Origin of the sequence: Bradyrhizobium sp. TM102, assembly GCF_009176685.1 — a bacterium.
GTDB classification, from domain to species: domain Bacteria; phylum Pseudomonadota; class Alphaproteobacteria; order Rhizobiales; family Xanthobacteraceae; genus Bradyrhizobium; species Bradyrhizobium ottawaense.
Genome location: NZ_AP021855.1, coordinates 3402314 through 3458318 on the forward strand (window position 1 = coordinate 3402314; position 56005 = coordinate 3458318).

The 56005-nt window shown below is 64.6% G+C and carries 53 protein-coding genes, 2 tRNA genes and 4 pseudogenes (2 of these 59 cut by a window edge); 32 read left to right on the plus strand and 27 right to left on the minus strand.

The features are described 5' to 3' along the window. Together GDN70_RS16095 and GDN70_RS16100 are read left to right on the plus strand one after the other, a co-directional pair. On the plus strand, window positions 1–145 hold the final stretch of the coding sequence (locus tag GDN70_RS16095) for a GAF domain-containing protein (RefSeq protein WP_028141077.1). Its footprint begins 353 nt before the window's first position; 145 of the gene's 498 nt are visible here — the last part of the coding sequence; its start codon lies off the left edge, out of view; the stop codon is at window positions 143–145. A gap of 17 nt (window positions 146–162) precedes the next feature. Beyond that, the gene (locus GDN70_RS16100) at window positions 163–1410 is read left to right on the plus strand and encodes an amidohydrolase family protein (RefSeq protein ID WP_152102769.1); all 1248 of its coding nucleotides are present in this window, start codon (window positions 163–165) and stop codon (window positions 1408–1410) included. Between the two features lie 41 nt (window positions 1411–1451). Here GDN70_RS16100 and GDN70_RS16105 read toward each other — a convergent pair whose 3' ends face one another. Further along, a complete protein-coding gene (locus GDN70_RS16105) occupies window positions 1452–2432 on the minus strand; it encodes an NADPH:quinone oxidoreductase family protein (protein WP_152102770.1) in 981 nt (326 codons plus the stop codon). A 56-nt stretch (window positions 2433–2488) separates the two neighbouring features. Then, the gene (locus GDN70_RS16110; protein WP_152102771.1) at window positions 2489–4546 is read right to left on the minus strand and encodes an ATP-dependent helicase; all 2058 of its coding nucleotides are present in this window, start codon (window positions 4544–4546) and stop codon (window positions 2489–2491) included. 127 nt (window positions 4547–4673) lie between these two features. Between GDN70_RS16110 and GDN70_RS16115 the strand changes: the two genes are divergently transcribed. After that, a complete protein-coding gene (locus GDN70_RS16115; protein ID WP_038950499.1) occupies window positions 4674–5264 on the plus strand; it encodes a TMEM175 family protein in 591 nt (196 codons plus the stop codon). Window positions 5265–5268: 4 nt separating this feature from the next. On the opposite strand, the gene GDN70_RS16120 is transcribed toward GDN70_RS16115, so the two are convergent. After that, window positions 5269–5649 (minus strand): YciI family protein, encoded by a 381-nt coding sequence (locus tag GDN70_RS16120; protein ID WP_028141072.1) that lies wholly within the window; start codon window positions 5647–5649, stop codon window positions 5269–5271. 223 nt (window positions 5650–5872) lie between these two features. Here GDN70_RS16120 and GDN70_RS16125 point away from each other — a divergent pair, with 223 nt between their 5' ends. After that, on the plus strand, window positions 5873–6055 hold the full coding sequence (locus GDN70_RS16125) for a hypothetical protein (protein WP_038950498.1): 183 nt from the start codon (window positions 5873–5875) through the stop codon (window positions 6053–6055). 22 nt (window positions 6056–6077) lie between these two features. Beyond that, window positions 6078–6281, plus strand: coding sequence for a hypothetical protein (locus tag GDN70_RS16130; RefSeq protein WP_028141071.1), 204 nt, complete (start codon window positions 6078–6080; stop codon window positions 6279–6281). Window positions 6282–6293: 12 nt separating this feature from the next. Here the strand turns inward: GDN70_RS16130 and GDN70_RS16135 are convergent, their stop codons facing one another. Further along, entirely contained in the window at window positions 6294–7007 is a 714-nt protein-coding gene (locus GDN70_RS16135; protein ID WP_038972355.1) for an ABC transporter substrate-binding protein, read from the minus strand. A 346-nt stretch (window positions 7008–7353) separates the two neighbouring features. Between GDN70_RS16135 and GDN70_RS16140 the strand changes: the two genes are divergently transcribed. Further along, entirely contained in the window at window positions 7354–9759 is a 2406-nt protein-coding gene (locus GDN70_RS16140; protein ID WP_152102772.1) for an ATP-binding protein, read from the plus strand. A gap of 329 nt (window positions 9760–10088) precedes the next feature. After that, window positions 10089–10162 (plus strand) — tRNA-Gly (locus GDN70_RS16145). A 209-nt stretch (window positions 10163–10371) separates the two neighbouring features. Here GDN70_RS16145 and GDN70_RS16150 read toward each other — a convergent pair. Further along, the gene (locus tag GDN70_RS16150; RefSeq protein ID WP_038950496.1) at window positions 10372–11310 is read right to left on the minus strand and encodes a LysR family transcriptional regulator; all 939 of its coding nucleotides are present in this window, start codon (window positions 11308–11310) and stop codon (window positions 10372–10374) included. Window positions 11311–11523: 213 nt separating this feature from the next. Here GDN70_RS16150 and GDN70_RS16155 point away from each other — a divergent pair, with 213 nt between their 5' ends. From GDN70_RS16155 to GDN70_RS16195, 9 genes and pseudogenes are all read left to right on the plus strand, one after another. After that, window positions 11524–12606, plus strand: coding sequence for an ABC transporter ATP-binding protein (locus GDN70_RS16155; RefSeq protein ID WP_038950495.1), 1083 nt, complete (start codon window positions 11524–11526; stop codon window positions 12604–12606). A 35-nt stretch (window positions 12607–12641) separates the two neighbouring features. After that, window positions 12642–13358: an HAD family hydrolase gene (locus tag GDN70_RS16160; protein ID WP_028141066.1), complete on the plus strand. Its 717-nt coding sequence runs from the start codon at window positions 12642–12644 to the stop codon at window positions 13356–13358. A gap of 16 nt (window positions 13359–13374) precedes the next feature. Then, a complete protein-coding gene (locus GDN70_RS16165) occupies window positions 13375–14682 on the plus strand; it encodes an FAD-binding oxidoreductase (protein ID WP_038950494.1) in 1308 nt (435 codons plus the stop codon). Between the two features lie 22 nt (window positions 14683–14704). Next, window positions 14705–15751, plus strand: a complete 1047-nt coding sequence (locus GDN70_RS16170) for an ABC transporter substrate-binding protein (protein ID WP_173015821.1) — start codon at window positions 14705–14707, stop codon at window positions 15749–15751. Window positions 15752–15769: 18 nt separating this feature from the next. Further along, window positions 15770–16633 carry an ABC transporter permease gene (locus GDN70_RS16175; protein WP_173015822.1) on the plus strand — a complete coding sequence of 288 codons (864 nt, stop codon included), beginning with the start codon at window positions 15770–15772 and terminating at the stop codon, window positions 16631–16633. Then, window positions 16630–17418, plus strand: coding sequence for an ABC transporter permease (locus GDN70_RS16180; protein WP_152102774.1), 789 nt, complete (start codon window positions 16630–16632; stop codon window positions 17416–17418). Before GDN70_RS16175 ends, GDN70_RS16180 begins: the two co-directional genes overlap by 4 nt. A gap of 100 nt (window positions 17419–17518) precedes the next feature. Then, window positions 17519–17842, plus strand: coding sequence for a hypothetical protein (locus GDN70_RS16185; RefSeq protein ID WP_152102775.1), 324 nt, complete (start codon window positions 17519–17521; stop codon window positions 17840–17842). Between the two features lie 136 nt (window positions 17843–17978). After that, on the plus strand, window positions 17979–18419 hold the full coding sequence (locus GDN70_RS16190) for a DUF2231 domain-containing protein (RefSeq protein WP_173015947.1): 441 nt from the start codon (window positions 17979–17981) through the stop codon (window positions 18417–18419). Continuing rightward, window positions 18416–18982, plus strand: a pseudogene (locus GDN70_RS16195) (sorbosone dehydrogenase family protein); the annotation flags it as partial. The gene GDN70_RS16190 and the pseudogene GDN70_RS16195, both read left to right, overlap by 4 nt. A gap of 8 nt (window positions 18983–18990) precedes the next feature. Here GDN70_RS16195 and GDN70_RS16200 read toward each other — a convergent pair. After that, window positions 18991–19569, minus strand: a pseudogene (locus GDN70_RS16200) (integrase core domain-containing protein); the annotation flags it as partial. A 1-nt stretch (window position 19570) separates the two neighbouring features. Between GDN70_RS16200 and GDN70_RS16205 the strand changes: the two are divergent. The 3 genes and pseudogenes from GDN70_RS16205 to GDN70_RS34965 form a co-directional block, all read left to right on the plus strand. After that, window positions 19571–19753 (plus strand): annotated as a pseudogene (locus tag GDN70_RS16205) (sorbosone dehydrogenase family protein); the annotation flags it as partial. A 67-nt stretch (window positions 19754–19820) separates the two neighbouring features. After that, window positions 19821–20024: a hypothetical protein gene (locus GDN70_RS16210; protein WP_028141058.1), complete on the plus strand. Its 204-nt coding sequence runs from the start codon at window positions 19821–19823 to the stop codon at window positions 20022–20024. A gap of 38 nt (window positions 20025–20062) precedes the next feature. Beyond that, window positions 20063–20233 carry a hypothetical protein gene (locus GDN70_RS34965; protein ID WP_162832278.1) on the plus strand — a complete coding sequence of 57 codons (171 nt, stop codon included), beginning with the start codon at window positions 20063–20065 and terminating at the stop codon, window positions 20231–20233. 20 nt (window positions 20234–20253) lie between these two features. Here GDN70_RS34965 and GDN70_RS16215 read toward each other — a convergent pair whose 3' ends face one another. Together GDN70_RS16215 and GDN70_RS16220 are read right to left on the minus strand one after the other, a co-directional pair. Beyond that, window positions 20254–21189: a sugar kinase gene (locus GDN70_RS16215; protein WP_152102777.1), complete on the minus strand. Its 936-nt coding sequence runs from the start codon at window positions 21187–21189 to the stop codon at window positions 20254–20256. Further along, on the minus strand, window positions 21173–22219 hold the full coding sequence (locus tag GDN70_RS16220; RefSeq protein WP_152102778.1) for an SPFH domain-containing protein: 1047 nt from the start codon (window positions 22217–22219) through the stop codon (window positions 21173–21175). Before GDN70_RS16220 ends, GDN70_RS16215 begins: the two co-directional genes overlap by 17 nt. 102 nt (window positions 22220–22321) lie before the next feature. Here GDN70_RS16220 and GDN70_RS16225 point away from each other — a divergent pair, with 102 nt between their 5' ends. From GDN70_RS16225 to GDN70_RS16250, 6 genes and pseudogenes are all read left to right on the plus strand, one after another. Next, the gene (locus GDN70_RS16225; RefSeq protein ID WP_038972346.1) at window positions 22322–23050 is read left to right on the plus strand and encodes an NUDIX domain-containing protein; all 729 of its coding nucleotides are present in this window, start codon (window positions 22322–22324) and stop codon (window positions 23048–23050) included. Window positions 23051–23177: 127 nt separating this feature from the next. Beyond that, window positions 23178–24383 carry an MFS transporter gene (locus GDN70_RS16230; RefSeq protein ID WP_152102779.1) on the plus strand — a complete coding sequence of 402 codons (1206 nt, stop codon included), beginning with the start codon at window positions 23178–23180 and terminating at the stop codon, window positions 24381–24383. 179 nt (window positions 24384–24562) lie between these two features. Beyond that, window positions 24563–25792, plus strand: a complete 1230-nt coding sequence (locus GDN70_RS16235) for a CaiB/BaiF CoA-transferase family protein (protein WP_038972344.1) — start codon at window positions 24563–24565, stop codon at window positions 25790–25792. A gap of 215 nt (window positions 25793–26007) precedes the next feature. Next, window positions 26008–26887, plus strand: a pseudogene (locus tag GDN70_RS16240) (3-keto-5-aminohexanoate cleavage protein). 104 nt (window positions 26888–26991) lie between these two features. Further along, the gene (locus GDN70_RS16245; protein ID WP_028141051.1) at window positions 26992–27207 is read left to right on the plus strand and encodes a hypothetical protein; all 216 of its coding nucleotides are present in this window, start codon (window positions 26992–26994) and stop codon (window positions 27205–27207) included. Window positions 27208–27301: 94 nt separating this feature from the next. After that, window positions 27302–27694, plus strand: coding sequence for a RidA family protein (locus GDN70_RS16250; protein ID WP_028141050.1), 393 nt, complete (start codon window positions 27302–27304; stop codon window positions 27692–27694). Window positions 27695–27698: 4 nt separating this feature from the next. Here the strand turns inward: GDN70_RS16250 and GDN70_RS16255 are convergent, their stop codons facing one another. Continuing rightward, the gene (locus tag GDN70_RS16255; protein ID WP_028141049.1) at window positions 27699–28361 is read right to left on the minus strand and encodes a TetR/AcrR family transcriptional regulator; all 663 of its coding nucleotides are present in this window, start codon (window positions 28359–28361) and stop codon (window positions 27699–27701) included. A 319-nt stretch (window positions 28362–28680) separates the two neighbouring features. Here GDN70_RS16255 and GDN70_RS16260 point away from each other — a divergent pair, with 319 nt between their 5' ends. After that, window positions 28681–29916 (plus strand): acyl-CoA dehydrogenase family protein, encoded by a 1236-nt coding sequence (locus tag GDN70_RS16260; protein ID WP_038950481.1) that lies wholly within the window; start codon window positions 28681–28683, stop codon window positions 29914–29916. Window positions 29917–30155: 239 nt separating this feature from the next. Then, a complete protein-coding gene (locus tag GDN70_RS16265) occupies window positions 30156–31214 on the plus strand; it encodes a phosphotransferase family protein (RefSeq protein ID WP_152102780.1) in 1059 nt (352 codons plus the stop codon). 205 nt (window positions 31215–31419) lie between these two features. On the opposite strand, the gene argE is transcribed toward GDN70_RS16265, so the two are convergent. Continuing rightward, complete coding sequence (argE, locus tag GDN70_RS16270; RefSeq protein ID WP_152102781.1) at window positions 31420–32598, minus strand: acetylornithine deacetylase; 1179 nt, start codon at window positions 32596–32598, stop codon at window positions 31420–31422. Between the two features lie 1249 nt (window positions 32599–33847). After that, window positions 33848–34633 carry an SDR family NAD(P)-dependent oxidoreductase gene (locus GDN70_RS16285; protein WP_028141045.1) on the minus strand — a complete coding sequence of 262 codons (786 nt, stop codon included), beginning with the start codon at window positions 34631–34633 and terminating at the stop codon, window positions 33848–33850. A 134-nt stretch (window positions 34634–34767) separates the two neighbouring features. On the opposite strand from GDN70_RS16285, the gene GDN70_RS16290 reads away from it, so the two are divergent. Together GDN70_RS16290 and GDN70_RS16295 are read left to right on the plus strand one after the other, a co-directional pair. Then, window positions 34768–35466, plus strand: coding sequence for a histidine phosphatase family protein (locus GDN70_RS16290; RefSeq protein ID WP_028141044.1), 699 nt, complete (start codon window positions 34768–34770; stop codon window positions 35464–35466). Window positions 35467–35547: 81 nt separating this feature from the next. Then, window positions 35548–36315, plus strand: a complete 768-nt coding sequence (locus tag GDN70_RS16295; protein WP_028141043.1) for an SDR family NAD(P)-dependent oxidoreductase — start codon at window positions 35548–35550, stop codon at window positions 36313–36315. 168 nt (window positions 36316–36483) lie between these two features. Here GDN70_RS16295 and GDN70_RS16300 read toward each other — a convergent pair whose 3' ends face one another. Beyond that, window positions 36484–37707 (minus strand): serine hydrolase, encoded by a 1224-nt coding sequence (locus tag GDN70_RS16300; protein WP_152102782.1) that lies wholly within the window; start codon window positions 37705–37707, stop codon window positions 36484–36486. A 209-nt stretch (window positions 37708–37916) separates the two neighbouring features. On the opposite strand from GDN70_RS16300, the gene GDN70_RS16305 reads away from it, so the two are divergent. Together GDN70_RS16305 and GDN70_RS16310 are read left to right on the plus strand one after the other, a co-directional pair. Further along, complete coding sequence (locus GDN70_RS16305) at window positions 37917–38543, plus strand: hypothetical protein (protein WP_152102783.1); 627 nt, start codon at window positions 37917–37919, stop codon at window positions 38541–38543. 94 nt (window positions 38544–38637) lie between these two features. Continuing rightward, window positions 38638–38713 (plus strand) — tRNA-Trp (locus GDN70_RS16310). A gap of 120 nt (window positions 38714–38833) precedes the next feature. Here the strand turns inward: GDN70_RS16310 and GDN70_RS16315 are convergent. The 3 genes from GDN70_RS16315 to GDN70_RS16325 form a co-directional block, all read right to left on the minus strand. Beyond that, complete coding sequence (locus tag GDN70_RS16315; protein ID WP_038950191.1) at window positions 38834–39595, minus strand: glycosyltransferase family 2 protein; 762 nt, start codon at window positions 39593–39595, stop codon at window positions 38834–38836. 143 nt (window positions 39596–39738) lie between these two features. Further along, a complete protein-coding gene (locus tag GDN70_RS16320; protein WP_152102784.1) occupies window positions 39739–40245 on the minus strand; it encodes a hypothetical protein in 507 nt (168 codons plus the stop codon). Window positions 40246–40254: 9 nt separating this feature from the next. Then, on the minus strand, window positions 40255–40761 hold the full coding sequence (locus tag GDN70_RS16325; protein ID WP_028141038.1) for a hypothetical protein: 507 nt from the start codon (window positions 40759–40761) through the stop codon (window positions 40255–40257). A gap of 152 nt (window positions 40762–40913) precedes the next feature. Here GDN70_RS16325 and GDN70_RS16330 point away from each other — a divergent pair, with 152 nt between their 5' ends. After that, window positions 40914–42584, plus strand: a complete 1671-nt coding sequence (locus tag GDN70_RS16330) for a hypothetical protein (protein ID WP_152102785.1) — start codon at window positions 40914–40916, stop codon at window positions 42582–42584. Here GDN70_RS16330 and GDN70_RS16335 read toward each other — a convergent pair. The 12 genes from GDN70_RS16335 to GDN70_RS16390 form a co-directional block, all read right to left on the minus strand. Continuing rightward, window positions 42574–43608, minus strand: coding sequence for a Gfo/Idh/MocA family protein (locus GDN70_RS16335; protein WP_028141036.1), 1035 nt, complete (start codon window positions 43606–43608; stop codon window positions 42574–42576). The genes GDN70_RS16330 and GDN70_RS16335 overlap by 11 nt on opposite strands. A gap of 13 nt (window positions 43609–43621) precedes the next feature. After that, a complete protein-coding gene (locus tag GDN70_RS16340; RefSeq protein WP_028141035.1) occupies window positions 43622–44815 on the minus strand; it encodes a class I SAM-dependent methyltransferase in 1194 nt (397 codons plus the stop codon). Next, on the minus strand, window positions 44808–46025 hold the full coding sequence (locus tag GDN70_RS16345; RefSeq protein WP_028141034.1) for a class I SAM-dependent methyltransferase: 1218 nt from the start codon (window positions 46023–46025) through the stop codon (window positions 44808–44810). The genes GDN70_RS16340 and GDN70_RS16345 overlap by 8 nt, the downstream gene beginning before the upstream one ends. A gap of 276 nt (window positions 46026–46301) precedes the next feature. Beyond that, window positions 46302–48527, minus strand: a complete 2226-nt coding sequence (locus GDN70_RS16350; RefSeq protein ID WP_152102786.1) for a hypothetical protein — start codon at window positions 48525–48527, stop codon at window positions 46302–46304. A 48-nt stretch (window positions 48528–48575) separates the two neighbouring features. Further along, complete coding sequence (locus GDN70_RS16355; protein ID WP_152102787.1) at window positions 48576–50864, minus strand: hypothetical protein; 2289 nt, start codon at window positions 50862–50864, stop codon at window positions 48576–48578. 28 nt (window positions 50865–50892) lie between these two features. After that, on the minus strand, window positions 50893–51873 hold the full coding sequence (locus GDN70_RS16360; protein ID WP_028141031.1) for a lysylphosphatidylglycerol synthase transmembrane domain-containing protein: 981 nt from the start codon (window positions 51871–51873) through the stop codon (window positions 50893–50895). A 61-nt stretch (window positions 51874–51934) separates the two neighbouring features. Beyond that, complete coding sequence (locus GDN70_RS16365) at window positions 51935–52510, minus strand: WbuC family cupin fold metalloprotein (RefSeq protein ID WP_049801999.1); 576 nt, start codon at window positions 52508–52510, stop codon at window positions 51935–51937. Further along, window positions 52488–53153, minus strand: coding sequence for a class I SAM-dependent methyltransferase (locus tag GDN70_RS16370; protein WP_028141029.1), 666 nt, complete (start codon window positions 53151–53153; stop codon window positions 52488–52490). The genes GDN70_RS16365 and GDN70_RS16370 overlap by 23 nt, the downstream gene beginning before the upstream one ends. Before the next feature lie 25 nt (window positions 53154–53178). Then, window positions 53179–53571, minus strand: a complete 393-nt coding sequence (locus GDN70_RS16375) for an LIC12192 family sporadic carbohydrate cluster protein (RefSeq protein ID WP_018322238.1) — start codon at window positions 53569–53571, stop codon at window positions 53179–53181. Next, a complete protein-coding gene (locus tag GDN70_RS16380) occupies window positions 53564–54370 on the minus strand; it encodes a sporadic carbohydrate cluster 2OG-Fe(II) oxygenase (RefSeq protein ID WP_018322239.1) in 807 nt (268 codons plus the stop codon). The genes GDN70_RS16375 and GDN70_RS16380 overlap by 8 nt, the downstream gene beginning before the upstream one ends. Then, on the minus strand, window positions 54367–55485 hold the full coding sequence (locus GDN70_RS16385; protein ID WP_095426219.1) for a DegT/DnrJ/EryC1/StrS aminotransferase family protein: 1119 nt from the start codon (window positions 55483–55485) through the stop codon (window positions 54367–54369). Before GDN70_RS16385 ends, GDN70_RS16380 begins: the two co-directional genes overlap by 4 nt. Continuing rightward, window positions 55475–56005, minus strand: partial view of a DegT/DnrJ/EryC1/StrS aminotransferase family protein gene (locus tag GDN70_RS16390; protein WP_028141025.1) — the end only. It continues 576 nt past the right edge of the window; 531 of the gene's 1107 nt are visible here — the last part of the coding sequence; its start codon lies off the right edge, out of view; it ends in the stop codon at window positions 55475–55477. The genes GDN70_RS16385 and GDN70_RS16390 overlap by 11 nt, the downstream gene beginning before the upstream one ends.

The following is a 56005-nucleotide window of genomic DNA, read 5'->3' on the forward strand; positions in this document are numbered from 1 at the left end:
GCTCAACATGCCCGTGCGCTGGCGCGGGCGCACGCTCGGCTCGCTCAACCTGCTCCATGAAGCGGGCTGGTACGGTGCGGACGACGTCGCTGCGTGTCTTCCGTTCGCCCAGCTCGCATTGCCCGCGCTGCTCACACCGTCCTGACCAGACAGGAAACGACCATGCCCAGCACCCTCTTCAAGAACGCCGCTCTGCTCGATCCGCTTCAGCCGGATTTGCTGGAGGGCCATTACGTGCTGGTCGAGGACAATGTGGTCAGGGAGGTCTCGGACCGGCCGCTCCAGGCTTCAGTCGACCGCACCATCGACCTCAACGGCAAGACGCTGATGCCCGGCCTGATCGACCTGCATGTCCATGCGGTGGCGGTCGAGCTCAATCTGTCGCAGCAGGTGCACATGCCGAACGTGCTGGTGACGCTGCGCTCGACGCTGCTGCTGCGCGGCATGCTTCGGCGTGGCTTCACCACCGTTCGCGACGCCGGCGGCGCCGGCCATGCGCTGAAGCAGGCGATCGAGACCGGTCTCACCGACGGCCCGCGGCTGTTCGTCTCCGGCCGCGCGCTGAGCCAGACCGGCGGGCATGGCGACATGCGGGCACGTTCGGATTACCTCGCCAGCGACGCACCGTGCCCCTGCTGCGTGCGCGTCGGCGCGCTGGCGCGCGTCGCCGACGGCGTCGACGGCGTGCGCAAGGCGGCGCGCGAGGAGCTGCAGATGGGCGCCGACCAGATCAAGATCATGGCGTCCGGCGGCGTCGCGTCACCGACCGATCCGGTTGGCGCCTTCGGCTACTCCGAGGACGAGATCCGCGCCATCGTCGAGGAGGCGCGCGGGCGCCAGACCTATGTGCTCGCCCACGCCTATACCGCTGCCGCGATCGAGCGCGCGGTTCGCTGCGGCGTGCGCACCATCGAGCACGGCAATCTGGTCGATGCCCAGACCGCGCGCCTGATGGCCGAGAAGGGCGCCTATGTGGTGCCGACGCTCGTCACCTACGAGGCGCTGGCCAATGAAGGCGCGCAATATGGCCTGCCGCCCGAGAGCGTCGCCAAGATCGCCGATGTCCGCGACGCCGGCCTGCGTTCGCTCGCGATCTATCGCGACGCCGGCGTGAAGATGGGGTTCGGCAGCGATCTGCTCGGGCCGTCGCAGCGCCTCCAGAGCGACGAATTCCGCATTCGCGCCGAGATTCTCGGTCCGCGCGCGGTGATCGCCAGCGCCACGGTAATCGGCGCCGAGGTGCTCGGCATGGAGGGCAAGCTCGGCCGCATCGTGCCCGAGTCGATCGCGGACCTGCTGGTGGTCGACGGCAATCCGCTGCGCGACGTCGCCTGCCTGCTCGGCCAGGGTGAGCATATTCCACTGGTGATGAAGGCGGGCAAGGTCCAGTTCGACAGGCTGAACACGTAGCTGCCGCCGCGTCACGGACGCCCTCGCGCCGCTCGTGCGTCCTATGTCGAGACGCGCACGACCATCTTGCCGAGCGCCCCGCGCGTTTGCATGGTCCTGAACGCTTCCCGGAAATCGCCCAGCGCGAAGACGCGACCGACCACAGGCTTCAGCTGGCCGTCGGCAAGCCAGCCCGTCAACTGCAACATCAGGCGTTTCTGCACGTCGGGCTCGCGCAACGGGATCTGTGCGAGGTCGACACCGAGCAGGGCGCCGCCCTTCAGCAGGGGCAGGTTGAACGGCAGCGCGGGGATCGCGCCGGCGGCAAAACCGACCACGAGATGACGGCCGCGCCAGGCGATGGAGCGAAAGGCCTGCACCGAGATCTCGCCGCCGACGGGGTCGAAGATCACGTCGGCGCCGTGTCCTCCCGTCAATTCCTTCAGCGTGTCGCGCCAGCCGGCCTGCGTGTAGTCGATCACAGCGTCGGCGCCGTGCGCCAGCGCGAACGCGCGCTTGTCCGGTGTCGATGCTGCTGCGATCACACGGGCGCCGAGCAGCTTGCCGATCTGGACTGCCGCAATTCCGGTGCCGCCAGCTGCGCCCAGCACCAGAAGCTGTTCCCCTGCGACCAGCATGGCGCGTGAGCTGAGCGCATAGAGGGCGGTCAGATAATTGGCGCGAAACGAGGCGGCGACTTCGGCCGCGACGCCGTCGGGCAGGGGATGGAGCGCTTCGGGTCTGACGACGATCTCTTCGGCAAGCGCGCCCGCGCGCGTCATCCCCATCACGCGCATGCCGGGCTGATAGCCGCCGGGTGCGCCGGGCGCGTCCGTCACCACGCCCGCGAACTCCGTCCCGGGAATGAAGGGCAGGGGATCTTTGGTCTGATAGCGTCCCTCGATCTTCAAGCCGTCGACGAAGCCGATCCCGGCAGCTTCCACGCGGATGCGCAATTGTCCCGGTTCCATGGACGGCGGCGGGACCTCCTTCAGTTCGATCTGATCGATCGGTGCGTATTGCTCGACGACGACGGCTTTCATGTCGGACCTCTGTTGTTCCGGTTATCCTGACAGGTCCCGACACGAGCCTCTTGTGTCTACCGCCACATCCCGCGCATACGCGCGCCGATGTCGACCTTCGGCCCCTGCGCCGCGGTGCGGGCGGCGCCGCTTGCTGCCTTTGGCCAGGCGGTGCGCTCGAACAGGTAGACCAGCTGCTCCGGAATGAAGCGGGTGCGCGAGGCGTAGACGTGGCGGTCGCCCTTGGCTTGCTGGCCGTGGACGAAGAAGCGCTGGGGAACGACGAGGTGCAGATCGTCCTTGGCGCGGGTCATCGCGACATAGAGCAGGCGACGCTCCTCTTCCAGCTCGGCGCTGGTGCCGGCGCCGAGGTCGGACGGCATGCAGCCGTCGACGACGTTGAGCACGAACACCGATTTCCATTCCTGGCCCTTGGCGGAGTGGATGGTGGACAGGATCAGATAGTCCTCGTCGCGCAAGGGCGGGCCGGATTTGTCGCTGGTCGCGTCCGGCGGGTCGAGCGTGAGCTCGGTCAAAAATTTCTCGCGAGAGGCATAGCCGCTGGCGATCTGCTCGAGCTGCATCAGATCGGCGCGGCGCGTCTCGGAATCTTCGTGGAGGCGATCGAGATGCGGCTCGTACCAGAGTCGCACGCGTTCGAGATCGACCGGCCATTCCGAATAGCGCAAATTCTGGGTGGTGCGGACGAAGTCGGTCCAGTCGGCGCCGGTGCGCGCGGGCACCGGGAGCTGGCCGAGTGCGGCGAGCGGATCGGTGCTTTCCGCCATGTGGTCGAGCACGCGCTGCGCGGTCGCGGGGCCGACGCCCGGCAACAGATGCAAAATGCGGAAACCGGCGACGCGGTCGCGCGGGTTCTCGGCAAAGCGCAGCAGCGCCAGCACGTCCTTGACATGTGCGGCGTCGAGGAATTTCAGCCCGCCGAACTTGACGAACGGAATGTTGCGACGGGTCAGCTCGATCTCGAGCGGGCCGGAATGCGAGGACGTCCGGAACAGCGCCGCCTGGTGCTTGAGCAGCGCGCCTTGCTCGCGGTTCGCCAGCACCTCTTCGACGATGTAGCGCGCCTGGTCGGCCTCGTTGTGCACGGTGACGAGCTGCGGCTTGTGCGAGGCGGCGCGGTCGGTCCAGAGATTCTTGGTGAAGCGCTCGCGCGCGAGCCCGATGACGCCGTTGGCCGCAGCCAGCACGGTCTGCGTCGAGCGATAGTTGCGGTCGAGCGTGATCATTTCGGCGCGGGGCGAGAAGCTCTGCGGGAAATCCAGGATGTTGCGCACGGTGGCGGCGCGGAACGAATAGATCGACTGGGCGTCGTCGCCGACCACGGTGAGCCCGCGTCCGTCGGGCTTGAGCGCCAGGAGGATTGAGGATTGCAGGCGGTTGGTGTCCTGGTATTCGTCGACCAGCACGTGATCGAAGCGGCCGCCGATCTCCTCGGCGATCAGCGCATCGCTCATCATCTGCGACCAATACAGCAACAAATCGTCGTAATCGAGCACGTGCTGGGCCTGCTTGGCCTCGACATAGGCCGCGAACAGGCCCTTCAGCTCGGCGGCCCAGCCGGCGCACCAGGGATAGTGCACCCCCAGCACCTTCTCGATCTCCATCTCGGCGTTGACGCAGCGCGAGTAGATCGACAGGCACGTGCCCTTGGCGGGGAAGCGGCTCTCGGTCTTCGACAGGCCGCGCTCGTGCCGGACCAGGTTCATCAGGTCGGCGGAATCCTCGCGGTCGTGGATGGTGAAGGCGGGATCGACGCCGATCCGTTCGGCATATTCGCGGAGCAGACGCGCGCCGATGCCATGGAAGGTGCCGGCCCAGCTGAGCGCATCGCGCATGATCGCGGCGTTGTTCTCGCCCAGCACCTTGCGGGCGATGCGCTCGACCCGGCCGGCCATTTCGGCCGCCGCGCGGCGGGAGAACGTCATCAACAGGATGCGGCGCGGATCGGCGCCGGCGACGATCAGATGCGCGACGCGATGGGCCAGCGTGTTGGTCTTGCCGGAGCCGGCGCCGGCAATCACCAGCAGGGGAGCGCCCACGGTCGCGCCATCGGCCACGCCATGCTCGACGGCGCGGCGCTGCTCCGCATTGAGCGTGTCCAGATATGTCGCCACGAATCGCCCCGGTGAAAGGGCGAGAGTCGGCGATCCCGTCGCGAATCGCAATGCGGCTGGACGGGACCGGGTTTAGGATTTAGGGGGAAAGACGCCCCCAGGTTCCAGTCCGAAAAGCGCACCCGGCATGACCGAGCTCAAATCCGACCAGTTCGAGATGCGGCGGCTGGAATCGCTCAGCAACACCATTTTCGGTGTCGCCATGACGCTTTTGGCCTACGACCTGCCCAAGGCCGCGGTGTTCACCAGCGCGCCCGACTGGAGCGATCTTGCCCATGTCTATTCCGGCAAGCTCGCCGGCTTCGCACTCAGCTTCATCATCGCCGGCGTGTTCTGGATCAGCCATCACCGGCGGCTGGCGCGCCAGCCGGTCGGCAGCCGCGGCGCCGTGATCCTCAACCTGTTCTTCCTGCTCTCGATCGTTCTGCTGCCTGTCACCAACGGCCTCTACACCAATTACGGCATGAGCAGTGCGGTGGCAGTGCTCTATGGCTTGCACCTGACCGCGATCGCCGGCCTCAATGCCTGGCTGTGGTGGACGATCCTCGGCGGCTGGCGCCAGGAGATCATGGCCTCGCTGTTTCCGCTCCTGGTGTTCATCCCGGGCACGATCGTGGCGGCGTTCGCCCCGCATATCGCGCCCTTCGTCTGGTTCATCGCCTTCGGCGGGCTCGCGATCCAGCGCTTCTACGGTGCGCGGGCCGGGCCGGGCGCGTGAGGCCTCACCCGGACGTCGCGCCGAACCCATCGGCCGGCACGTAAAGCTTGACCGGGCGGATTTCGTAGACCGCCGTCGGGTTGACCGCACGCAGTTTCCGTGCCGCCGCGATCGCCTCCTCCTCGCTGGCGCATTCCATCAGGTGGAAGCCCAGAAGCTGCTCCTTGGTCTCCGCGAACGGGCCGTCCAGCACCATGCCCGCGCCGGGGCCACGCAAGGTGCGGGCCTTTCGGGTCTCATCCAGACGGGCGGCCGGCCCGAACTGCCCGCTGGCCCGCAAGGGGGCCTGAACCTCGATGACCTTGGCCACGACCGCGGCGTCCTGCTCAGGCGTCCAGGACAGGATCTCGTCTTCCACGTGGTAGGCCAGGATGGCGTAAAGCATCGTCACCTCGTTGTTTTTCTGCACCGATCCCAGAGGACGTAGCACCGCAGGCGATGCCGACAATCCCCAAAATAAATTCAAGCATAAATTCAAGCATAAGATATTGCGTGGCCGGGCCGCGACGAAACCGTCCTGAAACCCGATTGCGGCATTGCCGTGTGAACGCCGCCGGAAGTGGTCGCGACTGATGACCACAACAACAAGATTTCTGCTGGAGGCGGCAATGTCGGGTCACATCAAGATCATCTGCGACGCACGTCGCGCCGGACAATCTCAGACGGCCGATCTGCACGACCAAAGCGGCCATCACCGCTATTACGGCAGTTCGGCCGAGAATGGCGGCGAGCGCATCGTCGAAAGCCGGCGCGGCAAGCGGCCGCGCGCGCTCGGTGTTTGCGGCTTCTGAAGCCTCGCGCCCGATGTCCCATATGGACGTCCTGCAAATATCGATCGCGGCGATGCCGTTCCTGCTCGCACTGACGAGCCGGACGGGCAAGGTCATCGTGCCGTGCCTGCTGACGAGCATCTTCACGGTGCTGCTCGGCGGGGAGCCCCACCGCGCCGTCGTGGCCTGGTGCGTCGGCATGCTGATCGCCGCCGTCGCCTTGCGCGAGAGGCTTCGCACGGGCTGAGCCGGCGGCCCGTTACGGGGCGTTCAAGACCTGCTTGACCAGGGCCTCGCGCAGCGCCGCCAATTCGCCGCTCGCCTCCATCTGGGCGATCGCCTTGCCTACCTTCGGCACGAGATCGCGATGGCGTTCGTGCAGGTAATGGTAGATGTGGATGCGCTCGAGCGGCGGCGAGAGCGGGTGGATCCTGGCCTGCAGATTGAGTTTGCGCACCGCGGCGAGCCCGCTGAAGAGGTCGGTGACCATCACGTCGAAACGATCGGCATCGAGCATCCTGACCATGTTGTCGAGGCCAGTGGTCGCCGTGACGCGGGCCATGCCGCGCGTGCCGGCCTCCGAGGAGCCGACGCCGCGGACGATGCCGATGCTGTAGTCCCTGATCGAGTCCCAGCCGGCGACGTCGAACCGGAATTTCGTCGCAAACACCGCCGGCTCGATATAGTTGATCGCCGGCGTGACCTGGACCAGCGTCGGATAGTCGCGCGAGAGCGTTCCGATGCGCTGGATCTCGCCGTCGACCGCGCCGGCGCTCGACAGCGCGAGCGCGCGCTTGCCGGGCACGTCCTCGAACTCCAGCCTGATGTTGAGCCTGGCGTAAACGGCCCGCAACATCTCGCCGCCGACATATTGATCGGGGATGTCGGCGATGCGCGCGAGCCGGATGACCTCCTGTGCCGGCGATGGACCGCTTGCAAGCAGTGACAGGCAGGCGACGATAATCCGCCACATGACGCGCCTCCTCGTTGCCCGAAGCTACCGCTGGATTCCGATGTCCGCCCGATCTACCGGAGACGGCGCCTGCGCGTGGCCATAGAGATCACTGCCCGCCCGAGGTGCAGGCGACGTCCGGACTTTCACCGATGTCATTCTACCACGCGAAGTGGTAGTTTGCGCGACAATCCTGCTAGCGGACGCAAGTTATGACCCCGCCGACCTCAAGCCGCCCAGGGGTTGACAGGAAATCGGCCGACGGGATCGCCGCGCGCATCGCGGGAAGGGGAAGTCTCGACGAGCGAAATGCTCGAGGCTGCGACCGCTCGGCCGCAGCGTGCCGCCGTTTCCGGGGATGTGGTGCATGGCCAAGGCTGGTGACGAGGACTCCAATCGCGGCCGCGCCGTTGCACCGGCGGCTGCGAAGCAGGATTTGATCGGCACCGCGCTCGCGCCTTCGATGTTCGCCGCGCTGCTGTCCCGGCTCTTCAACTGGTCGCGCAGCGGCGTCGGGCCGCGCCTGCTCGCCGCCGTGCTGCTGTTCTCTTCGGTCGTGACGCTGACGTTGACTGCGCTCCAGCTCTATCTCGATTACGATCGCGAGGTCGGCCTCATCGAGACCAGGCTCGACGAGATCGGCCGCAGCACCACCGGCAGCCTGGGCGAGAGCCTTTGGAATCTCGACCAGAACCAGCTCAAGCTCCAGCTCGACGGCATCCTCCGGCTGCCCGACATCCGCGCCGCCGAGGTGCGCGAGATTGCCGATCGTCCCAATCCGATCCGCCTCGCCATCGGCGAGCCGAGCACCCGCTCGGTCGTGACGCGCGACTATCCGCTGAACACCAATGTGCAGGGGACCGCACGCGAGATCGGCGTGCTCCATGTCGAGGCGACGCTGACCGACGTCTACCAGCATCTGCTGAACCGCGCGCTGGTGATCCTGGCAAGCCAGGCGGCCAAGACGTTCCTCGTCTCGCTGTTCATCATCTACATGTTCCATCTGCTGGTGACGCGGCATCTGGTCGCCATCGCAGACTTCGTCAGCAAATACAGCCTGGCGCGGCCGCCGCCGCCTTTGCGCCTGGAGCGCCGGCCGCCCTACGATGCCGACGAGCTGGACAAGGTCATCGACGCCTTCAACGCCATGTGCGCGAACCTCCAGCGGGCCTATGGCGAGCTGCGCGAGGCCAATGCAAATCTCGAGCGCGACCTCAAGGTCCGCCGGCGCGCCGAAGAGGACGCGCGTGCGAGTGAAGAGCGTTTCCGCGACTATGCCGAGACCGCGTCCGACTGGTTCTGGGAGACCGGACCGGACCATCGGTTCACCTACATTTCCGACCGGGCCGGTGCCTTCAGCATGGACAACAAGGCGCTGATCGGCAAGCGCCGCACCGATGCCGCGTCCGGCTGCGACGCCGAGCCCGAGAAATGGCGCGCGCACATGGCGATGCTGGACCGCCATGAGCCGTTCCGGAAGTTCGAATATCGCGGCCGCGACACCACGGGGCGGATGCATCATTTCAGCGTCAACGGCCAGCCGGTCTTCGCCGCCGACGGAAGCTTCATGGGTTATCGCGGCTCCGCGACCGACCTCACCGAGCAGCACGAGACCGAGGAGCGGCTGCGCCAATCCCAGAAGATGGATGCGATCGGCCAGCTCACCGGCGGCGTCGCGCACGACTTCAACAACGTGCTCACGGTCATCACCGGCACCATCGAGATCATCCAGGAGGGGCTTGCGGACAAGCCCGAATTCGCCGCGATCGCGCAGCTGATCGACGATGCGGCCGCGCGCGGCGCGGAGATCACCTCGCAGCTCCTGACCTTCGCGCGCCGCCAGCCGCTGGAGCCGCGCGAGATCGACGTCAACGCCCTCGTGATCGAGACCGCTAAACTGCTGAGGCCGATCCTCGGCGCCCATATCGAGATCGTGACCCGGCTCGCCGACGATGCGTGGTCCGCGATGGCCGATCCATCGCAGCTCTCCTCCGCGATCGTCAACCTCGCCGTCAACGCGCGCGACGCGATGCCGGGCGGGGGCAAGCTCACGATCGAGACCGCGAACCGCGAGCTCGACGACACCGACGCTGCGGGCGACGGCGATGCCATGCGCGGCGCCTTCGTGATGGTCGCGGTCGCCGACACCGGCCACGGCATCCCCGCCGACATCCGTGAGCACGTGTTCGAGCCGTTCTTCACCACCAAGGGCGTCGGCCGCGGCACCGGCCTCGGGCTCAGCATGGTCTACGGCTTTGCCAAGCAGACCGGCGGCACCGTCGCGGTCGAGAGCGAGGAGGGGCGCGGCACGGTGATGCGGCTGTTCCTGCCGCGGTCGAAGGGCGAGGCGCCGGCCAGGACCGCGCCGGTCCAGGCGCTCGACACGGCACGCGGGCACGAAACGATCCTCGTGGTCGAGGACGATCCGCTGGTGCAGGGCTATGTCATCGCCCGGCTCGGCAGCCTCGGCTATCGCACGCTGGTGGCCGGCGACGGCGCCTCCGCACTGGCGCTGGTCGACCAGGGCGCCAAATTCGATCTGCTGTTCACGGACATCATCATGCCCGGCGGCATGAACGGGCGGGAATTGGCCGACGCGATCCGGCTCCGGCGGCCGGGAGCAAGGGTGCTCTATACCTCCGGCTACACCGACGATGCCATCGTCCACGGAGGACATCTCGATCCCGGCGTGGCGCTGCTCAGGAAGCCCTACCGGAAGTCGGAGCTGTCGCAGAAGATTCGCGAGGTGCTTGCGGGCGAGCCGCCGGCCTGAGCAGCGCCGGCGGACGAAAAAGGCGCGGCGGGGAAGCCCCGTCGCGCCCGATTTCTTGCTCGCTGGTCCAGGGCTGAGAGCGCCCCGATGCCAAGCCTCTATTGAAAGCTTAGCGGGCGATCCCAGCGAGGTGACAGCGCTTGGTAAGAGACACTGGATCACCTCCTTTCGTTGGTTTCGGAAGATTTCAATATAGGCGGCATTGCCGCCGCTGTTAAGAGGCGGCGGGTCGGAAGGAACCGGGCGCGATTCGCAAGGCTCAGGACGGCCGGAAAGCGACCTCCTGAACAGTTGAGACCGCCGCCCGGCCGTGTTAGGGAGCCCGTAACGCGGGTGTAGCTCAATGGTAGAGCAGCAGCCTTCCAAGCTGAATACGAGGGTTCGATTCCCTTCACCCGCTCCAACGCCCAAGCCCTCCGCTTGAAATGAGGGCTCATTGTGGATCGCAGAAAAGTTGAAGCCTGCTTGCTGACGTCGATCGCCAGATGGCCGGAGCTTTGCGATAGGAGCTGACGGTTGCCTGCTTGTTCGTACCTTTGGACAGCGACCTGAGCCAGCCGGCTCATTCGCTCGGGCGAGCCGACGGTCAGGAAGGCAAATCCACCTGAAAGCTCAGTAGCACGCAGGCATCAAGCCAAGTCGTGGATATTGCCGATCGATTGCAGCCAGCTCGATCCGCATTTGCGCGATGATCCAATCCCGGATCTCGGCGGCAATGGGCCGCATGGGCCGGTTGCGTGGCGGCAGGAACTCGCAGAGACGGCGCGTGGTGGTGAGTGTATCGGAGGCCGGCACCAGCGCGCCTGTCAGGAGCCAATGCGAGGCGACCGTCAGCCAGCCGAGCGCGATGCCTTGGCCGAGCAGGGCGGCCTGCATCACGACGGCATAATCGGTGAAGCTGAGCCCCTTGGCCGCACCGCGACGACCGGTGAGCAGTGATGCGTAATCCGCGGCCCAGTCGCCCGGCGTCTCGGCGAGGCGGATGATGGTGTTGCCCTCGGTGGGATCGGTCGCGCCGAGATAGGTCGGGCTGCACATCGGCAGCATCGCTTCCTTCATCACCAGCGTGCCGCCGGACGACGGCTCGTCGCGATCGCGGAAGCGCATGCCGAGATCGACGTTCTCCACCGGCCCGCGTAATGCGCCGGAGATCAGCTGGAAGCGCAGATCGACCTGGGGAAACTGCTTCTGGAGTTTGTCGATGCGCGGCATCAGCCAGTGCGTGGTAAAGGCAGAGGAGACCGACAGCGTCACGGTCTCGGTGCCCTTGCGGCGCCGCTCGATCTCGACGAGGCCGCTCTCGATGCTGCGAAAGCCTTCGAGCACGCGGCGATAGAGCTGCTCGCCTTCCTCGGTGAGCACCGCGCGGCCCGCCTTGCGGTCGAACAGGCGAACGCCGAGATGCTCCTCGAATTGTCCGAGCATCCGGCTTACCGCCGGCTGCGTGACGTTGAGTTCGGCGGCAGCCGCCGTGAAGCTGCCATTGCGCGCTGCTGCGTCAAAGACGAACAGGGCGTTACTTGAGGGCAGCATCCTGCGCAGCTCGGGCATAACGTCATGTTATGGGCGCAGTGAGAATTTGGCAATTGCCGAGTTTTGCCAAGTCTGGTGTCATTCGTATCACAGCCTAAAGGCAGGGTGTTCGGGAGACAGTTTTGGTGCGGCGCACGCTGTACCCGCGATTGCTCCGGGATGCTGTCTATAAAGCAGGCTTATGGCGCGCAGTAAGGCACGTCATGACAGGGAACGAGGCGAGGGCGATCGTTGGACAGACGAGCGGAAAGCGTCGAGATCCGGTCCGCGAGCAAGGCGTACGGCGCCGTTCGCGCTCTCGACGACGTCTCCCTCAATGTCGGCGCCGGCGAGTTCGTCTCGCTTCTCGGTCCCTCCGGTTCCGGCAAAACCACGCTGCTTGGCATCTTGGGCGGCTTCATCCTGCCTACGACTGGCACCATCCTGTTCGGCGGTCGCGACGTCACTTACATGCCGCCGCACAAGCGCGACATCGGCGTCGTCTTCCAGAACTATGCGCTGTTCCCGCACATGAGCGTCGGCGAGAATGTCGCCTTTCCCTTGCGTGCACGTCGCTTGCCGAAGGCAAGCTGGCCCGACAAGGTGCGCGCGGCGCTCGCGATGGTCGGCCTCGCCGGCTACGATGAGCGCGGCATCGCGCAGCTCTCCGGCGGCCAACGCCAGCGCGTCGCGCTCGCCCGCGCCATGATCTTCGAGCCGCGGCTGATCCTGATGGACGAGCCGCTCTCCGCGCTCGACAAGCAGCTGCGCGAATCCATGCAGATCGAACTGCGCGCGCTGCACCGGCGAATCGGCGCCACCATCATCTACGTCACCCACGACCAGCGCGAGGCGCTGACCATGAGCGACCGTGTCGCGGTAATGAAGGACGGCAGGCTGGTCCAGATCGACGAGCCCGCGCGGCTGCACGACCATCCCGCCGATTCCTTCGTCGCGAGCTTCATCGGTGAAGCCACGATGCTGTCGGTGCGCCGTGTCGATGCCACCAGCGTCGCGCTCGGCAACGCGCTGCTGCGTAGCGCCCGCGCCATCCCCGACGGCGATGCGCTGATGCTGGCCGTGCACAGCGAAAAGCTGCTGATCGACGATGGCGCACAGGATGCCGCCTGCAACCGGCTCACCGGCACGGTCACCGATATCGTCTATCAGGGCGAGAGCCTGCGCATCTTCCTGGCGCTCGCTGACGGCATCGCGCTCAGCTTGCGCCAGCCGAGCTATCATCAGGCCTACAGCCGCATCCCGCCGCTCGGCGGCAGCCTCACCGTCACCCTTCATCCCCAGGACACCATCGTCGTGCCGAAGATGAAGGACTGAACTCAAGCCTTGTCCAACCGAAAGAAGAAACCGATATGTCGACCCAAGCCGCGTTCAGCAATTTCAAGGTCCTCACCTTCGACGTCGTCGGCACCTTGATCGATTTCGAGGCCGGCGTGCTCGCAGCGGTGCGCAAGATCTCGGGCAAGACGCCGGCCGAGCTCAGCGACGAGCAGATATTCGAGCCCTACAAGCGCGGCCGCGACAAGCACTACGAGCGCTCCAGCGAGGCGATGTTCCACGTCTACCGCCATCTAGCCAAGGAGGTCGGACTGCCGTCCGACGACGCGTCGTGCGACACCTTCCAGCTCTCGGTGCTACGCTGGGGGCCGTTCGCGGATTCGGCCGAGGCGCTTAAGCGCCTGCGCACGAAATTCCGCCTGGTCGCAATGACCAATGCCGACCGTGTCGCGCTGTCCGCCTACGCGCACGCGCTCGGCGATCCCTTCGACGACACCGTCTGTGCCGACGACACCGGCGTGGCAAAGCCCAATCCGGAATTCTTCGCCTACAACAGGGGGCGTCAGTCGGCGTTCGGCTACAAGCAGTCCGACATTCTGCACGTCGCCCAGAGCCAGTACCACGACATCGGGATCGCGCGGAAACTCGGCTACAAGGTGTGCTGGATCGAGCGCCGCCAGGGCGTCGCTGGTTTCGGCGGCACGCCGGCGGTGGAGACGCTGACCAAGCCGGACTTCCATTTCCCGACCTTGAAGGCACTGGCCGACGCCGCCATCGGGCCGGCGGCGTAAATCCGTGAGCGCCGGCATGACACGCGACTGGAGCGCATTGCCATCGGTCAACTCGCTGTGGGAAGCCACCGCGGAGCCGGCACGCGACTTTCCCGTGCTGTCGGACGAACACCAGGCGGATGTGGTGATCATCGGCGCGGGCTACACCGGCCTGTCCGCCGCGCACCACATCGCCAAGGACAGCGCATCGCCAATCGTGCTCGAAGCCAACCGCCCCGGTTGGGGCGCCAGCGGACGCAACGGAGGCGTGATCACCGCAAAGTTTCGTCTGTCGTTCCGCGAGATCGATGCCGCGCATGGCCGCGCCATGGCGAAGCGCATGTACGAGATCGCGCATGAATCGACCGACATGGTCGAGGAGCTGGTGTCCGAATTCGGCATCACCAGTGCGAACCTGACGCGCACCGGACAGGTCAAGGCCGCGCATAACCAGACGACGCTGAAGGCCGCGATCGACGAGGCCAATTGGATGACGCGTGAGATGGGTTCTGCCGAGGTCCGCATCCTCAACAAGCGCGAAGTGCGCGAAGAGACCGGCTCCGACATCTTTGTCGGCGGCGTGCTCAATCCCGGCTCTGGCGGCATCCATCCGCTGAATTATCTGCGGGGCCTCGCCGACGGCGTGGCGCGCCGTGGTGTTCCGATCTTCCAGGAATCCCCGGTCGTCAAGCTGCGGCGCGAGAAGAACGGTATTGTCGCCGAGACGCCGCAAGGCGCCGTGCGTGCCAAACAGGCGATCATCGCCACCAACAGCTATTCCGATCTGACTGGCGCCACCGCACATATGCAGCGCACGTTGATCCCGTTCCGCAGCGCCATGGTTGCGACCGAACAGCTGCCGCGCAATCTCGCTGGAAAGCTGATGCCGACGGGGCGGACCTACACCGAGACCAAGCGCATGATGCGCTGGTTCCGCATGGTCGATAACCGCGTGATCTTCGGCGGCCGCGGCGCCTTCGGCAAGCAGGACTCGCAAGCCGCCTTCGACGCGCTGCGCAAGGCGATGGTCGGAATCTTTCCGGATTTGGCCGAGGTCCCGCTCGCATACAAATGGTCTGGCCTCGTCGCGATGACGCTGGACTCGGTGCCCCATATCGGCCGGATCGACGACCGCACGCTGGTCTCGCTGGGCTACAATGGCGCGGGCGTTGCGATGTCGAGCCTGATGGGCCGCTATCTCGCAGCCCTCGTGCGCGGCGAGAGCCCCGATGTCGGGCTGCTCGATGTCAGGGGCATGAGGCCCATTCCGTTCTATCCGCTGCGCGAGCCCGCGGTGCGCATGGTCGCCGGCTGGTATCAGTTTCTCGATGCGATCGGTCAGTGAGATTCTTTTGGAGGAGGCGAGGATGACGATGAAGCAGAAGTTTGGACTGGGCTGCGCGCTGCTCGGCGCAATCGGATTTGCCGGTGCGGCCGATGCCGCCGACCAAATCACCTTCGTCTCGCAAGGCGGCGCCTACCAGCAGGCGCAGACGGTGGCGATCCTGGATCCCACCGCCAAGAAGCTCGGCATCACCATCTACCAGGACTCGATTCCCGACGCCTGGCCCGCGATCAAAACCCAGGTCGGCAGCGGCAGGCCGATCTGGGATGTCGTCGACACGCCCACCGGCAACTGCCTGCGTGGCGGCGAGCAGGGGCTGATCGAGAAGCTCGACTTCTCGAAGATTCCCAACGGCGCGGCGATGCCGGAAGCCTATCGCAGTCCCTATTCGATCTCCTACGAGTTCTATTCCAGCGTGCTGTCCTACAGCCAGAAGACGTTCCCGAAGGACGCGCCGAACAGCTGGGCAGATTTCTGGGACGTGAAGAAATTCCCCGGCCGCCGCGCCCTGCGCAACCACCCGTTCGCCACGCTTGAGGCCGCATTGATGGCTGACGGTGTCGCGCCGGACAAGCTCTATCCGCTCGACGTCGATCGCGCCTTCAAGAAGCTCGAGGAGATCAAGCCGCACATCACGGTGTGGTGGACTTCGGGTGCGCAGTCGGCGCAACTGCTCAACGACGGCGAGGTCGACATGGAGATGGCCTGGAACGGCCGAGTCAGCGCGGTCGCCAAGGAAGGCGCCAAGGTTGCCTTCACCTACAATCAGGGCGTCCTTCAGAGCACCTCGCTCTGCATTCTCAAGGGCGCGCCGAATCTCGACACCGCGTTGAAATTCCTCAACGAGGCCGTCGATCCCGTGCACCAGGCCAATCTGCCGCTCCACATCGACTACGGCCCCGGCAATCCGAAGGCGTTTGAAACCAACGTGATCAAGTCCGAACGTGCCGCGCAATTGCCGAGCGAGCCGGCGAACGCGGCCAAGCAGGCGCTGATGTCCTACGCCTGGTGGTCTTCGCCGGCCGGCGAAGCCGCCGAGAAGCGCTGGGCATCGTTCATGCAGAAGTGAGACGAGGCAGCGTTGACGATGACAGTGTCCGATCCTTCGCAAAAGCATCAGCGCCGTGAGCACGGGCTGATGCTGGCGCTGGTGTCGCCGGCGCTGCTCGTGATTTTGCTCTTGATCGTGCTGCCGGTCGGCTGGCTGGCCTGGCAGTCGATCTACCATGACGGCTTCACGCTGGAGAACTACCGGCGAGTCTTCACCGAAGACATCTACTGGCGAAGTTTCGCGCTGACCTTCGAGATCAGCCTCGCGGTCACATTGATCGCTCTGCTGCTCGGCTATCCCTTGGCCTATCTCGCCAATTCGGTGCCGAAGGCCTGGAGCATCCTGATCCTGTCGCTGGTCGTGCTGCCGTTCTGGACCAGCGTGCTGGTCCGCGCCTATGCCTGGCTGGCGCTGCTCCAGCGTACCGGTGTGATCAACCAATTCCTGCGCTATTTCGATGTGATCTCCGAGCCACTCGCGCTGGTCCACAACAGTTTTGGTACGGTGGTGGCGACCGTGCACATCCTGCTGCCGTTCATGGTGCTGCCGCTCTATGCCACGATGCAGAAGATCCCCGGCGATCTCATGCAAGCCGGCGCCAGTCTCGGCGCGAGCCCGTCGCTGACATTCTTTCGCGTGTTCCTGCCGCTGTCGCTGCCTGGCGTGCTCGCCGGCTGCACCATGGTGTTCGTGCTCTGCCTCGGCTTCTATATCACGCCGGAACTGCTAGGCGGCGGCCGCACCGTGATGGTATCGATGCTCGTGAGTCGCAATGTCGAGCTCTACAACCAGTTCGGTGCGGCCAGCGCCGTCGCCGTCGTGCTGCTCATGAGTGTGCTCGCGATCTTCTTCGTCGTCAGCCGCTTCATCTCGCTCGACCGCGTGCTGGGGCAGAAATGATGCGCATCTCGCCCGCACGGATTGCCCTCTACGCGATCAGCGCGCTGGTGCTGGTCTATCTGATCCTGCCCGTTCTCATCATCGCGCCGATCTCGTTCTCCAGCGCGCGCTTCCTGACCTTCCCGCCGCCGTCGTTCTCGACGCGCTGGTATCAGCAATATTTCACAAACCCGGCCTGGATGCAGGCAACGCGCGTGACGCTGACAGTTGCGCTCTTCACCGTCGTGATCGCAACGCCGTGTGGGGTGGCTGCCGCCTATGCCATCAGCCAGTCCAAGCTGCGCATCATGCGCGTCGTTCATATGGCGCTGCTGCTGCCGCTGGTGGTGCCGATTATCATCACCGCGGTCGGCATCTTCTTCGTCTACGCCAAGGTCGGCCTGGTCGCGACCATGCCCGGCCTCGTGCTCGCCAACGTCATGCTGGGCTTGCCTTATGTCGTCATATCGGTGCTGGCGGGCCTGCAGAGCTTCGATCCGGCGCAGGAGATGGTTGCGCGAAGTCTCGGCATGAACCGGCTGCGCAGCTTCTTCGCGGTGACCCTGCCGCAGATCAAGTCGAGCGTGGTCGCCGGCGGCATTTTTGCCTTCATCTCGGCAATGGACGAGACCATCGTCGCGCTGTTCATCTCCGGCGGCCAGTACCAGCCGCTGACCAAGCGCATGTTCACCGCGCTTCGAGACGAGATCGACCCGACGATTGGAGCGATATCGACGCTGATGACTGCGGCCTCGTTCCTCCTCGTATTGCTCGCAACCACGCGACAGAAGAGGAATGTGGGATAAATCCTGCGCTGACGGCCCGGCCGCACCGGGCCTGATCCAGGTCAATGTCGCGCGCTCCGGATGGTCTATTCGTTGGTCGCAACTTCGGGACAACCATGACATGACCGACAAGCCGATCGATTGGACGCCGGACCTCTCCCTGCCGACCTCCAAATCCACCGTCCAGCACTTCATCGCCAAGGCCGGCGGCGATCGCCTGGAGATTGACACCACGCCCTGGGGCGAGGCCGACCTCACGGTCAACGGTCAGTCGCTTGCTCACATCGAAGCGGCACCGAGCGCCGGGGAGGCGTTTCGGGCGCTCGAGACGATCGCGGAAGATTTCGAAGCCGGCAAGGACGCGCGTCTTGATCAGGCGATCGAGGATGACGAGGTCCGCGAAAGGCTGGGTCTGACGCGTATCCAGGGCGGCCGCGGTCGGTGATATCGCCGCCGCGATGAGCGCGATCTGCGCGGGTCAAAGCGGAGCAAGGCGGATCCCCTAGGAACCATCACATCCCGCACGAGTTGGCCGGTCGGGCTGGAGGAAAGTCACACGAGGCCAAACCGTGCAAGACGACATGCGCGTGCGCACCACCGCGCAGATCGCGGGTCATCCCATTCATCCGATGCTGGTGCCGATCCCGATCGCGTGCTTCGTCGGGGCGCTGTTGACCGACATCGCCTATGTCGCCAGCGCCGAGATCATGTGGGCGAATTTTTCCGCCTGGCTTCTGCTCGTTGGCGTCGTCTTCGGCGTGCTGGCGGCGATCGCGGGCCTCACTGATTTCCTCGGCAACCGCCTGGTGCGTGTGCAGACGCCGGCCTGGCCGCATCTGATCGGCAATGCCGTGGCGCTGATCCTGGCCATCGTCAACGCGCTGATCCACACCCGCGATGCCTTGACCTCGGTGTGGCCGACGGGGCTCGTTCTGTCCGTGATCACCGTGCTGATCCTGCCCGTCACCGGCTGGCTCGGCTGGGCCATGGTCTATCGCCACGGCGTGGGAGTTGCGCGATGATATCGAAGCTCGCCCGCGCTCTGGCGTGCGCGTCGCTGCCGTTGCTGGCTGCTTGCGATGACGGCAGCGGCGACCCCAAGGCGCAGATCGGCGCCAACCCTGAGCTTCCCGACATCCAGCAATATCTGCTGCCGCCCGTCCACATCGCGCGCATCGTCGGCTGGAAGAAGGACGAGACGCCGACTGTGGCGCAAGGCCTGCAGGTCAAGGCTTTCGCGACCGGTCTGCAGCATCCGCGTTTCCTCTACGTGCTGCCCAATGGTGACGTGCTGGTGGCGGAATCCAAGGCGCCAAAGGGGGGCGCGATCAAGCGGCCCAAGGAGATCGTCATGGGCTATATCGAGTCCTGGGCGACCTCGGGCGGCAACGACACCGGGCCGGGTAATCGCATCACGCTGCTGCGTGACAGCAATGGCGACGGCGTGCCGGATACGCAAAGCGTCTTCCTCGACCATCTCAACTCGCCCTTCGGCATCGCGCTGGTGGGCAACGATCTCTACGTCGCCAACGCCGATGCGATCGTCAGATATCCCTACACCGAAGGCGACACCAGGATCACCGCGCCGGGTGTTTAGTCCGGGGACATGGCTGACACCTGTTCGGACACATCACTGACAGGTTGGCCATTGGTCAAGTCGATCGATGCGACCTGCCAACTGGCGAAGAAGATTCCGTAGTGGCCGTCACGATCCAGCGGCCGGATGGCGAGACTTTCGCGCGCGAAGGCCTGGGGAACCTTCCAGAAGCGTCCTTTGAAGGAGATGTAGGGTCTCGTCGATGAGACCCTACGGACGATCTCGCCGCTGTCGTATTCAACGTTCGGAACGCGGGTCGGCATGGCGCGGGCGCTGGGCCGGAAGCGATCGGCGGGGACGCGCATATCGAGGCCTTGGTGGGGACGCTCCAGATTGTAGACCGGTCGCCAGGCATCGAAGGCGCGCTGGACTTCCGGGAGGGTGCGGAAGCGCCGCATGGCAAAAACCTCGGCCTTCAGGGTGCGATGGAAGCGTTCGTTCTTGCCGCGGGCCTGCGGGTGACAGGGCCTGGCGTGCACAACCCTGACACCGAGCTTGAGCAGCCACACCTTCAACCCGGTCCAACGAACGCCTGACGTATCGCCCCAGGGTGAGCCGTTGTCGGTGTAGAAGGCTTACGGTAAGCCGAGCGGACCGGCGCAGGACGTCGTGACGGGCTTCCTCAACAGCGACAACCAGGCGCGCGGCCGGCCGGTGGGCGTCGCCATCGACAAGACCGGGGCGTTGCTGGTCGCAGACGACAGCGGCAACACGGTGTGGCGCGTCACCGCCGCGCATCCGCAGCTGACGCAACGATAGTCCCGCCGGCGCGTTATCGGACAGACGGTGAAAGCCAAATTCTGAAACTCAAGCCAGGAGTTGGACAATGGGCCTTGCTCAATATGCCATCGTGCCGGTGCGGAACGAATGGGGCGTGTTGCACGACGGTGACGTCAAGAACACCTACGCCACCAAGGAGGCTGCATTCGAATCGGCGGTCGCCGCCGCATCCCTCGCGCTTCGTGAGGGACATGAAGTCCAGGTCAGCGTGCCCGGCCGCGAAGCCGGAGACAACGCGCTCGGCGTCTAGAGCCGAACCACGAAGCAGCATTTGAGAAGGAGGCCGCGATGACCAAGCCGCGTGAGCCGAACGGCGTCGAGCCATCCCGTTCCGAGGACGACATCCAGCGCGAACAGCTTGGTCCCCGCGGCGTGCCCGGTGCGCCTGATCCGGCCAAGATGACGCCGCAGCGCGAGAAGAAGACGCCGAAGCATATCGATCCCGGCCACACGGCGTGACGCGGCTTGGCGCAGCATGATCAGACGATCAGCCGCCCGCGCCGCGCGGCAATCCCGATCGTGACCTCGGCACCGGCGTTGAAGTCGAGGCGGTCGGCTTCAATGCCGTCGCTGAAGATGACGCCGTTCTCCGCCATCAGCGAGCGGATGCGCAATTGGTCCGCTGACGCGAGCCGGCCGCAGACGAGATGGGTCTGCGAATGGCGGCTGGGGAAGGGCTCGCGCACCGCAAAACGCAGCTCGGCTGCGTCCCAGGGCAGGGCGTCGTAACTGCTCAGCGGCGGAGGCTGCCCAAAGCTGCCGGCAATGGCCAGCGAGCCGGTCACGATGCTCTTGAACCAGGCGGTCGATCCGAGCCCGGTCGAGACGATCAGTCCGCTCGAAGATTGCCGTTCCGTCGCCCCGCCGGCCGCAATCTCGTAGATCGCGGAGACATGCGTGCGGGCGCCGATGAAGAGGTCGTTGACGGCGTGGAGCACCTGGCCGTCGTTGAGCCGTGCTTCCGCCATCGTCACGGCCTGGCTGCTGCGCTTCTCAGTGGCGACCTCCGGCAGGAGCTTGGCGAGGTCGTGCGGCGCAAAGGGCAGCAGGATGCCGTCGTGGCGCGCGGGATCCGGATTGAGCCCGATCAGCGGATGGTCGTTCAGATATTTCATCGTGTTGGCGACGACGCCGTCCTGGCCGAGCGCGGCCACGATGTCATCAGGCCCGAAGAGGAAGTTCGGCAGGAAGCCGCGGTCGATGACCTGATAGCGCCCCCATTGCTCCAGCACTTGCAGCGTCGTGTGACGCTGCGCACGATAGACCTCGTGCTCGCGCTCATAGTCGGAGAAGTCGGCGCCGAGATGTTCGACGTAGAAGCGGGCCTGCGCCGCCGTCAGGTGGCGCGCGATCAGGTCCTCTAACCTGGTCTTGCGCGTCACCAGCACCACCTTGCGGTCATTGGCGGCGGGCATTGGCGGCCTCCGTCGGCTTCGGCTTCTCCATCAACTGGCTGAGCAGGTCCGGCGAGACGTTGAGCTGGCCGATCCTCTCGGCCTTCTCGGCAATGCCGGAGAAGGCTTGCGCGATCAGCTGACCCGGCTGCATGCCGGCGGCGGCAAGCGCCTGGATCACGCGGGTGTCGACGCCCTCGAAGATCTTCATCAGCGCGCCGACGCGGTAGGCCTCGGCGTCGGCCAGGGTCCTGGTATTCTCGGCATTGAGGCCGACGAAATCCTTGCGCTTGCCTTCCAGCACGATGTCCGCGGCCATGCCGGCCTCGCGCAGCTCATTGCGCTTTGCGGCAACGCTCGTCTCGGCATCCATCTGGGTCTCGCGAATTGACCGCTTCTTCTGCTCGACCGCGATCTCGGTGTCGAGTTCGCTCTCGCGAATGGCACGCTCCTGCTCGACGGCGAAGTTGCGCCGGGCGAAGATGGCTTCGTCCGCGTTCTTCAGGATCGCTTCGCGCGCTTGCGCCTCCAGCGCCTTTGCGGTGTCCGGCGTCGGCTTGATGCCGCGGATCGACACGCCGAGGATTTCGAGGCCGAGAGCGGCGATGTCCGCGCGCGCCCTCAAGCCGCCCGCGATGATGTCGGCGATGCGGTCGGACGCCTGCAACGCGTCCCTCAGCGTCAGTTCCTTCACCGCTTGCTGGGCGAGGACCTCGACCGTGCCGAGGATGCGTTCCGGCAGCTTTTCCGGATCGTCGCTCGCATAGGTCTTGCCGTCAGCCTTCAGGGTGAAGTCGAGCATTGATGCCGCCTTCTTCGGGTCGCTGACGCGATAAGTCACCTGACCCTGCACGGTCAGCGTCTGAAAGTCGCGCGCGGTCTGCTCGAAGATGAACGAGGCGTCGCGGCTGCCGATCGGCACCGCGACCAGCATGGTCACCGGCGCGTAATACAGCGCGGAAAGACCAGCACCCTCGGCGACGATCGCGCCGGCGCGATACTTCATCAGATAGGTGGTGGGCTGGGCCTTGATGAACCTGACGCCGAACATGTCCGTCTCCGATGGTCGTTATAAGTGTGCCTGAGCAACTAAGTAAGTTGGACTGTACAACTAACTATGCTACTGTCAAGTCCGAACAGGGGGAGGCTGCCGATGGCGGGCGAAGGTCGGGCTGAAGGGTCTGGTAAATCGGGGCAATTGGACTTCCCACGACCCCTGACCACGGTCGATGTCGTGATCTTTACGATCCTCGACGACAGCCTTCAGGTGCTGCTGATGCAGCGCCCGGCCGGCGAGGGCGAGCCGTTTCCGCACAGCTTGGCGCTGCCGGGCGGCTTCGTGGACGTCACGAAGGACCGCGACCTCGCGGCTTGCGCCGCCCGCAAGCTGAGGGAGAAGACCGGGGTCACCAGCCCTTATCTGGAGCAACTCGGAAGCTGGGGAAGCGCGACGCGCGATCCGCGGGGCTGGTCGGCGACGCACGCCTATTTCGCGCTGATCCCGGCGGACGCAAGCGTGCTGGCGAACGATGCGCGGTGGTTTCCGATTCGAGGCGGAAGGCTCAAGGACAAGCTCGCCTTCGATCACGGCGACATCCTGGCGACCGCGATCCAGCGCCTGCGCAACAAGGTGGAGTACACCTCGCTGCCGGCCTATCTGATGCCGGCGGAATTCACGCTGCCGGATCTGCAGCGGGTCTATGAGATCGTGCTCGACCGCCCGCTCGAGAAAAGCGCGTTCCGGACCCGGATCCTGTCGGCCGACATGATCGAGCCGGTCGCGAAGATGCGGCGCGGTCCCAACCGTCCGGCGCAACTCTACCGCCTGAAGAAGGGCAGCGAGCCCGTGTATTTCATGCGGACGTTCAATCCGCCGGAATGAGGTCGTGCGCCGCTCTGCGGCTGGCGCCGCGGTGCCATTCGGAACCGGCATGCCCGTGAACTGAGTCTCCAGCTAAGACTGGCTGTGTCGGCGCGATCTGCGCCCGGCGGGCAGGTGAACGTTTGGAATGCGCTTCTTGAAATCTGACAGCAGGCTGATCGGCGTCCTGCTGGTGCTCGCCATCACGCAGCTGGTCGGATGGGGCACGATCGGGCTTCCTGCCATCGTCGGGCGCGATCTCGCCGCCGATCTCGGCATGAGCCTGCCGGCGGTGTTCGCCGGGACATCCGTTCTCTACGTCTCGATGGGGCTGTGCGCGCCGTGGCTCGCCAGATCGTTTGCGCGGCATGGCGCGCGGACGGTCATGATGGTCGGCACGGTCGTCACCGCGCCGGGCTTCGTGCTGCTGTCCCTCGCGCGCGAGCCGATGCTCTATTTCGCCGCCTGGATCGTCCTCGGTATCGCCGGCAGCGCCACGCTGTCGACCGGCGCCTATATCATGCTGAACGAGGTCGCGGGGCGGCAGGCCAAGAACGCGATCGGGGCCTTGATGCTGGTGACGGGCCTGTCCAGCAGCATCTTCTGGCCGACGACCTCGTTCCTCAGCGGGCACCTCGGCTGGCGGGGGACGTGCCTGGTTTACGCGGCCATGCTGACCCTCGTGTCGCTTCCGCTCTATGCATTCGTGGCGCCGCGTCGGAGACTTGCGAAGGACGATGGCGGCACGCTGGCCAGGTCTGCCGATGTGCCCGCGATTCCGAGGAGCACGTTCGGCCTCGTCGTCGCCGCGATCACGCTCAACGCCTTCGTCAATTTCGGCATCAGCGCCATCATGATCGAGCTGTTGCGGGCGGAGGGGCTCACGCCCGCGCAGGCCCTCGCGTTCGGCTCGATGCTGGGCGTGATCCAGGTCAGCGCCCGCGGGCTCGATCTCCTCGGCGGCGGGCGGTGGGACGGGATCACGACCGGGCTCGTCGCGGGCACGGCACTGCCCGTCGCGATGCTGCTGCTGATGCTGAGCGAGGGCGCGACCTGGGCGGTGGCGGTCTTCATCCTGCTCTATGGCGCCGGCAGCGGCGCCATGGCGGTGGCGCGGGCGACCATCCCGCTCGTGTTCTACGACCAGGCCGAGTTCGCCAAGGCGATGTCGATGATCGCGCTGCCGCTCAATCTGGCGTCCGCGATCTCGCCGCCGCTTCTGGTCGGCCTGCTCACCCAATTCGGCAGCCGCGGCGCGCTTGGGCTCACGCTGGTGTTCTCCTGCGCGACGGTGCTGATCCTGGTCCTGCTCGGCCGGCGGCGGCCGCGGGTTGCGGCGGCAGCCGTGACCTGAGCCGATCAGGCAATATTCGCGGCGTGGAAAGTTGCGGACAGGAATTCGCTTGCTGCCGGAGCCGGGGATAGCCGTATGCCGCCAGTGCAGTGCTCAAGGCGCCAAAATAGTGTATCCGCTGGGGAGCGCGGCCGCTCAGAGCCGCCGCGCCAAGATCCAGTTCCCCGGAGGAAATCGACATGTCGGCCTTGCCGCTCTCAGGCATCAAGATCCTTGACCTCACGCGCGTGCTTGCCGGACCCTTGTCGGCCCAGATGCTGGGCGATTTGGGCGCGGAGGTGATCAAGATCGAGCGGCCGGGCACCGGCGACGACGCGCGCGCCTTCGGCCCGCCTTACCTGACCGATCCGGAAGGCAAGGCCAACAACAACAATTCCTTCTATCTCTGCGCCAACCGCAACAAGAAGTCGGTCACCGTCAACATCGCCAAGCCCGAGGGGCAGGCGATCATCCGCGAGCTCGCCAAGGACGTCGACGTCTTCATGGAGAATTACAAGGTCGGCGATCTCAAGCGCTACGGCCTCGACTACGAGACGATCAAGGCGATCAACCCCGGCATCATCTATTGTTCGGTGACCGGCTTCGGTCAGACTGGACCGTATGCGCCGCGCGCCGGCTATGACGCGATCCTGCAGGCGATGGGCGGCCTGATGAGCGTCACCGGTCATATCGACGGCGAGCCCGGCGAGGGCCCGATGAAGGTCGGCCCGTCGATCGTCGACTACATGACCGGCATGAACACCTCGATCGGGATTCTCTCGGCGCTCTATCATCGCGACGTCAACGGCGGCGAGGGGCAGCATATCGACGTCTGCCTGTTCGACACCGTCATCGCCTCGCTGTCGCACTGGCTGCAGATCTACCTCGTGAACGGCAAGACGCCGCCGCGCCGCGGCACCTGGGGCAATGGCGGCATGCCGGCCGGCGTGTTCCGCTGCACCGACGGCGAGCTGATGCTGGTGGTCGGCAATGACGGCCAGTTCCAGCGCACCTGCGCCGTGCTCGGCGCGCCGGAGCTGGCGACCGATCCGCGCTTCCTCAAGAACAACGACCGCGTCGTGCACGGCAAGGAGATCATGGCGATCTTCGCCGGCCTGTTCCTGAAGCAGCCGGTGGCCTACTGGCTGGACAAGCTGGAGGAGGCCGGCGTGCCCTCGGGCCCGATCAACAATTTCGAGCAGGTGTTTTCCGATCCGCACGTCCAGTCGCGCGGCATGCGGGTGAAGACCGAGCACAAGTTCGAGCCCGAGCTCTCGCTGATCCGCAACGCGCTGACCCTGTCGGGCACCCCCATCACCGAATATCGCGCGCCGCCGCTGTTAGGGGAGCACACGCAGGAGGTGCTCGGCGGCAAGCTCGGCTATGACGCCGGCAAGATCGAGACGCTGAAGCAGCAGGGGATCATCTAGGCTTGTCTTCGCCACTCCCCGCGTGCGGGGAGAGGCCGGATTCGAGCGGAGATCGAATCCGGGTGAGGGGGACTCTCCACGAGTCCAACTCGCACCGTCCTTGCGGAGAGTCCCCCTCACCCCAACCCTCTCCCCGCAAGCGGGGCGAGGGGGCGCAGCTACTCTGCGGCAACGCGTTCAGTTAAACTCATTGAGTTGCGAAGCGGAGGAATTCCATGACATCAGGCAAAACCATCATCACCTGCGCCATCACGGGCAACCTCACAAAACCCGAGCAATCGCCGTATCTGCCAATCACCCCCGAGCAGATCGCGACCTCCGCGCTGGAAGCCGCCGAGGCCGGTTGCCGCCATCGTCCACATCCATGTGCGCGATCCCGCGACGGGGCGGCCCTCGATGGAGATCGATCTCTACCGCGACGTGGTGGCGCGCATCCGCGCCCGCAACACCTCGCTCGTCATCAACCTGACGACCGGCCCCGGCGGCCGCTTCGTGCCCTCGGTCGAAGACCCCCGCGTCGCCGGCCCCGGCACCACGCTGCTTGTCCCTGAGAAGCGCGTCGAGCATATCGAGCTGCTCAAGCCCGACATCTGCACGCTCGACCTCAACACCATGAATTCCGGCGGCGAGGTCGTGATCAACACGCCGCGCAATGTCCGCATCATGGCCGAGCGGATGAAGGCCGCCGGCGTGCTGCCGGAGATCGAGCTGTTCGATAGCGGCGACTGCCATCTGGCGCGCGACCTGTTCGCCGACGGCACGCTGAAGGGACCCGGCCTGTTCTCGCTCGTGCTCGGGGTGAAATACGGCTTCTCGGCGACGCCCGAGACCATGTTCTACGCCCGCAGCCTGCTGCCGCCGGGCGCGATCTGGTCCGGCTTCGGCATCGGCCGCGCCGAATTCCCGATGGTGGCGCAGGCCTATCTGCTCGGCGGCCATGTCCGGGTCGGCATGGAGGACAATCTCTATATGTCCAAGGGCGTGCTGGCGAAGACCAATGCCGAGCTGGTCGCCCATGCCGCGGGCATCCTCAAAAGCCTGGGCGCGAGCGTTGCGACAGCCGCGGACGCGCGCGCGATGCTGGGGCTTGCCTGAGGCTTGCCCGCCATCCCCAGATAATCCCGGTCCGTAGTCGCACAGGCTTCCGCTTTGCGCCCGACTCTGATTCGATCTCTCCAGTAATGTCGGGAGGGAAATGGATGTCCTACACGATCGGGTTCCAGGCCAAGGACCAGAAGGCAATTCTGGCGACCGAGGCGGCCACCGCCAATCAGGCCGTCGCCATCATTGCCGCACTGCGGCAGAGTGCCGAGGAGATCAAGTTCATCCGCTCGCCGCAGGAAGGCGAGATGGGCATCGAGATGCTGCTGCTGCTCGCCAAGGAAGAGGCCGAGGAGATGCCGCAGCGGGCCTGAGCCGCAACAACCACTCTTCGACGAAAAGCGAAGCATGCCGGCTGCAGGATAATGTAGTCAGGCGTCGGTTTCGCTCGAACCGAAGGTGGCTGCCATGAAACGCGAAGCGCTCCGCGTCGAACCGATCTCGACCTTTCTTGACCGCCGCAACGCACCGGTCTCGCCGGTGACGCGCGCCGGCAACATGATCTTTGTTGCCGGCCTGCCGCCGTTCGACCCGGAGACGGGCGAGATCGCGCAAATGCCGATCGAGCGGCAGAGCGAGATCGTCATGGAGCAGATGAAGCTGTGCCTCCAGACGGCCGGCGCCTCGCTCGACAACGTCATGAAGTGCAACGTCTACTGCACCTCGACGAAACATTTCGCCGCGTTCAACGCCATCTATGCGCGCTATTTCCCGATCGATCCGCCGGCGCGGATCTTCGTCTGCACGCCGGAATGGTTCGGTCCCTTCGACGTCGAGATCGACTGCATCGCGATGGCGTGATGGACTACCGCGCCGCCACCCTCGACGGCGCCTTTGCCTCGCTCCGTCCCGCCGTCAGCGCCATCGTCGCCACGCTGACCACGCGCGCGATCACGTCCTCGACGTCGTCGAGGTCGCATTTGCCTTCCGACAGTTTCGTCAGCCGCTCGCTTTCGCGGATGGTGTGGTGCGCCATCGCGAGCGCGAAGTTGAGGCCCCAGTAGATATCGACGTCGCTGCGGTCGGGCAGGGCGCGGCGCATCGCGCCGGCGAATTTGCGCAAATGGTCGATCTCGCGGTTCTTGATGCGGCGGATCGGCGGCACGGATTCGATCGAGGCGCGGATCATGAAGCGCGCCGCGGTGGAGCGCTGGTTCTCAGGGCCGAGGCAGCCGCGCAGCGTCGGTCCGACCAGCGCATGCAAGATCACCTCGATCGGCGCGCGGCCGCCGCCTTCTTCCTCTGCCGCCTTCAGTTCGCGCAGGCGCTCGCGGTTGGTGGCGATCGAGCGGGTGACGAACAATTCCGCGATCAGCTCGTCCTTCGAGCCGAAATGATAGTTCACCGCGGCGAGGTTGACGCCCGCCTCCGCGACGATGTCGCGCAGCGTCACGTCGCCAAAGCCGCGATCGGCATAGAGCCGTTCGGCGGCGGCGAGAATGGCAGATCTCGTATGATCGCTGGCCATGACCTTCATCCCGTCATTCCGGGGCTCGCGAAGCGAGAACCCGGAATCTCGCCCCACATTTCGAGATTCCGGGTTCAGCCCCTGCGGGCCGCCCCGGAATGACGTCGTGAGCGAGGGAGTTGCAATTCAAACAGTTGTATGAAACTATCGTTTGAAGGCCGGAGATGTCAATCGCAATCGGGACTCGTTCGCAACTCGCGAAGCCGGTTCCGAAGCGCCCGCAAGCCGCGCGCTTGCGGGCCGCGCAGCGGGAGGACGGTCCGGCGCAAAACAGGCTCGCGAAGCAAACAGGTTCGCAAAGAGAGACGAGGAGCGTCCCATGGATTTCGATCTGTCCCCCAAGCAGAAGGAATGGCTCGACCGCGTGCGGTCTTTCATGGCCAAGCACGTGCGCCCGGCGGTGCCGATTTATGATCAGCAGGATCACGCCGGCGAGCGCTGGAAGGTGATCCCCATCCTCGAGGACCTCAAGAAGAAGGCGAAGGCCGAAGGCCTCTGGAACATGTTCATGCCGCCGAGCGAGCATGAGGACGACGAATTCCGCGGCGCGGGATTGACCAATCTCGAATACGCGCTGCTGTCGGAGGAGATGGGCCGCATCAGCTGGGCCTCGGAAGTGTTCAACTGTTCCGCGCCCGACACCGGCAACATGGAAGTGTTCATCCGCTACGGCTCGAAGGAGCAGAAGCGCAAATGGCTGCGTCCGCTGATGGACGGCGAGATCCGCTCCGCCTTCCTGATGACGGAACCTGCGGTGGCCTCGTCGGACGCCACCAACATCGAGACCCGCATCGAGCGCGACGGTGACCACTACGTCATCAACGGCCGCAAATGGTGGTCGTCCGGCGTCGGCGATCCCCGCTGCAAGATCGCGATCCTGATGGGCAAGACCGATTTCAAGGCGGCCAAGCATCAGCAGCAGTCGCAGATCCTGGTTCCGCTCGATACCCCCGGCATCAAGGTCGAGAAGATGCTGCCGGTGTTCGGCTTCGACGACGCCCCGCACGGCCACGCCCAGGTGCTGCTCGACAACGTCCGGGTGCCGAAGGAGAACATCCTGCTCGGCGAAGGCCGCGGCTTCGAGATCGCGCAGGGCCGACTCGGCCCCGGCCGTATCCATCACTGCATGCGCACCATCGGCAAGGCCGAGGAGGCGCTGGAGAAGATGGTGAAGCGCCTGTCCTCGCGCAGCGCCTTCGGCAAGAAGATCGTCGAGCACTCTGTGTGGGAGCAGCGCATCGGCGATGCCCGCACCAACATCGAGATGACGCGCCTGCTCTGCCTCAAGGCTGCCGACATGATGGACAAGGTCGGCAACAAGACCGCGCAGGCCGAGATCGCCATGATCAAGGTCGCAGCGCCCAACATGGCGCTGAAGATCATCGACGAGGCGATCCAGGCTTTCGGCGGCGCCGGTGTCTCGGACGAGGCGGGCCTCGCCAAGGACTACGCCCACATCCGCACGCTCCGTCTCGCCGACGGTCCGGACGAGGTGCACAATCGCGCCATTGCCAGACTTGAGGTTCGGAAGTATGCAAATTCTCCCAATCATTGAGAGCGTTTTCCAGCGAAGTGGACACCGGTTCGCGCTAAGAAAACGCGTCAAAACAAGAAACTAGGGATACCGTTCCGATTTTTCGGAACGGAATCTCTGGAGGGAGAGCCGGGAGGCGCTCCCGATCTGAAGAAACGACAGGGCATGATGCGGTGACCGCTTGACGCAAGTGCGTCAGCGGTTACCGATTAGGATCATGCTCGACCTGAAATGGTCAGGACTGAAGAGGGAGCGTCATCGTGGCTGACGGCGTCAGGAAAGACGAAGAGTTCTCGGGCACCAAGCCGGTCGAGGAGCGTCATCGCTTCGACGAGCTGCGGCTGGAAGCCTGGATGCGCGACAACGTCGAAGGCTATGAGGGACCGCTGGTCGTGCTCCAGTTCAAGGGCGGCCAGTCCAATCCGACCTACCGGCTGAACACGCCGAAGCGTTCCTACGTGATGCGCCGAAAGCCGTTCGGCAAATTGCTGCCCTCGGCGCATGCGGTCGATCGCGAATATCGCGTGATCGCAGCGCTCGGCAAGCAGGGTTTCCCGGTCGCGCACGCCTATGCGCTGTGCCAGGACGACAGCGTCATCGGTGCGGCCTTCTACATCATGTCGATGGAGGAGGGCCGGGTGTTCTGGGATCCGACGCTGCCGAGCCAGGATGGCGACGCGCGGCGCAAGATCTTCACCAGCAAGATCGAGACGCTGGCGAAGCTCCATATGTACGATCCCACGGCGATCGGGCTCGGCGAGTTCGGCAAGCCCGGTAATTACTTTGCACGCCAGATCGACCGCTGGACCAAGCAGTACCGGGCGTCCGAGACCCAGCACATTCCCGAGTTCGAGAAGGTCGCCGAATGGCTGCCCAAGACCGTGCCGGAGCAGGCGCGCGTCTCGATCGTCCACGGCGACTATCGTCTCGACAACATGATTTTCCACGCGACGGAACCGCGCGTGCAGGCCGTGCTGGACTGGGAGCTGTCGACGCTCGGCGATCCCATGGCCGACTTCACCTACCTGTTGATGCAGTGGATCATGCCGGGCCTGCAGGGCGCGGACCTCAAGGCGCTCAACATCCCGAGCGTGGAAGAAGCCGCGCAGATCTATTGCAACGTCACCAAGATGACGGTGCCTGATCTCAACTGGTACTTCGCCTACAATCTGTTCCGTCTCGCCGGCATCACGCAAGGCATCGCCGGCCGCGTCCGCGACGGCACCGCCGCCAACGCCAAGGCGCTGGAGTCCGCCAAGCGCACCGTACCGCTGTCGCAGGCCTCATGGGAATACGCGCAGAAGGCGGGCGCGGTGTAGAAATGACGAAGGCGCGGCCGATGTGGCCGCGCCTTTTTTCTTTGGGCCGCGTCGGTGTTTCCACACAGCCGCTGCCATTCCCCGCGAAGGCGGGCAAATCCAGTCTTCGTAGGGTGGGCAAAAGCGCGTAGCGCTGTGCCCACCATCCTTCAGCGTTCGCGGGCAGAGTGGTGGGCACGCTTCCGCTTTGCCCACCCTACGGCACCTACGCCGTGGCTTTCGCACAATGCGCGATCAGCCTCTCCACGAAGCCTGCGCATTTCTCCAGCTCCGCCATCTCGACGAACTCGTCCGGCGTGTGCGCCTGCGCGATCGAGCCCGGTCCGATCACCACCGAGGGGATGTCGGCCATGCTGGCAAACAAACTCGCTTCGGTGCCGAAGGCGACCTTGGCGTGGTCGTTGCGCCCGGCAAGACTCTTGGCGAGCGTGACGATCGCGGCATCGGCGGCGGTGTCCAGGGCGGGGTAGTCGAGGATCTCCTCGAAATCGATGCCGCACTCCGGATGCCGCTTCTTCATCGCCGGTTCGAGTTCGGCCCTGGCCCAGGCGACGATCGCATCCGTCACCTCCCTGGACTCGGTGATGCCGATGCCGCGGCATTCGAAATCCACCGTGCAGCTATCGGGCACGATGTTCAGCGCGGCGCCGCCGTGCACGATGCTGGTGAGCAGCGTCGAGTGGGGAACGTCGTAGAGGCTGTCGCTCGCTCGCACGGCTGCGAGCGCCACGGCGCGGCGGCGGATCTCGACGATTAGCTCGGCGGCATATTCGATCGCGTTGACGCCGTCGGGCGCGATCGAGGAGTGCTTGGCGAGCCCGTGAAAGGTCGCGCGCACGCCGTGCTTGCCCTTGTGGCCGATGATGACCTTCATCTCGGTCGGCTCGCCGATGAAGGCGCCGAGCGGTATGATCCGTTTCTTCGCGACCTCGCCGAGCATCGGCCGCACGCCGACGCATCCGATTTCCTCGTCATAGGAGATCGCGAGATGAATCGGCGTTGCGAGCCTTGCTTCCAGCATCTCCGGCACCATGGCAAGGCACACCGCGACAAAGCCCTTCATGTCGGTGGTGCCGCGGCCATAGAGCTTGCCGTCGCGCTCGAGCAGCCTAAAGGGATCGTGGCTCCAGTCCTGCCCCACGACGGGCACAACGTCGGTATGGCCTGACAGCACGAAACCGGGGCGATCTTCAGGGCCGATCGTGACCCAAAGCGAGGCCTTTTGCCCTGTTACGTCGACGATGCGCTCGCCCTTGACGCCGAACGCGGCGAGGTAGCTTTCGATATGGGCAATCAGGGGCAGGTTGGTGCGGTCGCTGACGGTGTCGAAGCCGACGAGGTCGGCGAGGAGTTTGCGAATACGGTCGGGTCTTGGGCTTGGCATTGTCTCGTTCTGTCAGGGAGTATGGAGGCTGAAGTGCTTGCAGGAACCATACCAACGTGAGGCCTCGTCGGGCAAATCAACATCGCAACCGTCATTCCGGGGTGATGCGCAGCATCGAGCCCGGAATCCATCGGTCCGCATCACGCGCTGCGAAATGAATTCCGGGTTCTCGCCTTCGTCGCGCCCCGGAATGACGAGGGGAGCCACAATCCCTTGCGTTGCCTGACGGGCAAAACACCCAAGGTATCGGTCAACGCATGGCGGCGAAAATATTCAACTTTACCGAAATTCGGAAACGGCGTATGTGTCGCCGCAACCCGGCCCAAGGAAGAGGGGCGTATCGCGATCGTCACGAACGCGGGCCGGGCGGCGGTGGACGCAGGTGGCATCGGCGCGAAAAGCTTCGCAGGGCGGAGAGCCGTGAGCGAAGACCTCGCGCATACGACCGGTGTGATCGGCGTACGGCAAAATCGTGTGGTCCTGGCGCCCGGGGTCTGTGCGCCAAGTCTTGCGGTGATGGGTGTCGTCCAACCGGACGCATACGTCAGCCATCCGCAAGGCGACGGGGGCAATAGTGCAACGCTCCCCGGGGAGAGCACGACATAAGCCGTAAAACCACTGCGCAGGGAAGGCCGGGATGTCCTGGCTACACCTGTATGCCGCTGTGCAGACTTCTTATTACAACTTCGCACAGTGGACCTCGGGTGCCAGCGGGCTCCCGGTCTTCCCTGCGCCCTCTTTCAATTATGAGGGTGAAGAGATGAAGCAAAGCTCGGACGAGATGAGCCGCGAGGATGACGAACTATGTCTATCGTTGAACCAAGCTCTCGTGCCCCGGACGCTGCGCAGCGCCTCTTCGGCGGTGCGCTGCAGAGCCGGGGCTCATGTATCAGCACGTGCTGCGGCTTCCTGGGTCCCGGCTCTGCGCAGCAGCGTAAGAACGCTGCAGCGCGTCCGGGACACGAGAGTGGGGGGCGTTGCTACTTCACTCGCCGTCATTGCGAGCGCAGCGAAGCAATCCAGAGTCCTTCCGCAGCGACAGTTTGGATTGCTTCGCTACGCTCGCAATGACGATGTTGATGCAGTTGCGCGCCAAACGCTGCTCTCGTGCCCCGGACGCTGCGCAGCGCCTCTTCGGCGGTGCGCTGCAGAGCCGGGGCCCATGCATCAGCGAGCCGTGCGGTCTCGGCTGGGTCCCGGCTCTGCGCAGCAACGCTTCGCGTTGCAGCGCGTCCGGGACACGCGAGAGTTAAACCGGCTTGCCCGTATACGGCATCGACGCGGTGAGGCCGCCGTCGACCGGGAACGCCTGGCCGTTCACATACGAGGCTTCGTCGCTGGCCAGGAACAGGCCCATCGCCGCGAGCTCGTGCGGTTGGCCGGGGCGCTTGAGCGGATTGAGCTGGCCGATCTTGTCCTGGGTGCCGCGCTCCTTGGCGCGGTCGAAGATCGGTTTTGTCATGCCGGTCTCGATCAGGCCCGGGCACACCGCGTTGATGCGCACGCCGGTTCCGGTGAGCGAATACGCCGTGGTCTGCACCAGGCTGATCACGCCGGCCTTGCTCGCGGCATAGGGATGCCCGCTGGCGCCGGCCTTGAGGCCTGCGACGGACGCGGTCAGCACGATCGCGCCGGACTGCTGCTTCACCATATGCGGCATCGCATGCTTCACCGCGAGGAACGGCCCGATCAGATTGACGCGCAACACCTCCTGCCAATGCTCGACGGTTTGCTCGCCGAGCGGGACGAGGCCGCCGCTGACGCCGGCATTGGCCCAGATCACGTCGAGCCGGCCATGGGTCTTCACCGCGTTGTCGATCACGGCGATGACGTCCGTCTCGGAGCCCGCGTCGGCGATCATGGCTTCCGCGATGCCGCCGGCCTTCTTCACCTCGTCGACGGTCTCCTTCACCGCCTCGGTGCGATCGACCGCGATCAGCTTAGCGCCTTCCCGGGTGAACAGCAGCGCGGCGGCGCGACCGATGCCGCTGCCGGCGCCGGTGATGATGACGGATTTGCCTTGCAGGCGGCCCATGCGTTTCTCCCTGTGGTGCCTCGCGCGACGCTTGCCGCGCGACGGAATTTCAAACAAGATTTCAAACGGTAAAGTGTCTTGAGACACGTTCACACCTGACGTACAGCGACATCAAACGGGATGGAAGGGTTTCGATGGCAGGCGCAGACAAGCCCAATGTGGTCATGACACGGTGGTGGTGGGTCCGTCACGCGCCGGTGCGCAACGACGGCGGCAACATCTACGGACAAAGCGACATCGCCTGCGACACCAGCGATACCTACGTGTTCAACGCTGTTGCCAAGGTGCTGCCACGCACGGCGGTCTGGTATTCGAGCAATCTGGTGCGCACGCACCAGACCGCGGAAGCGATCTGGGCGGCCGGCTTCCCAAGGCCTGCGTCGATGAAATGGGAAGCGGACCTTGCCGAGCAAAATCTCGGCCGATGGCAGGGCATGAACCGCGCCCAGTTCATCGCCAGCCGCCCCGTCGGCACGAGCTGGTTTGCCGACATCAACGAGCCCGCGCCCGGCGGCGAGAGCTTCATGGATCTCTACAACCGCACGCGCCGCACCATAGAGCGGATCAACGCCGAGGCGGCAGGCCAGGACATCATCGCGGTCGCGCATGGCGGCACCATCAAGGCGGCGCTGGGGCTCGCGCTCGACGGCCAGCCGGAGCGGGGATTGTCGTTCGACATCGACAATTGCTCGGTGACGCGATTGGATTATTTCGCAACTCCCGAGCGCAAGGTCTGGCGGCTGCCGATGGTGAACCAGCAGCCGTGGATCGCGGATGCCGCGCATGCGGCGATGCATCAGCCCGCGGGACCGGAAGTCAAGAAGCTCGCCTGAGTAAGGCGTCATTCCGGGATGGTCCGAAGGACCAGGCCCGGAATCTCGACGTGAATACCAAGATCAATCTGGGAGAGAAACATGACCTTGTTCGACATGAAGGGGAAAGTCGCCGTCATTACCGGCTCGACGCGCGGCATCGGGCTTGCGATCGCCGAGCGCATGGCCGAGCACGGCGCCAAGGTCGTGATCTCATCGCGCAAGGCCGATGTCTGCGAGCAGGTGGCCAAGGGCATCAACGACAGGTTCGGCAAGGGCACCGCGGTCGCGGTTGCCGCCAACATCTCATCGAAAGAGAATCTGCAAAACCTCGTCGATGAGAGCAACCGCGCCTTCGGCAAAATCGACGTGCTGGTCTGCAACGCCGCCTCGAACCCGTATTATGGTCCGCTCGCCGGCATCTCCGACGATCAGTTCAGGAAGATCCTCGACAACAACATCGTCGCCAACAACTGGCTGATCTCGATGGTGGTGCCGCAGATGATCGAGCGCAAGGACGGCTCCATCATCATCGTCTCCTCGATCGGCGGGTTGAAAGGCTCGACCATCCTCGGTGCCTACGCCATCTCGAAGGCCGCCGACATGCAGCTCGCGCGCAACCTCGCCTGCGAATACGGCAAGGACAACATCCGCGTGAACTGCATCGCGCCCGGCCTGATCAAGACCGATTTTGCCAAGGCGCTGTGGGACAACCCGGAGAACCTGAAGGCCTCGACCGCGCGCTCGCCGCTCCTGCGCATCGGCATCCCCGACGAGATCGCGGGCGCCGCGGTGTTCCTGGGGTCCAGGGCCGGCGACTTCATGACCGGCCAGACCATGGTGATCGACGGCGGCGCGACGATCAGCTGAGGTTGACGACGCGCTGAGTTTCTCGTGTCCCGGACGCGGCGCAGCACGAAGTGCTGCTCCGCAGAGCCGGGACCCAGAAAGCCAAGAACGAGATCGCGGGACGTGGGCCCCGGCTCAGCAACGCACCGCTACGCGCTGCGTTGCTGAGCCGGGGCACGAGAGCGGAGATTACTCCACCGCCGCGTAAACCAGATCCCGCACCAGCGTGCGCGTAAAGTCGCGCTGGCCCGGGCCCTGGCTCATGAACACCGCGAACAGATCCTCCTTCGGATCGATCCAGAAGAACGTGCCGGCAATTCCGCTCCAGAAATACTGGCCGACGCTGCCGGGGAAGGGCGCGATACCGGCCTCGCGGCGCACCGCGAAGCCGAGACCAAAACCGTGGCCGGGCGAGAGCAGGGTGCCGTTGGTCTGAACCTGCGGCCCGAGATGATCCGACGCCATCAGCTCCAGCGTCTTGCGGCCGATGATCCTGTGGCCGTCGAGCGTGCCGCCGTTGCGCAGCATCAGGCAGAAGCGGGCATAGTCCATCGTGGTCGAGACCAGGCCGCCGCCGCCGGACTCCATCACCGGCGCTTCGTGCATGTTGAACAGCGCGACCTTGTCGCCGGTCCAGGGATCGGCCGCGAAAGGCTCGGCGAGCCTGCCTGCATTGGCCTCGGAGGTCGAGAAGCCGGTCTCGGCCATCTGCAGCGGCGCGAGCACGCGTTCGGTGAGGAACGTGCCGAGCGACTTGCCGCTGACGACCTCGACGATGCGGCCGAGGATGTCGGTGGAGCGGCTGTAGTTGAATTCCGCGCCGGGCTGGCAGACCAGCGGGAAGCTCGCCACCAGGGCGGCGTGCTCGGCGTTGGTGATCTTGCGGCTGCGGACGCGGGACTCCTGGTAGAGCTTGTGCACGGGGCCGTCGCCCTGGTGCTCGTAGGTCAGGCCCGAGGTGTGGCGAAGCAGGTCCTGCACGGTCATCGGTCGCGCCGGCGGCACCAGCTCCAGCTTGCCGTCCTTGACGATGCCGACCTGCTGGCTGGCAAATTCCGGGATGAACTTTGCGACGGCGTCGCTGAGCAGGAGGTGGCCGTCCTCGACCAGCGCCATGATGGCGACCGAGACGATCGGCTTGGTCATCGAGAAGATCCGGAAGATCGAATCCCGCGCCATCGGCGCCGCAGCCGCCGGGCTCTGTCGGCCGAGCGCCTCGAACCAACCGACCTGGCCGCGCCTCGCGACCAGCACGGTGAGGCCGGGAACGGTTCCCTTGTCGATCTCGCGCCTGAAGGCGTCCGACATGGCCTGGAGGCGCAGCCGCGACAGCCCGAGCGTCTCCGGGCGGGCCTCAGGCAAGGGCGGGGTCAGCGGCGTCGAGGCGGCTTTCGTGGCGGCTTGGGCGTTCATGGAGGTTCCCGGACTCTTGTTTTTGGTCGACCGGAAAAGTGTGGCTCAGAAGCCCCGTGAAGAACAGATGCATTCGGCGCGGTGACATCTGCAGCGGACGCTCGGCATCGGCCTTGTGCACGGCAATACAATTCGGGGTAGATAGCAGCGGGCGGAACACCCTATTTTTGGGCCGGGCTGAGATTGGGTTACGGGGACAGGGGGCGTTGTTGAGATTGCTGCTGGGACTGGCGCGGACTGTCGCGCTGGGCGGAATGCTTGCGCTTGCGGGCTGCGTAACCGCCGCCAATAATTCGCTGTCGCAGAGCGACATAGCCGGCATGAAGCTGACCGGCGTTGCGGTCAGTTTTGCACCCGACGCACGCATACAGTGGGAGGACGGTCTCCGCGCCTATGCGGACTCGAAGGCGGTCAGCCTGGAGCAGGCGGCAACAATGGCCGACGCTCCGGAGGTAAAGGCTTTCGTTCAAGGCCTGCTGACGCCGCGGATCAAGGCCGGCGTCGAGCAGGTCTTGGCCGCTCGGCTGGCGGGCACGCGGCCGGTGCGGCTCGACATCCGGGTGAAGAGCTTGCTGTTCCCGTCAGCCATCCAGCGTGTCGTGATCGGCGGCCATCGCGGCATGATCGCGGACGCCAATCTCGTCGATGCCCGAACCGGTGCGCTGATCGTCGCCTATCCCGAGCTGAACGCAGCGCTCTATACCGGGCAGGGGATCGTTGGGGCGGCGGTGCAGGCTGCTATCGACAATAACGCGACGCAAACCCCGGTGGACAAGGTGAGCGTGCGCTACGGGGAGATCTACCGCAACTGGCTGCTGAAAGATGGGGGGGCCTAGCGCGAAGTCGCGCATGGCACCCGCTTCGCTCTTGCAATCCGGCCGCTCTCTGTGCTTGAAAGCGGCCCTGATCCTGGGGCGACGCAGGGTCCGTAGGAGTGTAGCTCAATTGGTAGAGCACCGGTCTCCAAAACCGGGGGTCGCAGGTTCGAGCCCTGCCACTCCTGCCAGTCAAATCAATCACTTAAGCGAGATGCTGGCAGGATAGGGACAAGGCGTCCCGCAGACGAATCGCCGCGCGCCAGCCCTTCAGCTTGATTTCCCAAGGCAAAGCCCGACGAGGCCCTCGACTAGCGCGCCGGGGCCCGTTCCGCGTCGGTAGGAACCTGGCTGAGATCGACGTGCCGGATGGGAACGCGGCGCAGCAGCGAGACGATGGTGCCGCCGAGCTCGAAATAGGTGCGCAGCCGCAGCGCACGGGAGGAGCCCTTCAGCTCCGCGTTCAGGCTCACGGGCACCTGCACATAGGTGAGGCCGAGCTGGAGCAGGGAGATCAACGCGCAGATCTGATAGCCGTAGCCGTCGGCCTTGACCGCGATCTGGCGCAGCCATTTCACGGGGTAGACGATCATGCTGTGATAGTCGGACAGCCAGAAGCCGAACAGGCAGTTCAGGATGAACCGCAGCGAATGCGACTGCAGCGAGCGGTTGACCGAGCGGTCCGACTGGTTGTCGCGATAGGTGATGACGAGGTCGGCGGCGCCCGCCGCCTTGAACATCCGGGCAATACCCTCGTTCTGGAAGGCGTGATCGCCGGGAATGAGCGTGATGGCATCGAATTTCGCGCGCGACAGCGCGTATTCGAAGCCGGCACCGACACCTCGCGGCTCGGCGTTATGTTGCACGACGATGCGCGGCTCGCCGGCCGCAAACTCGTCCATGATCGCGCCGGTGGCGTCGGTGCTGCCGTCGTCGATCAGGAAGATCTCGAAATCGTCGAGCAGCTCGCGGGCGAGCGGCAGCACGCCGTCAATGGTGTCGGCGATCTTGTCCTGCTCGTTCAGTGCAGGGATGACGATCGTAAGTCTCTTTGCCGCCCTGGAAGGTGTCATCTTATGCCGCCTGTTGCCGGCCACTCTTTACTGGTGGAACCCCAGCGCAACTCTAGGTCATCTGCGCCGACCGAACAATAAGGGGCCCGCAGATATGCCCTGCACAATCGGCACGAAACCGGCGATGTGTGTGTTCCCGGCAACTATTCGGAAAAATCATAGAGACTGGTATCGCCGATACCGAAGGCGCGGCGCAGCTGTCCGACGCGGCCTGCCATATTTCGGCCCGCCGCCGTCGCCGCGAAGTGTGAATCCACCGGTTCGACAAGGCCGCCGTCGACCAGGTTCCCAATTCGTCCCTGGAACAGATCTGGAACCTGCCGTTCGACGATTTCGGAAAGCGGAGCCTTCCGCTCGGGCCGGTCGACGATGCCGAGCAGTATCTCCAGGGAAACCGATTTGTACACTGCGCCAAAAGCGAACACGTAACCCATGACGAAAAAACCGAAAATCGACGCGGCGTCCCAATACTGGAATTCCGGGACGACGAGGATTCCGAGCATCACGCCGAGACCGTGGGTGAGGATCGCGGCGATCGCGAGCAGGGTCACGGCTCCAACAGGCCACCCGCGAGCGCGGGCCATGAGCTGCAAGGCAGGCGACAGCAGGACGAAGCTGACGGCGGCGAGGAATCCGACAACGAAGGACATCGCGGCCTCTTACCCAAGGCCCGTCGACAGACGAACGAGTTTGACGAGACGCGCGACCGCCACCCCCTTGGCCGTCGGAGCCAGCCTGCCGTCTGCAATGGTCAACATCCCCGCGCCGACCAGGAGCTTCAGGCGGTTGTGCGTGAAGGTGCCGAGATCTCCGCCCTGCATGTAGGCTACGGCCCATTGCTCCCAGGTGAGGGGACGCCCGGCCTTAACGAGTGCCGTGAGCAGCGTCAGCGTAAAGCCCCAGGCGAGCAGGCTGAACAGGATGTAGAAAAACATCATCGCAGTCGCGAGCAGGAACAAGCCGCCAAGCACGTCGTCATAATGGCGTTGACCGGGAAGCGCGAGACAGGCGATCGCGTAAAGGGCCAAGATGCTGATGCAGCCGAGCCGGAAGCGGCGGCCGGATCCGCCGGTGGCGGCGATGCGCGCGTAGCACAGCAACAGCAGCGGCAGCGCGACACTGAGACCAATCGCAGCGGCTTGCGCCGGGCCCGGGAGCATGTTCATTGCGGAAAATCGTCCCGGACGCCTCTGAGGCCCAGCCAGAGCAAAAGTCTATAAAAGGTCGCATTTTTCCGGTCAAGGGAGCCCATCATCCCGCCTTGCGGACGTCACGTGGGCGTGCGAATCCTGCCGGCGATGCCGTTCCTCCGTCCGAGATGTCCCCATTGCTGCGTGCGATAGTCGTCCTCCTCGTCGTGCTATTGGCTGCGCATGCGCCGATGCTCGTGAACGATGGTCTCTTCATGGACGACTGGCTGGTGCTCAAGCCGCGTCCCGACTATTTCATCAACATCGATTTCCTGCTGAACGGCGCCGGTCATCCGATCTTTTACAGCTACGACACGTTCGCGAACTGGACGGGCGCCCCGGTTGTCGTGATGGTCTCGCTGGCGATTGCTGGAATTGTCTTCGGCGCTATATCGCTCGCCCTCACCGCAACACGTCTCGGTCTGCTCGACCGCGCCGAGGCGGTCGGTTTCGCGCTGATCGTCTGGACCTATCCCGGCTATCAGCTTTGGGCGGGCAAGGCGAACGCGGTCTACGTCTTCAGCTTCGGATTGCTGTTCCTCGGCGCATGGCTGTTGACGCTGGCCTTCAGTGCCCGCGGTCTGCGGCGCACGCTGCTTCGCGTGGCCTGTGCGCTCGTGTTCCTCCTGAGCTTCGCACTCAACTCGACGATCGTGCTCTATGCCTTCGTGATGCTGGGTCTCTTCGTTGCGATTTGGCGGGACGGGAAGGCGACGGACGGTTTCGTTCGCCGCACATGGCTCGCATCCTGGCGCTGCGCCCTGGGCTATCCGGAATTGATCCTGCTTCCTCTGATCTATTGGGGCACGCTCAATATCTGGTTCAAGCGGATCGGCGTGTACGCGCAGCACTATGATGCCCATTTCCCGACGCTCGGCGAGTTGGCGAAGGGATGGTTGGCATTCTTCATCACCGGCTACAGGGACGTCCTGGCCCACGCGTTGCGCGCGGCGATTGCCGTCCCGGGGCTGTTCATTTTGGCGGCGGTGCTCGTCGGCATCGTCTTGCTGCTGCTGCGCGCCGACCCGAAGCCGACCACGTCCGGAACCGCGATCGCCTTGCCGTTCGTGCTCGCCCTGGTCTTGTTCCTCGCATTGTCGTCACCCTATCTGATCGCCGGCCTGCGGCCGTCGTCGACGCATTTCTACGAGAGCCGTCATCTGCTGATGTTGGGTGTGCCGTCGGCGCTGGCGTTTCTCGCAATCAAGCGGCTGGCCGAACGTTGGACCAGTCCCAGCATCGCCTTTGCAGCCATATTCGGATCGGGCCTGATCATGTCGATCGGCATGCTGTGGAGCGACTACGTCTTCATGCAGGCGAGAACGCTGAAGCAGGAGGCCCTGACGCGCAACCTTGCCGGCCGCGCCCAGCCCGCGGCGACGGTCTATGCGCTCGATGACGGCTTTTTCGACTACCCCTCACGGCACGTGCCGTTCGGCCTCGCCGAGGTCACCGGCATGCTGCGACTTGCCTGGGGCAATCAGCCGTTCTTCGGATTTGCGCTGCGCGCCGAGCGGCCCGACATCCTGCGGGGAATGGACGAGGCGCGGACCGCTCCGGGAAGTGCATTCCATCATTTCGATCCGACGGGGCCGCAGGCGACGATCTCGTTCCAGCCGGGCCCGGGAGCCGCACCGAACCAGACCTTGGTGCGGAAGTACTATGCGTGCCGGTTCCTGGCGCGCTGCGATGTTGCAGAGTTCCTGGCTCAACTTGCGCAGGTCACGATCAAGCTTGGGCCCATCGCGGGCGTCCTGCCGCTCGAGGGCGCAAGCAAGGATGCAGCGCCTAGCCGCTAGCCCGCTGTTTCCAGACGGTCTCCGCAAGCGCGATGTCGGTCACTGAATCCGCGCCGGAGGCCAAGGGTACGCCTCGCGCGGCGACGTCGGAAACGAAGGCGTCGGCCTGGCGCCGGAATGCCCAGCTCTTTTCGCCCGTCAGCCGCGTGCTCTGACCATCGTGATCGACGATGACCTCCGCCTCTTGCTCGGCGAAAGGTGGCGGCAATTCCAGGGTCACCGCACCGCGCTCGAAATCGATCGTCAGCCCTTCGCGCCAGCTGCCTTCGGAGCCGTTCACGAGATCCAGTGCGCAGGCGATGCCGTCGAAGTCGAGCGTGATGCGCCCGGCACCCGAAGCCTCGATCGCGCTTTCGGCGACCGTCGGCGACGAACCGAGCAGGTAGCGCGCCAGGTTGATGATATGGCTGAAGACGTTCAGAAAATTATCGTAGCCGGGACGCGCCGCGCGCGGCATCCAGTCGGGGCCATCCTGCCAGAGTTCAATCCCGTCCGGTCGCGCTTCGCCGGTCATCACGAAATTGTCGTGCGACCGGCCGGTGTCGCCGCCGAAGCACCAGCCCTCGGCCCGGACAATGCGTCCGAGCGACTGGTCTTCGCGCAGGCGCGTCAGCACCTGCAGCGCCCGCGCCACGCCGGCATCGTGACGCTTCATGTAGCCGATGCTGTAGACGAGGTTTTGCCGCCGCGCGGCTTCGACCAGCGAACTGGCCTGGGCCGTCGTGTAGGCCATCGGCTTTTCCGACAGCACGTGCCGTCCGCTGTTCAACGCGTCCAGGACGATCGGGCCGGTGGCACGACGCTTCGTCACGACGACGACGGCGGACACCGCACTGTCCGCGAGCAGTTCCCGGTGCGTGCTGTAAACCCGGGGGATGCCGAACTTCTGCGCCGCGGCGGCGGCGAGGTCCGGCCGGAGATCGGCGATCGCGACGACGCGGCAGGCGGAATTGGCAGCGAAATTGGCGAGGTGGCACATCTGGCCGACCATGCCCGTTCCGATGATGCCAATGCCTGGCTTCACTGACTATGATCCCTTAGCGCTTCCGGATCACGAGGAAATGCGCCGGCTGTCCCCAAATGTTGATGAAGGCCGCATCCGACTGGGTGAGGGCGGCGACCGCAGACGCATCCCGTCGCCCGATTGCGCCAAAGATGCGATGGAAGCTGTCGAGCGTCGCAATGATGGCGTCGATGTCGGCGGCATCGTCGGCCAGAATGTCGGTGGTCCGGATCGTCTCGCGCAGCGACGCAAGGCCCGCGACCACGCGCGGCAGGCTCTCGCCGAAGGGATCGTCGATCATGCCATCGACGTCGAGCACCAGCGCCTCGATCGAGGCCGAGATCGCCTGCACGGCATCGGCCTTGCCGACCAGATAGAGCTTTCGTCCGCCGAGGAAGCTCAGCCGGCTGCGGTCGAGATGGCGTCTGGCGCGATGCAGCTTCTCGTCGCCGGACAGGACTTTCTTGTGCCAGTAGATGTCGAGGCTGTCGCGGTAGGCGGGCCACGCCGAATGGACGTCGAACCCCTGTTGATGCGCCGCCGCGCACAAGGTGGCCGCGTCGAGGAAGTAGCGATGCCGGACGAAAGGATTTTCCAGCACGTCCATCAGCCAGGATTCGAAGCTGCGGGTGTGCGGAATGCTGTCCCACTTCGCCTCGAACAGCATCTTTGCCGTGTCGAGCGGAGCGCGACCGCCCAATGCCTTGCCGGCCGCATGGATCGCCTTGAGCGCGAGCTCGAAGAAGCCGCCATAGCGCTCGTAATAGGACACGACGGCATAACCGTCCGGATTGAGCAGCCGATGGAAGATGCCGAGCCATTTTTCGCTCGGCTGCACCGTGTAGATGAAGCCCTCGGCATCGATGATGTCGAAGCGGCGCTCGCTGCGGAAGCCCTCGACGTCGGCCAGTCCGAGCTCGCGGAGACGTTGGGTCAGGCCGAAATGTGCAAAGTAGGCCTGGATTTTCGGGTGTGCATGCCGGTTCGGCTCGGCGAGCGTCATGTTCGCGCCCCAACCGGCAAACACCAGTGCATTCTCGCCGGAATCGGGACCGAATTCGAGCACATCGGCATCGCGGAACAGCCGCGGCGGCAGCACCAGCTTGTCCGAGAACAGCTCGCGCCGCTGGCTGGCGTAGGCCCCGAGCTCGGTGGACGATTTGAAATTCCCGAACGTCGGCAGAACATCCTGACGTTCGTAATAGTTGAAGAGCTTGTCCTCAGCCATGCCGCGACCTTAGCGCCGCCTCGAGACGATCGAGCTCGCTCCAGATGTCGTTCGGCGCGAAGATCGCAACGATCTCGAGCGGACGCTTCACGCTCTCGCGCAGCCGGCTGCTGACCTTGGCCTCGTTCTCCTCGTTCACGGCGAGAAGACAGACGAGCGGACCCGACTTGGCGGTGAGATCCTCGGGCGAACGGATCGGAATGCCGGTGCCGGGCAGGAACAGCCCCTGGCGCTCCTTCTGGTCGTCGACCGAGAGGTCGACGAGATTCGCAAGCTCGTGGGCGTTGGTGAAAGTGCAGGCGCGGCAGCCGGCACCGTAGATGGCGATCTCGGCGCCGTTGGCGCGGGCTTTTTCGAGAATCGGGCGGAGACGCGCGCCATACTCTCTCGCACGCTGACCGAATTTCTCGCCAACGCCGGACGGCGCGGGCGGCGCCGTCACGGCGCCCTTGGCACGGCGGGCTGCGATCGCGAGGCTTCCGCCGCTGAAATTGTATTTCTTCACGGACACCGCCTCGAAGCCGTGGCGCGCCAGCAGCGCGAGCAGGGTCGGTTCGGTGAAATAGCTGACGTGCTCCTCCCAGAGGACGGAGAGGTCTCCCTCCGCTGACCCCGGGGCGAAATCAGGCACGTCGATGAACAGCAAACCGTCGTCGCTGAGCGCGATCTTGACGCAGTCGAAGAAGTTCTCGAAATCGACGATGTGCTCCAGCACCTGGCGCGATATGACGAGGTCGAACTTGCCGGACTGAGCGACAGCATCGTGGGCCATCGCCGGGCTGAGCATGTCGGCATAGACCTTGATGCCGCGCTCGCGGGCGATCTTGCCCGACACCGGATTGGGCTCGACGCCGACCATGACCTTGGTGCCGCGCTCGCGCAGCTTGTCCATGAACAGCCCGTCGTTGCATCCGATCTCGAACACGGACTGGTGCTTGGAGAATTTCGCGATGGTGTCGAGCTCGTCTGCCTGATGCGGCTCCGGCTTCCAGCTGCTGAAATTGTAGTTGAACTGCCGGTACAGAATATCTGGATCGATCGGCTTGACGATCTGGGGGAGGCCGCATTCGGCGCAGGCCATCACCTCGAACGGAAAGCGTTCGTCCTGCTCGTTTCGGCTATGCCGAAGCCGATGCGCAATCGGCATCAGTCCGAGGTCGATGACCGGACGCAGGTTGGTCGAATGGCAAAGGCGGCAATGGTCGGTCACGGCTTTAACTCTTTGCAGGAGCAGGTCTGGAATCGGCGTTCCGAGCCATTACGGCCCGCGGCTGGCAGCCATTGTACGGCTATATAGGGCCACAGCGTGCACCTCAATTGATAAGTTGAGATCCCCCACGCTGTCCGCCGGCATCTTATCCGATCGTCGGACTCGCGAAAAACAGAGCCGATTCGGCAGGATTTTGCGGTGACCATTCAGGATGGGGTCCGGCTTCGCGCGAAGACTCTTTTCCGCGCCGCGGTGGAGGCGGAAGCGCGCGGCCGCTCACTTTTCGGTAGAGTCTTGCCGCGACCGCCACGCCGCAAGCGTTGCGATACCATCCCAATAGTCTTTGCCTGGACCGGTCACGCGGCTGCGGTTCCGTAGCGCGGTGATTGCTGCAACCTGTTCGTCGCTGATTGGCGCTCCCAGGCCCTTCCAAGTCAGCAAGATGTAATCAGCTCCGACGTGGAGGACGTCCAGATTGCGCGGCATGCTGTCTGAATCAAAAAGCGGGCTTTGCCCATGCGCCCAGAAATCCAGCCGGTCGCCCTCTATGTAAAAGGCATTCACATTGTGGCGGCGTAGCGCGGCAATGCTGATTGGGGCGGGCCCAAGCAGGACGTCTCCATAATCGGGCAGAAACACCGGATGCAAGGTATCCACGACCCGGCCAGATGGCAGGAGAGGGGACTCGGCGCAGGTCGGCAGAAAACGCAAAGCGGAATTGACGGGGAGGATGTGCCAGTCAGCAGGGACGTGACTTGAAACCTCCCGACAGCGGCGTGGATCGAGGTCGTCAAAGGACGGGGAGGTGCCAACCAGGCCGATGCGACCGGTGACAAACGCCAAGGCGCCCTGCATGCGCACGCGCGTTATCTCGCCCTGCGACCTCGCAACCACAGTCGCGACAAGGGCCGCCAAACCGATCGTCACCATCGCAGAAGGCAGAGAGACGAGGCGAAGTTGCAACTGACGCCGCCGAAAGAGATCGGCGAGCGGCACGATGATTGAAATGGCAATGAGCGGAGTCGCGACCGATCGGAAGGCCAGCATGCGCTCCAGACTTCCATGTGAGGTGAGTGTGATCAGGCTGATGACAGCGAGCAGGCAGAGAGCGAGACCTACGACGAATGGGCCATTTCCTTGGGGGCGCCGTACTCTGAGCAAGGCTGCGCACGCGACAATGAAAGCCGGATATGTCCAGAAGTTCGTGCCAAAGAATAGGCTCCAGAGCACCTCCCGCAGGCGGCCGAAAGCAGCCACGATGTCGCGCATCGAGAATCCTGCATATTTGATGCCCTGCGCGTTGTTTACGTAGACCATGAGCTCCAGGCTCGAGATTTGACGAAAGCGCTCCACGTTGATGAGCGGCATGAACACGCCGATCGGATTGACCTCGGCGATGCCGAGATAGATCTGGTTGACCAGAAGGCTGAGAGCCGCTGTGCCAAGACCGATTGCGGCCACTCCGAGTGGCCGCACGATGCCGCGCGGGCCATGAGCGAACCAGCCGGCGCCCGCTCCCGCCATCAAGAAGGCCGTGGCGATGATCGCCGCCTGGGGGACCATGATGGCGATCGACATCACGGTTGGCACCAAGGCGCGGAAGATCACGCGGGCCTTGGTGGTGGCATAGAGCGGCCCTGCCCAACAGACGAACAGGAGGAAGGCGCCGGTCTCATAGTGAAAGCGCCCCGTCTCCAATCCGATGAAGCTCGACCACATTGCGATCAGGGCCGCGCATCCCGGCAATATCCAGCCGGTTGTCAGCCGCACCGCCATGCGATGGACCAGAGCCGCGATGGACAGCAAGTAGACGACCGAGAGGATTTGATGAGCCGTCGGACCACCGAAGCTCACGAGCAACATGTCGGCCCCGTGGCCGCGGCCGAGCAAGAACCAGAACAGCTTTGGCTGTTCGGGGTCGAGCCAGAGGGTGTGGCGGTTCTGCAGGTCAGCGAGGAGCGGAAGATAAAGTTGCGGGATATCACCGCGCGTCGCGTCGAGCACGACGCCCTTCACCAGCAGAAGCACGACGGCCGACAAACCGATTAGTCCAACCAGCAGCCACTCCGCAGCCGTAGATGGCATCCAACGGCCACGGGATGGACGCGCAAGGTGCCAGGCGATGATGCCCGTCAAGAATGGGATGGTGATCCACGGGAAGAGCAATCCCGCCGCACCGAGGCAAACGCCAATCAAGACGCACAGAGCAGCGCCGCCGAAGAACTGCAGCACGAGCAAATCGGCGGCGTCGAGGTCGTTGCCTTCGTCGAGCCGGTGAACGAGCAGGGCCCCCATTCCGACAAACGCAATAGCCACGTAGGGAGCGAGGACAGCGAGACACAAGCTGTTCCAGGCGACCAAGGGGCCGCCGCTGAAGAACTGGACCTCGGGAGGAACCTTGATCAGCAGGCCTAAGGCCGCGATGAGGAATGGAGCCGTCATCAAGCCGGCGCGCGCGCTTGTTCGCCAGCCTCCCCAAGACCTGCGTTTACCGGAATGCATGTAGATGTCTCCGCGGAGGATCGCTTTCCGCCGTCAAATCAGCAACCCTCAGCGGCATTTGGACAACTGATCGAGAATCGCGAGGTCTCTTGGCTTGCCGTCTGGTGGCAACTGGTGCCTCACCACCTCAAAGGGCTCGACACCGTAAGCCATTCGATAAATATCCTTCGATCTCGTCCTCAGCGTCGAGATTGCCGCTGCCGTTTCCGGAGTCAATGGCTGATCACCAGCCCGCCACGTCAATAGCCAGTAATGCGGAGTCTCGGCGCGAACCGCAAAACGTCTCGCCAGTTCTTCTTTCTGGAAGAGGTCTGAGAACCCATTCAGCCAAAAATCGCAATTCTCCCTCTGGACGTAGAAGAGATTCACCCCCAACGCGCGAAGCGTGGCTTGCGCCGTATCGGCAGTCCCCAGCGCGACCTTCTTGAAATCGCGCGCGACATCGCTCTGATAGGTATGAATGACCTTGCCTCGCGTGAGGAGCGGCGAGAAATAGCATGGCACCAACGCGCGATAGCCGTTGAGAGGCAAAATGCGCTCAGACCCCGTCGATTGCTGCAGTTCGTCACAGCGCTGCCAGTCCAGGCTGACACGGGGCAACTGGCGAAGGGGCCGCCCGGTCACAAAGGCGAGGGTCCCGTCGTCCCTGAAGCTCTGCCAGGGATAGGAAAGGGTTGTCCAGGCGCAGGAGATCAGGAGCGCCAGAAGGGCCACATGAGGCGCGTAGCGCCCGGGGGACCAGGTTGAGGCCAACCGCCGCACGACAACCAGTGCCCAACAGGCGATGGCCACGGTCGCCAGCGGGAATAGCGCGGTGACATGAACGGATAGCCTGATCAGGCTCGGAATATTCAGCGTCATATCCAGAAGCCGGACGCTGGCTACGTAGGCGATGATGATCAAGAGCCCCGCAGCATTGAACGACATTCGCGACTTCGAGGCGCCGGAGCGATCCGGAAACAGCTTCGAGTCGATGTAAGCCACGGTGCAAGTTGCCGCCGCGAGAGCAATGGCAACGAGGAGAACGGACCTGACCTGCTTGAAGAAGGCGAACAACCCCGCCTTGCTGAGGAAGTCGCTGACCTCCAGCGACTGCGCCAGCACGAAATAGTCGAGAATATCGAGGCTTCCGAATTGTGAGAAACGCTCGACCGATGCGGCGCCCCGGAACAGCGAATACGGGTTGGTGGCCGGGATTCCGAGGTAGAGATAATTGACGGAGAAGGCCAATATGCACCCGGCGATCGCTCCGACCCCGAGCAGCACGCCGGTCATGACGCCGGACAGGTCGCGCTGAAGCGCCTTGGTGAGCACTCCCAACGCCGAAATCAAAAAGACGAACGCGGCGTAGAGCGGATAGGAAGCCGCGACGGCAAAGGCGCAAATGCCGGCGGCGAGCCTGTCTCGACTTTGGGAAGAGCGGATGACGACCAGCAGGAAATAGACGAAGAATGCCGCTGTCTGAAGGTGGTACTTTCCAAACTCCATGATGTGGAGGCCGGGTGTAACGGTCGGCACCGTCCTCGGCCAAGCAAGCCCGAGAATTGCCAGGCCGAGTGCGATCGGGATCGCAGCTTCTTCGCACCGGCGTCCGAAAGCCTTGAATGGAAGAACGAGGCGGGCGAGTTCGAAAATGACAGCGCCGATCCCGACGAAATAGAGAAACGAAATGATCTGGGCGACGTGGGGCGGCAGGAACGTCGCCAGCAACAGGTGCAGCCCGTTTCCGTGACCGATCTCGAAGTCGGAGAAGATGGGATTGTCGGCCGCAAGCCAGATGCTGTGATTTCTCGCGACCTCCGCCAGATACGGGGCGTAGAGCTGTTGAACGTCGGTCGAAATGACATCGGGTATGATGGCGCGGTCGAGGAACACCGTCGCCAGAAGCCAAAGACCCAGCAGCGATGTTGCGATCAGCGGCAAGGTCACCGCGGGTTTCTGCGGCTTCCGAAAGCTGCGGCTGTCCCACAGCAGCACCGCGATCGCAAATCCGAGAACGATTTGTGGGTACAGGATGGAAAGAGCGCCGAGTCCAAATCCCGTCAAGATGAGCGTGGCCGCGCCGACAAAGAACTCGTCGACGCGCTGAGTGGGTTCGTGCCTGATGAGCGAGAATGTCAGGCGGCCGGTCGCCATGATGAACCAGCCGAGATACGGCGTCAGGACGATCCAGGCGAGGACGTAAAATCGCGTTGTCCAGCCACCGTCAAATAGCAGCGTTCGATAAGTGCCGTCGCGGTTCAGGCACCAGATGGAAAGAGCGGCCGGCGCGAAAATGAGCGCGCGCCACGACCATGTCTCGACGATGGTACGAAAACGCACCTCGGCAGATGTCATCGCATGGTCTTGTCCGGCGTTGCCCATGCTAGACCGGCGCTGCATCGGTTCGTTCGGCGATGGCCCGCGCCTCCTCAGGGCTGAAGCCGGTGCGCTCGGGCGCGATCAGCCATACCAGCCCGCCGAACAGCCCGACGATCAGGCCGCCAAGACCCAGCAGGACCGATATCGCGAGCGCCTTGTCGGATGCGATCCCGGCGAGGCCAAGCGCAGCGACCATCGCGCCTTCGCGCACGCCCCAGCCTCCGATCGAGATGGGGACCGCGGAAGACAGGATGACGAGCGGGACCAGCACGAAGGCGTCAAGTGCGGTGAGGGGCGCCTCCAGTCCGATCGCGAGGACATAGCAGGTCGCAACGGTGATCAGGTGGACGACAATGGCTGATACGATCAACATTGCCCGCCCTCCGGCCGCCAGCAACGGAGCCCTGACCAGCATCGCGAATTGCACGATCCTGGCCGGCACGGCCGCGATCAAGCGTGGCGGCCACCGGTCCAGCGTCGCCAGGGCGATTGCGCCGAGGCATGCAGCCGCCAGAACGGTCACGATCGCGAAAAGGAGTGAGTTGTCGTGGACGCGAGGCAGCAGGAACGGCATTCCCGCCAGGACGATGAGACCGAGCGCCAGCAGCGCCAGGAAGCGATCGGCCACGATGCTGCCGATCGTCTGCGACCATTGCACGCCATTCCGCCGCAGCATCCAGATCCGGACCGCGTCACCGCCCGCGGGTAGCACCTGATTGAAAAAGGTGCTGATGATCAGAATGCGCCAGCCGGCCAGCCATCTCAGGGGCACGCTCATGGCGCGGAGGATCAGGATCCAGCGGTGGCAGAGAATGAAGGTCTGGGCGAACAGCAGCAACACAGCAAGCGCCAGCATGTTCAAGTTGACGGCGAGAAGATCGGCTTTCAGGGACGACAAGTCCTGGCTGCGCAAGAGCAATACCAGGATCCCGATCGACACCGCGAACTTGACCAGGGTAACCAGTGCTTTTGCAGGCGGCTTCATCGTCTGGTTTCGTCCTCGATCATTCACGGCGGGATCGTCGAGCAGCGATAGGGGTCGAAATTTACCGTCTCGCCAGATGCTCCACGGCGAGCGCACCAATCCGCGTGACGTAGTCGTGGACCTCGGCAGCGTCGCCGCCATCCGGGGCCCAGTCGGGAAATGCCGTGCGTGAGGGATCGAACGGGCCGGCGGTGGTTTCGTGGAACACCAGCCATTCCGAGGTGATCAGGATCGAGTGGAAGACCTTTTCGGGCATCCGGTAATAGCAGCGCTTGCCCTGGCCGTAGGGCGCCATCTCGAGGACGTCGCGAATGCGGCCATCATCCTCGAAGATCACGACCTGCGCAGTGCCCTCGATCACGTGAAACGATTCAGGTTTGCCAAAATGCTTGTGGGGCCGGACATAGGCCTCGCGATGATGCACGATCAGCATCTCGTGCAGGCTGGACGCGGGATCGGGGTGCGTGCACAGCCGGCTGCGCAGACGCGGGTTGCCGGCGGCGATGCGTTTCAGCTCCGCGATCGTGGCGTCATCCGCCGTGACGATGGCGTCGTCCGAATAATACACTTCCGGATTTTGCGCGCGTAGCGACGTCGGCCGGCGCAGGCCGGCTTCATTCGAAGAAGATGAACCCATGGTCGCCCCGATAGCCGCATTTGTCGTAGATCCACGCCCAGGTTTCCGGGCCGTGGAAGCTCAGGCAGGTGAGCTGCCAGTAGAGGAGATTCGCCTTCTCGCGCTCGTTGCGGAACGATTCCACCATCAGATATTTCGAGGTGCCGCGCCCGACGCGCTCGATCTCCGACACCGCGCGGAACACGTCCTCGAGCGGAAGGTTGTGCAGCACGCCGAGCGACACCACGAGGTCGAAGCTGTGATCGGGGTAGGGGAGCTCGACGGCGCTGCCGACCTTCAGCAGCGGCCGCACCTCCTCCTTGGCGTTGGCGATGCCGTAGTCGGAGATGTCGATGCCGGCGATCCTGAGGTCGGGGACAAGCTGGCTGAACTCGTAGAGCAGGTAGCCCTTGCCGCAGCCGACGTCGAGCACGCTCATGCCGGGCTTGATGCCGTAGCGATCGATCAGGGTCTGGGCGAGCGGGCGCCAGCGTCCGTCATAACGATAGCCGCCATAGCCGTAGCGCCGGTCGCCGTCCCAGTAGTCCTGCCCCCATTGCCGCGCGACGGTGGCGGATTCCGCCTTGTCGTGCTCGACCACGCGCTGAACGTAGTTCCGCCTGGTCGATGCGTGCATCGGTTGGAGCAGGTTGATCTCGCTCATGGGGCCCAACCGGTCCGCGGCATCGTCACAGGATGGTGGCGTATTTATTGACCAGCAGGATGTCCTCGACGGCCTGGATGTCCTTCTGCGACGACAGCGTGATCTCCTCGACGGCGGCGTGGAGGTCGCAGCCCTCGCGCAGCACGCGGTCGTAGATCTCCCGTCGCCGTGCCTCGTCGGGCGGCAGCATGAAGATGCTGTAGAGGATCAGGCCATTCAGGCGAGGCAACTCGTCCAGGATGTCCTCGAGCACCATGTAGCTGCCGGGCATGATGTGCTCGACGGCACTGAGCAGAAATTGCAGGTTCTTGCGCCGCGCGTAGTCGCGGATCACGATGTTCTGGACGTGCTGCGGGGTGCGGCTGCCGTTCAGCGGCCGCGCGCCGATATAGCCGCGATGGCCGGCTCGCTCAGCCATGGAAGCCCCCTGGGAGCTTGTATTGCATGCCGACCCGCGTCGCCGGGCGCAGCAGGATCGGTTCGAAGAACTCGCCGAAGCGCTTATCCGCGTAGGGCGACATGATGCTCTTGAAGCGGCAGTTCATGCTCCAGCGCGTGCCGGGCTCCTCGTTGACACGATTGCCGTGCATCAGGGTCTGGTTGAACAGCATCACGTGACCGTAGGGGATCTCGATGAAGGTCGCGTGCGGCTTGATCGTCTTGTACAGCTCCTCGGCGCTGCGCAGGCTTGCCATCCGGTCCTGCATATCGCCGTTCAGCGACGGCGGCAGCAGATACATCGCCTTGGTGTGGTGGACGTCCACCAGCGGCACCCACACCACGACCTCGAACGGCGAGTCGCCCGACCAGACATCGGAATGGGTGGCGAGCAGCGAGGAATCGTCGCCGGGCATCTGGATGCTGAGATTGACGCGGCGCTGCATGCAGAGCTCGTTGCCGACGATGGTCTCGATCGTCGAACGCGCCAGGCGGAAATAAGTCGGCCGGAACCACGGCTCGGCGTTGAGGCCGTTGAAGACGTGCAGCCGCAGGCCGTTGAGATCGTCCACGCTCACCCGGGTGTGGATGCTGTCCAGCATCGCATAGGGATCGTTGCTGTGCGGCAGCTTGAGATAATCGGCCGCCAGCTCGGCGGCGCGCCGCTGGATGCGGTCGAGGCCTGCACGATCGTCGGCAGGCGTGGTGACGAAGCCGTTGTCGATGAAGCGCTGCGCCAGCGCCTGCTCATCGGCCTGAAGGAAGTCCGTATCCGTCATGCAAAATACTCCCGGGCGGTCGCGCAGATATAGCTGATATCGGCGGCCGACAGGAACTGGTTGATGGGAAGCGTGAGGATCTGGTCTGCCTGCCGCTCGGTCACCGGGAACGCGCCGCGGCCTTGACCCAGATGCGCCGCCGCCGGCTGCAAATGGATCGGGACCGGATAATGGATCGCGGTCTCGATGCCCTTGTCGGCCAGATATTTCTGGAAGTCGTTGCGGCGGTCGGTCTGCACCACGAAGGTGTGGAAGGTGTTGAACTCGATGTTGCGGCAGGGCGGAATGAACAGAGGAAGCCCTGCGAGCTCGGCGCGGTATTGCGCGGCGTTGCGCCGCCGACGCTCGATCACGGAGGGCAGGTGACGCAGGCGAATGCGCAGCACCTCGGCCTGCAGCGTGTCGAGCCGTGATACGATGCCCCACTCCTGGACGTCACTGCGGTTGATGAGGCCGTGATTGCGCAGCCGGCGGATTCTTGCGGCGAGCTCGGCGTCGGCAGTGACGAGGAAGCCGGCATCGCCCGCGGCGTTGAGATTCTTCAAGGGGTGGGCGGAGAAGCAACCGAACGTGCCGATGGTGCCGCTCATCCGCCCGTCATAGGTCGAGCCGACCGCCTGGGCGCTGTCCTCGATCACGGCGAGCGCGTGCTTGTCCGCGATCGCCATCAGCGGGGTCATGTCGGCCATGCGCCCGGTCAGGTGTACCGGCATGATCGCCTTGGTGCGCGGCGTGACGGCCGCCTCGACCGCGGCCGGATCGATGTTCTGGTCCGGCAGCACGTCCGCAAAGACAGGCGTGGCGCCGACCGCGATGATCGCGGCGGTCGAGGCCACGAACGAATTCGGCGGGGTGATCACCTCGTCGCCGGGACCGATGTCGAGCGCCCGCAAGGCGAGGATCAGCGCGTCGGTGCCGGAATTCAGCGTCACGACATGGGGCGAGCCGAGATAGGCGGACAATTCCTCCTCGAGCTTTCCGACCGCCGCCCCGCCGATGAAATCGCCGCGCTGGAATACGCCTTCCACCGCCTGCATGATCTCGGTGCGCTCTTCCTCGAACTGGGCGGGAAGATTGACGTAACCGATGCGCCGGCGGCCGGTGTCAGCGTCCATGGCAGAACTTCCTGACGGTCTCGATGACGCGGTCCTGCTGTGCGCGCGTCAGATGCTGGTCGACGGGGAAGCTGATGACTTCCTTGGCGTGGCGATCGGTGACCGGGAAGGTGCCGGGCGCGTAGCCGAGATGCTTGAGGCCTTCCTGCTGATACAGCGGGATCGGATAGTGGATCTTGGCCTCGATGCCGTTGTCCAGGCAGTATTGGTAGAGCTCGTCGCGGCGTTCGGCGAACACCATGTAGAGATGGTAGACGTGCTTCACGTTGGGCCGGCGCGGCGGAACGCGCAGGCCGGGCAGGCCGGCAAGGCCCGCGTCGTAATAGGCCGCGTTCTCGATCCGGCGCCGCGTGATCTCGCTGGTCTGGCCGATCAGCCAGTTGCCGACGACGGCCTGCAGGGAATCGAGCCGCGAATTGCAGCCGAGGATCGCGATCTCGTCGCGGTTCTTCATGCCGTGGTTGCGGATCAGGCGGAGCTTCTCGTTCATGCCGTCGTCATTGGTGACGACGACGCCGGC

Coding starts and splice junctions, on each gene's coding strand:
- GDN70_RS16100 (WP_152102769.1), top strand. CDS start 163: ATGCCCAGCACCCTCTTCAAGAACGCCGCTCTGCTCGATCCGCTTCAG.
- GDN70_RS16105 (WP_152102770.1), bottom strand. CDS start 2,432: ATGAAAGCCGTCGTCGTCGAGCAATACGCACCGATCGATCAGATCGAA.
- GDN70_RS16115 (WP_038950499.1), top strand. CDS start 4,674: ATGACCGAGCTCAAATCCGACCAGTTCGAGATGCGGCGGCTGGAATCG.
- GDN70_RS16120 (WP_028141072.1), bottom strand. CDS start 5,649: ATGCTTTACGCCATCCTGGCCTACCACGTGGAAGACGAGATCCTGTCC.
- GDN70_RS16125 (WP_038950498.1), top strand. CDS start 5,873: ATGTCGGGTCACATCAAGATCATCTGCGACGCACGTCGCGCCGGACAA.
- GDN70_RS16130 (WP_028141071.1), top strand. CDS start 6,078: ATGGACGTCCTGCAAATATCGATCGCGGCGATGCCGTTCCTGCTCGCA.
- GDN70_RS16135 (WP_038972355.1), bottom strand. CDS start 7,007: ATGTGGCGGATTATCGTCGCCTGCCTGTCACTGCTTGCAAGCGGTCCA.
- GDN70_RS16140 (WP_152102772.1), top strand. CDS start 7,354: ATGGCCAAGGCTGGTGACGAGGACTCCAATCGCGGCCGCGCCGTTGCA.
- GDN70_RS16150 (WP_038950496.1), bottom strand. CDS start 11,310: ATGCCCGAGCTGCGCAGGATGCTGCCCTCAAGTAACGCCCTGTTCGTC.
- GDN70_RS16160 (WP_028141066.1), top strand. CDS start 12,642: ATGTCGACCCAAGCCGCGTTCAGCAATTTCAAGGTCCTCACCTTCGAC.
- GDN70_RS16165 (WP_038950494.1), top strand. CDS start 13,375: ATGACACGCGACTGGAGCGCATTGCCATCGGTCAACTCGCTGTGGGAA.
- GDN70_RS16170 (WP_173015821.1), top strand. CDS start 14,705: ATGACGATGAAGCAGAAGTTTGGACTGGGCTGCGCGCTGCTCGGCGCA.
- GDN70_RS16175 (WP_173015822.1), top strand. CDS start 15,770: ATGACAGTGTCCGATCCTTCGCAAAAGCATCAGCGCCGTGAGCACGGG.
- GDN70_RS16180 (WP_152102774.1), top strand. CDS start 16,630: ATGATGCGCATCTCGCCCGCACGGATTGCCCTCTACGCGATCAGCGCG.
- GDN70_RS16185 (WP_152102775.1), top strand. CDS start 17,519: ATGACCGACAAGCCGATCGATTGGACGCCGGACCTCTCCCTGCCGACC.
- GDN70_RS16190 (WP_173015947.1), top strand. CDS start 17,979: ATGCGCGTGCGCACCACCGCGCAGATCGCGGGTCATCCCATTCATCCG.
- GDN70_RS16210 (WP_028141058.1), top strand. CDS start 19,821: ATGGGCCTTGCTCAATATGCCATCGTGCCGGTGCGGAACGAATGGGGC.
- GDN70_RS34965 (WP_162832278.1), top strand. CDS start 20,063: ATGACCAAGCCGCGTGAGCCGAACGGCGTCGAGCCATCCCGTTCCGAG.
- GDN70_RS16215 (WP_152102777.1), bottom strand. CDS start 21,189: ATGCCCGCCGCCAATGACCGCAAGGTGGTGCTGGTGACGCGCAAGACC.
- GDN70_RS16220 (WP_152102778.1), bottom strand. CDS start 22,219: ATGTTCGGCGTCAGGTTCATCAAGGCCCAGCCCACCACCTATCTGATG.
- GDN70_RS16225 (WP_038972346.1), top strand. CDS start 22,322: ATGGCGGGCGAAGGTCGGGCTGAAGGGTCTGGTAAATCGGGGCAATTG.
- GDN70_RS16230 (WP_152102779.1), top strand. CDS start 23,178: ATGCGCTTCTTGAAATCTGACAGCAGGCTGATCGGCGTCCTGCTGGTG.
- GDN70_RS16235 (WP_038972344.1), top strand. CDS start 24,563: ATGTCGGCCTTGCCGCTCTCAGGCATCAAGATCCTTGACCTCACGCGC.
- GDN70_RS16245 (WP_028141051.1), top strand. CDS start 26,992: ATGTCCTACACGATCGGGTTCCAGGCCAAGGACCAGAAGGCAATTCTG.
- GDN70_RS16250 (WP_028141050.1), top strand. CDS start 27,302: ATGAAACGCGAAGCGCTCCGCGTCGAACCGATCTCGACCTTTCTTGAC.
- GDN70_RS16255 (WP_028141049.1), bottom strand. CDS start 28,361: ATGGCCAGCGATCATACGAGATCTGCCATTCTCGCCGCCGCCGAACGG.
- GDN70_RS16260 (WP_038950481.1), top strand. CDS start 28,681: ATGGATTTCGATCTGTCCCCCAAGCAGAAGGAATGGCTCGACCGCGTG.
- argE (WP_152102781.1), bottom strand. CDS start 32,598: ATGCCAAGCCCAAGACCCGACCGTATTCGCAAACTCCTCGCCGACCTC.
- GDN70_RS16285 (WP_028141045.1), bottom strand. CDS start 34,633: ATGGGCCGCCTGCAAGGCAAATCCGTCATCATCACCGGCGCCGGCAGC.
- GDN70_RS16290 (WP_028141044.1), top strand. CDS start 34,768: ATGGCAGGCGCAGACAAGCCCAATGTGGTCATGACACGGTGGTGGTGG.
- GDN70_RS16295 (WP_028141043.1), top strand. CDS start 35,548: ATGACCTTGTTCGACATGAAGGGGAAAGTCGCCGTCATTACCGGCTCG.
- GDN70_RS16300 (WP_152102782.1), bottom strand. CDS start 37,707: ATGAACGCCCAAGCCGCCACGAAAGCCGCCTCGACGCCGCTGACCCCG.
- GDN70_RS16315 (WP_038950191.1), bottom strand. CDS start 39,595: ATGACACCTTCCAGGGCGGCAAAGAGACTTACGATCGTCATCCCTGCA.
- GDN70_RS16320 (WP_152102784.1), bottom strand. CDS start 40,245: ATGTCCTTCGTTGTCGGATTCCTCGCCGCCGTCAGCTTCGTCCTGCTG.
- GDN70_RS16325 (WP_028141038.1), bottom strand. CDS start 40,761: ATGAACATGCTCCCGGGCCCGGCGCAAGCCGCTGCGATTGGTCTCAGT.
- GDN70_RS16330 (WP_152102785.1), top strand. CDS start 40,914: ATGTCCCCATTGCTGCGTGCGATAGTCGTCCTCCTCGTCGTGCTATTG.
- GDN70_RS16340 (WP_028141035.1), bottom strand. CDS start 44,815: ATGGCTGAGGACAAGCTCTTCAACTATTACGAACGTCAGGATGTTCTG.
- GDN70_RS16350 (WP_152102786.1), bottom strand. CDS start 48,527: ATGCATTCCGGTAAACGCAGGTCTTGGGGAGGCTGGCGAACAAGCGCG.
- GDN70_RS16355 (WP_152102787.1), bottom strand. CDS start 50,864: ATGACATCTGCCGAGGTGCGTTTTCGTACCATCGTCGAGACATGGTCG.
- GDN70_RS16360 (WP_028141031.1), bottom strand. CDS start 51,873: ATGAAGCCGCCTGCAAAAGCACTGGTTACCCTGGTCAAGTTCGCGGTG.
- GDN70_RS16365 (WP_049801999.1), bottom strand. CDS start 52,510: ATGGGTTCATCTTCTTCGAATGAAGCCGGCCTGCGCCGGCCGACGTCG.
- GDN70_RS16370 (WP_028141029.1), bottom strand. CDS start 53,153: ATGAGCGAGATCAACCTGCTCCAACCGATGCACGCATCGACCAGGCGG.
- GDN70_RS16375 (WP_018322238.1), bottom strand. CDS start 53,571: ATGGCTGAGCGAGCCGGCCATCGCGGCTATATCGGCGCGCGGCCGCTG.
- GDN70_RS16380 (WP_018322239.1), bottom strand. CDS start 54,370: ATGACGGATACGGACTTCCTTCAGGCCGATGAGCAGGCGCTGGCGCAG.
- GDN70_RS16385 (WP_095426219.1), bottom strand. CDS start 55,485: ATGGACGCTGACACCGGCCGCCGGCGCATCGGTTACGTCAATCTTCCC.